47 protein-coding genes and 1 riboswitch (1 of these 48 running past the window's edge) are annotated in these 57,671 nt (G+C 63.4%); of the genes, 29 read left to right on the top strand and 18 right to left on the bottom strand.

Annotated features, from left to right (window positions below):
- The 5 genes in view from gspD to ASN89_RS24795 are tightly spaced (at most 58 nt apart) and all read left to right on the top strand, a layout consistent with a single transcriptional unit that may run on beyond the window.
- Positions 1 to 2,092 carry the 3' portion of a type II secretion system secretin GspD gene (gene gspD / locus ASN89_RS24815; protein WP_058051120.1) on the top strand. 146 nt of this gene lie to the left of the window's left edge, so 2,092 of the gene's 2,238 nt are visible here — the last part of the coding sequence; the start codon falls outside the window, past its left edge; it ends in the stop codon at positions 2,090 to 2,092.
- Between the two features lie 10 nt (positions 2,093 to 2,102).
- Positions 2,103 to 3,524, top strand: a complete 1,422-nt coding sequence (gspE, locus tag ASN89_RS24810) for a type II secretion system ATPase GspE (RefSeq protein ID WP_046682005.1) — start codon at positions 2,103 to 2,105, stop codon at positions 3,522 to 3,524.
- A 10-nt stretch (positions 3,525 to 3,534) separates the two neighbouring features.
- Positions 3,535 to 4,755 carry a type II secretion system inner membrane protein GspF gene (gene gspF / locus ASN89_RS24805; RefSeq protein ID WP_046682006.1) on the top strand — a complete coding sequence of 407 codons (1,221 nt, stop codon included), beginning with the start codon at positions 3,535 to 3,537 and terminating at the stop codon, positions 4,753 to 4,755.
- Between the two features lie 16 nt (positions 4,756 to 4,771).
- Positions 4,772 to 5,335 carry a type II secretion system protein N gene (locus tag ASN89_RS24800; RefSeq protein ID WP_082654741.1) on the top strand — a complete coding sequence of 188 codons (564 nt, stop codon included), beginning with the start codon at positions 4,772 to 4,774 and terminating at the stop codon, positions 5,333 to 5,335.
- Positions 5,336 to 5,393: 58 nt separating this feature from the next.
- A complete protein-coding gene (locus ASN89_RS24795) occupies positions 5,394 to 7,652 on the top strand; it encodes a patatin-like phospholipase family protein (RefSeq protein ID WP_058051118.1) in 2,259 nt (752 codons plus the stop codon).
- Here ASN89_RS24795 and ASN89_RS24790 read toward each other — a convergent pair.
- Positions 7,625 to 8,410 carry a helix-turn-helix domain-containing protein gene (locus ASN89_RS24790; RefSeq protein ID WP_046682008.1) on the bottom strand — a complete coding sequence of 262 codons (786 nt, stop codon included), beginning with the start codon at positions 8,408 to 8,410 and terminating at the stop codon, positions 7,625 to 7,627. The two genes, ASN89_RS24795 and ASN89_RS24790, sit on opposite strands and share 28 nt — an antisense overlap.
- A 168-nt stretch (positions 8,411 to 8,578) precedes the next feature.
- On the opposite strand from ASN89_RS24790, the gene ASN89_RS24785 reads away from it, so the two are divergent.
- Entirely contained in the window at positions 8,579 to 9,193 is a 615-nt protein-coding gene (locus ASN89_RS24785) for an outer membrane protein (RefSeq protein WP_046682009.1), read from the top strand.
- 68 nt (positions 9,194 to 9,261) lie between these two features.
- On the opposite strand, the gene ASN89_RS24780 is transcribed toward ASN89_RS24785, so the two are convergent.
- The 8 genes from ASN89_RS24780 to ASN89_RS24745 form a co-directional block, all read right to left on the bottom strand.
- Positions 9,262 to 9,456 (bottom strand): hypothetical protein, encoded by a 195-nt coding sequence (locus tag ASN89_RS24780; RefSeq protein ID WP_034753063.1) that lies wholly within the window; start codon positions 9,454 to 9,456, stop codon positions 9,262 to 9,264.
- Positions 9,457 to 9,474: 18 nt separating this feature from the next.
- The gene (hslU, locus tag ASN89_RS24775) at positions 9,475 to 10,827 is read right to left on the bottom strand and encodes an ATP-dependent protease ATPase subunit HslU (RefSeq protein WP_058051146.1); all 1,353 of its coding nucleotides are present in this window, start codon (positions 10,825 to 10,827) and stop codon (positions 9,475 to 9,477) included.
- A 38-nt stretch (positions 10,828 to 10,865) separates the two neighbouring features.
- Positions 10,866 to 11,402, bottom strand: coding sequence for an ATP-dependent protease subunit HslV (gene hslV / locus ASN89_RS24770; RefSeq protein ID WP_034753065.1), 537 nt, complete (start codon positions 11,400 to 11,402; stop codon positions 10,866 to 10,868).
- A 223-nt stretch (positions 11,403 to 11,625) separates the two neighbouring features.
- Complete coding sequence (gene dksA, locus ASN89_RS24765; protein WP_034753066.1) at positions 11,626 to 12,078, bottom strand: RNA polymerase-binding protein DksA; 453 nt, start codon at positions 12,076 to 12,078, stop codon at positions 11,626 to 11,628.
- 481 nt (positions 12,079 to 12,559) lie between these two features.
- Complete coding sequence (locus tag ASN89_RS24760; protein WP_058051117.1) at positions 12,560 to 13,642, bottom strand: CobW family GTP-binding protein; 1,083 nt, start codon at positions 13,640 to 13,642, stop codon at positions 12,560 to 12,562.
- Positions 13,643 to 13,781: 139 nt separating this feature from the next.
- On the bottom strand, positions 13,782 to 14,729 hold the full coding sequence (locus ASN89_RS24755) for a tyrosine recombinase XerC (protein ID WP_058051116.1): 948 nt from the start codon (positions 14,727 to 14,729) through the stop codon (positions 13,782 to 13,784).
- Positions 14,730 to 14,736: 7 nt separating this feature from the next.
- Positions 14,737 to 15,414 (bottom strand): DUF484 family protein, encoded by a 678-nt coding sequence (locus ASN89_RS24750; protein ID WP_058051115.1) that lies wholly within the window; start codon positions 15,412 to 15,414, stop codon positions 14,737 to 14,739.
- A gap of 178 nt (positions 15,415 to 15,592) precedes the next feature.
- Positions 15,593 to 16,672 carry a porin gene (locus tag ASN89_RS24745; RefSeq protein WP_046682012.1) on the bottom strand — a complete coding sequence of 360 codons (1,080 nt, stop codon included), beginning with the start codon at positions 16,670 to 16,672 and terminating at the stop codon, positions 15,593 to 15,595.
- A gap of 415 nt (positions 16,673 to 17,087) precedes the next feature.
- Here ASN89_RS24745 and ASN89_RS24740 point away from each other — a divergent pair, with 415 nt between their 5' ends.
- Positions 17,088 to 18,590, top strand: coding sequence for a tetratricopeptide repeat protein (locus tag ASN89_RS24740; RefSeq protein ID WP_058051114.1), 1,503 nt, complete (start codon positions 17,088 to 17,090; stop codon positions 18,588 to 18,590).
- Between the two features lie 11 nt (positions 18,591 to 18,601).
- Here ASN89_RS24740 and dapF read toward each other — a convergent pair whose 3' ends face one another.
- The 3 genes from dapF to ASN89_RS24725 are packed head-to-tail and all read right to left on the bottom strand — an operon-like array spanning position 18,602 to position 21,218.
- Complete coding sequence (dapF, locus tag ASN89_RS24735) at positions 18,602 to 19,465, bottom strand: diaminopimelate epimerase (RefSeq protein ID WP_058051113.1); 864 nt, start codon at positions 19,463 to 19,465, stop codon at positions 18,602 to 18,604.
- A gap of 11 nt (positions 19,466 to 19,476) precedes the next feature.
- Positions 19,477 to 20,352, bottom strand: a complete 876-nt coding sequence (locus ASN89_RS24730; protein WP_046682015.1) for a lipid A biosynthesis acyltransferase — start codon at positions 20,350 to 20,352, stop codon at positions 19,477 to 19,479.
- A complete protein-coding gene (locus ASN89_RS24725) occupies positions 20,349 to 21,218 on the bottom strand; it encodes a lysophospholipid acyltransferase family protein (RefSeq protein ID WP_046682016.1) in 870 nt (289 codons plus the stop codon). The genes ASN89_RS24730 and ASN89_RS24725 overlap by 4 nt, the downstream gene beginning before the upstream one ends.
- Positions 21,219 to 21,406: 188 nt before the next feature.
- On the opposite strand from ASN89_RS24725, the gene metK reads away from it, so the two are divergent.
- The 4 genes from metK to metF all read left to right on the top strand — a co-directional run bounded on the left by metK (position 21,407) and on the right by metF (position 25,469).
- Positions 21,407 to 22,573 carry a methionine adenosyltransferase gene (gene metK, locus ASN89_RS24720; protein WP_034783537.1) on the top strand — a complete coding sequence of 389 codons (1,167 nt, stop codon included), beginning with the start codon at positions 21,407 to 21,409 and terminating at the stop codon, positions 22,571 to 22,573.
- Positions 22,574 to 22,696: 123 nt separating this feature from the next.
- Positions 22,697 to 22,765, top strand: a riboswitch (S-adenosyl-L-homocysteine riboswitch).
- Between the two features lie 24 nt (positions 22,766 to 22,789).
- Positions 22,790 to 24,214: an adenosylhomocysteinase gene (gene ahcY / locus ASN89_RS24715; protein WP_046682017.1), complete on the top strand. Its 1,425-nt coding sequence runs from the start codon at positions 22,790 to 22,792 to the stop codon at positions 24,212 to 24,214.
- Positions 24,215 to 24,295: 81 nt separating this feature from the next.
- Positions 24,296 to 24,652, top strand: coding sequence for a phage holin family protein (locus tag ASN89_RS24710; RefSeq protein ID WP_034783534.1), 357 nt, complete (start codon positions 24,296 to 24,298; stop codon positions 24,650 to 24,652).
- The gene (gene metF / locus ASN89_RS24705) at positions 24,639 to 25,469 is read left to right on the top strand and encodes a methylenetetrahydrofolate reductase [NAD(P)H] (protein ID WP_034753084.1); all 831 of its coding nucleotides are present in this window, start codon (positions 24,639 to 24,641) and stop codon (positions 25,467 to 25,469) included. The genes ASN89_RS24710 and metF overlap by 14 nt, the downstream gene beginning before the upstream one ends.
- Positions 25,470 to 25,483: 14 nt before the next feature.
- On the opposite strand, the gene ASN89_RS24700 is transcribed toward metF, so the two are convergent.
- The gene (locus ASN89_RS24700) at positions 25,484 to 26,011 is read right to left on the bottom strand and encodes a 5-formyltetrahydrofolate cyclo-ligase (RefSeq protein ID WP_058051112.1); all 528 of its coding nucleotides are present in this window, start codon (positions 26,009 to 26,011) and stop codon (positions 25,484 to 25,486) included.
- Between the two features lie 137 nt (positions 26,012 to 26,148).
- Here ASN89_RS24700 and ASN89_RS24695 point away from each other — a divergent pair, with 137 nt between their 5' ends.
- Genes ASN89_RS24695 through ASN89_RS24680 form a run of 4 tightly spaced genes read left to right on the top strand, consistent with a single transcriptional unit; the run spans position 26,149 to position 30,665 of the window.
- Entirely contained in the window at positions 26,149 to 28,104 is a 1,956-nt protein-coding gene (locus ASN89_RS24695) for a lytic transglycosylase domain-containing protein (protein ID WP_235502071.1), read from the top strand.
- Positions 28,105 to 28,116: 12 nt separating this feature from the next.
- The gene (locus ASN89_RS24690) at positions 28,117 to 28,833 is read left to right on the top strand and encodes a glutathione S-transferase family protein (RefSeq protein WP_058051110.1); all 717 of its coding nucleotides are present in this window, start codon (positions 28,117 to 28,119) and stop codon (positions 28,831 to 28,833) included.
- A 12-nt stretch (positions 28,834 to 28,845) separates the two neighbouring features.
- On the top strand, positions 28,846 to 29,958 hold the full coding sequence (locus ASN89_RS24685; RefSeq protein ID WP_058051109.1) for a hypothetical protein: 1,113 nt from the start codon (positions 28,846 to 28,848) through the stop codon (positions 29,956 to 29,958).
- Complete coding sequence (locus tag ASN89_RS24680; protein ID WP_058051108.1) at positions 29,955 to 30,665, top strand: GNAT family N-acetyltransferase; 711 nt, start codon at positions 29,955 to 29,957, stop codon at positions 30,663 to 30,665. Before ASN89_RS24685 ends, ASN89_RS24680 begins: the two co-directional genes overlap by 4 nt.
- On the opposite strand, the gene ASN89_RS24675 is transcribed toward ASN89_RS24680, so the two are convergent.
- The gene (locus ASN89_RS24675; RefSeq protein WP_035823904.1) at positions 30,657 to 31,187 is read right to left on the bottom strand and encodes an Lrp/AsnC family transcriptional regulator; all 531 of its coding nucleotides are present in this window, start codon (positions 31,185 to 31,187) and stop codon (positions 30,657 to 30,659) included. The genes ASN89_RS24680 and ASN89_RS24675 overlap by 9 nt on opposite strands.
- Positions 31,188 to 31,312: 125 nt before the next feature.
- On the opposite strand from ASN89_RS24675, the gene hppD reads away from it, so the two are divergent.
- The 10 genes from hppD (at position 31,313) to kefC (ending at position 48,177) form a co-directional block, all read left to right on the top strand.
- The gene (hppD, locus tag ASN89_RS24670; protein ID WP_046682023.1) at positions 31,313 to 32,440 is read left to right on the top strand and encodes a 4-hydroxyphenylpyruvate dioxygenase; all 1,128 of its coding nucleotides are present in this window, start codon (positions 31,313 to 31,315) and stop codon (positions 32,438 to 32,440) included.
- Between the two features lie 298 nt (positions 32,441 to 32,738).
- A complete protein-coding gene (locus ASN89_RS24665) occupies positions 32,739 to 36,335 on the top strand; it encodes an indolepyruvate ferredoxin oxidoreductase family protein (protein ID WP_058051107.1) in 3,597 nt (1,198 codons plus the stop codon).
- Between the two features lie 123 nt (positions 36,336 to 36,458).
- A complete protein-coding gene (locus ASN89_RS24660) occupies positions 36,459 to 37,970 on the top strand; it encodes a S41 family peptidase (protein ID WP_058051106.1) in 1,512 nt (503 codons plus the stop codon).
- 162 nt (positions 37,971 to 38,132) lie between these two features.
- Positions 38,133 to 40,856, top strand: a complete 2,724-nt coding sequence (locus ASN89_RS24655) for a TonB-dependent receptor plug domain-containing protein (RefSeq protein WP_058051105.1) — start codon at positions 38,133 to 38,135, stop codon at positions 40,854 to 40,856.
- Between the two features lie 127 nt (positions 40,857 to 40,983).
- Positions 40,984 to 42,804, top strand: coding sequence for a M14 family zinc carboxypeptidase (locus ASN89_RS24650; protein WP_058051104.1), 1,821 nt, complete (start codon positions 40,984 to 40,986; stop codon positions 42,802 to 42,804).
- Positions 42,805 to 42,865: 61 nt separating this feature from the next.
- On the top strand, positions 42,866 to 44,002 hold the full coding sequence (locus ASN89_RS24645) for an ankyrin repeat domain-containing protein (protein ID WP_058051103.1): 1,137 nt from the start codon (positions 42,866 to 42,868) through the stop codon (positions 44,000 to 44,002).
- A gap of 119 nt (positions 44,003 to 44,121) precedes the next feature.
- Positions 44,122 to 45,249, top strand: coding sequence for an MGDG synthase family glycosyltransferase (locus tag ASN89_RS24640; protein WP_058051102.1), 1,128 nt, complete (start codon positions 44,122 to 44,124; stop codon positions 45,247 to 45,249).
- An 8-nt stretch (positions 45,250 to 45,257) separates the two neighbouring features.
- The gene (locus tag ASN89_RS24635) at positions 45,258 to 45,728 is read left to right on the top strand and encodes a hypothetical protein (protein ID WP_235502070.1); all 471 of its coding nucleotides are present in this window, start codon (positions 45,258 to 45,260) and stop codon (positions 45,726 to 45,728) included.
- A complete protein-coding gene (locus tag ASN89_RS24630) occupies positions 45,725 to 46,300 on the top strand; it encodes a dual specificity protein phosphatase family protein (protein ID WP_082654739.1) in 576 nt (191 codons plus the stop codon). The genes ASN89_RS24635 and ASN89_RS24630 overlap by 4 nt, the downstream gene beginning before the upstream one ends.
- 62 nt (positions 46,301 to 46,362) lie before the next feature.
- Complete coding sequence (gene kefC, locus ASN89_RS24625) at positions 46,363 to 48,177, top strand: glutathione-regulated potassium-efflux system protein KefC (RefSeq protein ID WP_058051100.1); 1,815 nt, start codon at positions 46,363 to 46,365, stop codon at positions 48,175 to 48,177.
- 93 nt (positions 48,178 to 48,270) lie between these two features.
- Here the strand turns inward: kefC and pepF are convergent, their stop codons facing one another.
- The 4 genes from pepF to ASN89_RS24605 all read right to left on the bottom strand — a co-directional run bounded on the left by pepF (position 48,271) and on the right by ASN89_RS24605 (position 52,518).
- On the bottom strand, positions 48,271 to 50,139 hold the full coding sequence (gene pepF, locus ASN89_RS24620; protein WP_058051099.1) for an oligoendopeptidase F: 1,869 nt from the start codon (positions 50,137 to 50,139) through the stop codon (positions 48,271 to 48,273).
- Between the two features lie 178 nt (positions 50,140 to 50,317).
- Positions 50,318 to 51,271: a tRNA 2-thiocytidine(32) synthetase TtcA gene (ttcA, locus tag ASN89_RS24615; protein ID WP_058051144.1), complete on the bottom strand. Its 954-nt coding sequence runs from the start codon at positions 51,269 to 51,271 to the stop codon at positions 50,318 to 50,320.
- A 5-nt stretch (positions 51,272 to 51,276) separates the two neighbouring features.
- Positions 51,277 to 51,675: a dihydroneopterin aldolase gene (locus ASN89_RS24610; protein ID WP_058051098.1), complete on the bottom strand. Its 399-nt coding sequence runs from the start codon at positions 51,673 to 51,675 to the stop codon at positions 51,277 to 51,279.
- Positions 51,676 to 51,729: 54 nt separating this feature from the next.
- Positions 51,730 to 52,518 (bottom strand): SDR family oxidoreductase, encoded by a 789-nt coding sequence (locus ASN89_RS24605; protein ID WP_058051097.1) that lies wholly within the window; start codon positions 52,516 to 52,518, stop codon positions 51,730 to 51,732.
- A gap of 74 nt (positions 52,519 to 52,592) precedes the next feature.
- Here ASN89_RS24605 and ASN89_RS24600 point away from each other — a divergent pair, with 74 nt between their 5' ends.
- The 4 genes from ASN89_RS24600 to ASN89_RS24585 all read left to right on the top strand — a co-directional run.
- Positions 52,593 to 53,744, top strand: a complete 1,152-nt coding sequence (locus ASN89_RS24600; protein ID WP_058051096.1) for a class I SAM-dependent methyltransferase — start codon at positions 52,593 to 52,595, stop codon at positions 53,742 to 53,744.
- A gap of 149 nt (positions 53,745 to 53,893) precedes the next feature.
- On the top strand, positions 53,894 to 54,985 hold the full coding sequence (locus ASN89_RS24595) for a J domain-containing protein (RefSeq protein WP_058051095.1): 1,092 nt from the start codon (positions 53,894 to 53,896) through the stop codon (positions 54,983 to 54,985).
- Between the two features lie 63 nt (positions 54,986 to 55,048).
- Positions 55,049 to 56,644: a DUF3369 domain-containing protein gene (locus ASN89_RS24590; protein WP_046682036.1), complete on the top strand. Its 1,596-nt coding sequence runs from the start codon at positions 55,049 to 55,051 to the stop codon at positions 56,642 to 56,644.
- A 133-nt stretch (positions 56,645 to 56,777) separates the two neighbouring features.
- Positions 56,778 to 57,671: response regulator (locus ASN89_RS24585; protein ID WP_152988680.1), on the top strand; the 894-nt coding region annotated here is incomplete at its 3' end.

Below are 57,671 nucleotides of genomic sequence, written 5' to 3'. Positions count from 1 at the left end.
CGCCGACATCGAATCGGTGATCAAGGCGGTGGGCCATTACACCAACATCAATTTCGTCATCGACCCGCGCGTCAAGGGCACGATCACCCTGGTGTCGGAAAAGTCGATCAGCAAGACCCAGGCGTTCGGGCTGCTGGCCTCCGCGCTGCGCCTGCAAGGCTATGCGGTGGTCTCCGGCGACGGCTATGCGAAAGTGGTGCCGGAAGCGGACGCCAAGCTGCAATCCGTGCCGACCCAGGTGGGCAATGGCGCCAGCCAGGTGAAGGGCGACCAGATCGCCACCCAGGTGTTTTACCTGAACTACGAATCGTCGGCCAATCTGCTGGCCGTGCTGCGCCCCTTGATCTCGCCGAACAACACGATCAACGCCAACCCGGGCAACAACTCGCTGGTGATCACCGATTACGCGGATAACCTCAAGCGCCTGGCGAAGATCATCGCCGCGCTCGACGTGCCCGCGTCGACGGACCTGGACGTGATCCCCGTGCGTTACGCCATCGCGTCCGACCTGGCCTCGATGGTGAACAAGTTGATGGAAGGCGGGAATGCGGGCGCCGCCGCAGGGGCGGACGCGGGCAAGGTGTCCGTGCTGGCCGACCCGCGCACCAATTCGCTGGTGCTGCGCGCGCCATCGGCGGCGCGTGCCAACCTGGCCAAGTCGCTGATCTCGAAGCTGGACCAGCCCACCACGCAGCTGGGCAATGTGCATGTGGTGTACCTGAAAAACGCGGACGCCACCAAGCTGGCGCAGACCCTGCGCTCGGTGGTGACGTCGGACGGCACGGCCGCGTCGGCGCAGCAGGGCACCAGCAACCAGAGCACGAACAACCAGATCAGCCAGAACAACAGCGGCATGAGCAGCACTGGCCTGGGCGGCAATACGCAAAGCGGCACCACGGGCGGCGCGTCGCTGAACAACGGGCCGCAGCAACTGTCGTCGGGCGGCGCGGCCGGCTTCATCCAGGCCGATGCGTCGACGAACACCCTGATCCTGACCTGCAACGAAGCCGTCTACCGCAACCTGCGCGCCGTGATCGACCAGCTCGACGTGCGCCGCGCCCAGGTCTACATCGAGGCGCTGATCGTCGAAGTGACGTCGGCCAAGGCGTCCGAATTCGGCGTGCAGTGGCTGGGGCTTTCCGGCGACAGCACCAGCAACTACCGCGTGGGCGCGCTGCAGTCGTTCGCTTCGGGCACCAGCAACAACATCGCCGCCATCGCCACGGGCGGCGGCAAGGTCTTGCCGACGGGTGGCCTGACGGTCGGCATCTTCAAGCAGATCAACGGCGCGCTGGGCCTGGGCGCCGTGGCGCATGCGCTGGAATCGGACGGCAACGCCAATATCCTGTCGACGCCGAACCTGATTACCCTGGACAATGAACTGGCGACCATCAAGGTGGGCCAGAACGTGCCTATCCTGACGGGCCAGTACACCAGCACGGCCGGCACCAACACGAACCCGTTCCAGACCATCGACCGCAAGGAAGTGGGCCTGACCCTGAAGGTGCGTCCGCAGATTTCCGAGGGCGGCACCATCAAGCTGGGCATCTATCACGAGACGTCGAGCGTGGACAAATCCACGGCGTCGGCCGTCAGCGGCATCACCATCAACAACCGCGTGATCGAAAACAATGTGCTGGCCGACGATGGCCAGATCATCGTGCTCGGCGGCCTGATCGAGGACAGCACGGGCGACAACGCGGAAAAAGTGCGCGGCCTGGGCGACATTCCCCTGATCGGCAACCTGTTCAAGTACCAGACGCGCGAGCGCAAGAAAACCAATCTGATGATCTTCCTGCGCCCCGTCATCGTGCGCAACAAGGAGCAAAGCGGCAGCCTGGCGGCCGACCGCTACGACTACATGCGTTCGGCCGAGACGGCCGCCGTCCCGGCCACGGGCAATTTGATGCTGAAAGACCTTGGCACGCCGGTGCTGCCGGCCCTGCAGGATGGCCAGCCGGTGGGCGGCAGCATGGTGACGCGTCCCGTACCGCCGGCGCCGACGCCGCCGCCAGGCGCGCCGGCCAACGCGGCCACGCCGCCGCAGCCGCTGCTGCAGCAATATCAACAACAGCAACAGCCGCAGAAGTGATCGGGTCGCCATGAGTAATCTGCTTCCCTACGCCTATGCGCGCGATTTCGGCTTGCTGGCCCGGCCCGGCGCCGTCGACGGCGCCCCCGTCGACGTGCTGGTGGCCGCATCGACGGCGCCGGCGGCCATTGCCGAAGTGTCGCGCCGTTTCGGCCAGATCCAGCTGACGGTCTTGCCGCGCGGCGAACTCGATGCGGCCATTGCCGGCGCCTACGCGGGCGGCGGCGGCGACGCCTCGCAGATGGCCGATGAATTCGACGCCGACCTCGATCTGACCAAGCTGCTGCAGGACGTGCCGGCCATCGAGGATTTGCTCGAATCGTCCGACGACGCGCCCGTCATCCGCATGATCAACGCGCTGCTCACGCAGGCGCTGCGCGAAGGCGCGTCCGACATCCACATCGAGCCGTTCGAACAGACCTCCGTCGTGCGCTTCCGCATCGACGGCAGCCTGCGCGACGTCGTGCGCCCCCGTAAAGCCATTCACGGCTCGCTGATTTCGCGGATCAAGATCATGGCGCAGCTCGACATCGCCGAAAAACGCTTGCCGCAGGACGGCCGCATCACCCTGCGCGTGGGCGGCAAACCCGTCGACGTGCGCGTCTCGACCCTGCCCACGGGGCATGGCGAACGGGCTGTATTGCGTTTGCTGGACAAGGAGGCGGGCCGCCTCGACCTGCAGCACCTGGGCATGAGCGCGCCCATGCTGGCGCAGTTCGATGGCCTGATCACGCAGCCGCACGGCATCGTGCTCGTCACGGGCCCCACCGGTTCGGGCAAGACGACCACCTTGTACGCGGCGCTGTCGATGCTCAACGCGACGACGACGAACATCCTGACGGTGGAAGACCCGATCGAGTACGACCTGGCGGGCGTGGGCCAGACGCAGGTCAACCCGCGCATCGACATGACCTTTGCCAAGGCCCTGCGGGCGATTCTGCGGCAGGACCCGGACGTGATCATGATCGGCGAGATCCGCGACCTGGAAACGGCGCAGATCGCCGTGCAGGCCTCCCTGACGGGCCACTTGGTGCTGGCGACCCTGCACACGAACGACGCTTCGGCGGCCGTCACGCGCCTGCTCGACATGGGCATCGAACCGTTCCTGCTGTCGTCATCGCTCCTGGGCGTGCTGGCGCAGCGCCTGGTGCGCAAACTGTGCGGCTCCTGCAAAACCTTTGACGGGCAATACTGGCAGGCGGTTGGCTGCGAGCATTGCGGCCAGACGGGCTACCAGGGCCGCGTGGGCGTGTACGAGCTGCTGCGCACGACGGAGCAGATCCGCGCGCAGATCCACAACCGCGCGTCGGAAGCGGAAGTGCGCACGGTGGCCCTGCAGGACGGCATGCTGAGCATGCGCGACGACGGCGAACGCTGGCTGCGCGACGGCACCACCACGCAGGCAGAATTGCTGCGCGTGACCAAAGACTAGGCCCGCCACCATGCCCGCATTCCGCTATGAAGCCGTCGACGCGCAAGGCGCCACCCGCAAGGGCGTGCTCAATGCCGACAGTCCCCGTTCCGCGCGCGCCGAGCTGCGCGTGCAAGGGCTGGTGCCGCTGGCCGTCGAACCGATCGCCGCGCAGGTCGACGCCGCCGGCGTGACCAAGCGGCGCGGCTTCGGCGAGCGTTTGTCCAGCACCGAGCTGGCCCTGTTTACGCGCCAGCTGGCCAGTTTGCTCGAGGCGGGCCTGCCGCTGGAGCAGGCCTTTTCCGCGCTGCTGGAACAGGCCGAGCGGCCCTACCTGCGCGACCTGATCGCCTCGATCCGTTCGGAAGTGATCGGCGGCGCCGCGTTTTCCGACGTGCTGGCGCGCCATCCGCGCGATTTCGCCGAGATCTATCGGGCGCTGGTGGCGTCGGGCGAGCAGATCGGCCATTTGTCGCGCGTGCTCTCGCGCCTGGCCGACTATATCGAGCGGCGCAATGCGCTGGTGCAGAAGGTCAAGCTGGCCTTTACGTATCCTGCCATCGTCACGGTGGTGGCGTTTTCCATCGTGATTTTCCTGCTCACCTACGTGGTGCCGCAGATCGTCTCTGTTTTCGCCAATACCAAGCAAAAGCTGCCCATGCTCACCGTGATCATGCTGGCGCTGTCGGACTTCGTGCGCAACTATGGCCTCATCGTGGCCGTGATCCTGGCCGGCGCCTGGTTCGCCTGGCGCCGCGCGCTGCAGCAGCCGGCCCTGAAACGGCGCTGGCATACCTGGCTGCTGACGGCCCCCTTGTACGGCAAGTTCGAGCGCAGCCTGAATACGGCGCGCTTTGCCAGCACGCTGGCCATCACCACGGGGTCCGGCGTGCCGATCCTGCGCGCGCTCGACACGAGCCGCGACACGCTTACCAACGTGGCGATGCAGGAACTGGTGACTGACGCCAGCGGCGCCGTGCGCGAGGGCGTCAGCCTGGCGCGCGCGCTGTCGGCGCAAAAGCACTTTCCACCGATGCTGATCCACATGATACGCGCCGGTGAAATCACGGGCGAGCTGCCGGCCATGCTGGAACGCGCGGCCAGCGCGCAGGAGCAGGACCTGGAACGCCGCACGCTGACCATCGCCGGCCTGCTGGAGCCGGCCCTGATCCTGGCCATGGGCGTGGTGGTGCTGCTGATCGTGCTGGCCGTGCTGATGCCGATTATCGAAATCAATCAGCTCGTCAGATAAGAAACCCAAGGAAGCCATGAAGCGTTTGCCTCAATTTACAAGTTTGCTCGCCGTCGTGGCGCTGTCCGTGTCGCTGGCCTATTGGGCCATGCAGCTGTTCAAGGCGCCGCAGCGCCCCATCAATCCGCCCGCCGTGCCGGTGGTGCAGGATGCCAGCGTGGAGGCGGGTGCTTCGCTGTTCGGCGGCCAGGTCAGCGTGGCCACGGCCAGCAACTACCAGCTCAAGGGCGTGGTCGCCGCCGGCAATGGCCGCGGCAGCGTGGCCATCATCTCGACCGATGGCAAGCCGTCCGTGGCCTTGCCGGAGGGCGCCGAGGTGGTGCCCGGCGTGACGGTGCTGGAAGTGCATGCGCGCCACGTGCTGCTGCGCGATGGCGGCGTGAGCAAGCGCATCGACCTGGTGGCCGACGACAAGGCGCTGGCCTTGCCGGGACCAGTGTCCGCCACCCCAACGGCTGCAGCGGCGCCGGCGCCGGCATCGAACCTGGTGCCGCCGCCGCTGCCGATGGAGCAGCAGCGTCCGGCCACCATCATGCCGGCGGCGCCGCAAGTGACCAGCAGCACGCCGCCGTCGAATTAACGCCGTTCTTATCGTATTTTGCCGATGGCGCCGTGCCGCCATCGCGACAGGAGTCCTCATGTTTTCGATCCGTGCCGTCCTGGCGGGCTGCGTGGCGGCGCTGTGCGCCTTGCCGCAAGCCGGCGCCGCAGCCGACGTTCCCGCCGCCACGCCTTCCCCCGTTTCCACCGTGGCCGTTCCCGCGCCTGTGCCGGCGCGTCCGCGCATCGCCCTCGTGCTGTCGGGCGGTGGCGCACGCGGCCTCGCGCATATCGGCGTATTGAAAGTACTGCAGGAGTTGCATGTGCCGATTGACATGGTGGTCGGCACCAGCATGGGCGGCGTGGTGGGCGGCGCGTATGCGGCCGGCGCTTCCGTGGCGGACCTGGAAAAGATGGCGCGCGAGACCAACTGGGCGCGCGTGGTGGCCGACCGGCCGCCGCGCGACGAACTGGCGTTCCGCCGCCGCGAGGAAGATTTATTGCTGCCGTCGCGCATCGAGTTTGGCACCAGCCGCAATGGCATTTCCACGCCGCCGGCGGCGGCCAGCAATGCGGCGCTGGAAATGGCCTTGAACCGGCTGCTGCCAGCCGGCATGCGCGACCGCCCCGCCAGCCAGCTGCCGCTGCCGTTCCGCTCGGTGGCGTCGGACCTGGTCAATGGCGAACTGGTGGAACTGGTCGACACGCCTTTGTTCCTGTCGATGCGCGCCTCGCTGGCCGTGCCGGGCGTGTTTGCCCCCGTGCGCGTGAATAACCGGCTGGTGGTCGATGGGGGCCTGGTGCGCAACCTGCCCGTCGACATGGCGCGCGCCATGGGCGCCGACATCATCATCGCCGTCAACGTGGGCACGCCGCTGGCGCCGGAAAAAGAGCTGGGCAGCGCCATCGGTGTGGCGCAGCAGATGCTGCAAATCCTCACGGAGCAGAACGTGCAGCGCTCGCTCAAGGAGCTGCAGCCGCAGGATATCCTGGTGGCGCCCGACCTGACGGGCGTCAGTTTCCTCGACTTTGAAAACTATGCGCGCGCCATGCGCGCCGGCGAACAGGCGGCGCAAGCCTTGGCCGCCCGCCTGGCGCCGCTGGCCCTGCCGCCGGAGCAGTATGCGGCGCGCGAGCAGCTGCGCCTGGCGGCGCCGGCCCTGCTGGACGTGGCCCTGCCGCTCACGCGCCTGGCAGTGGAGAGCGAAGGCGAAATCAATCCGCGCATCCTGCAGGCCCAATCGGGCTTGGTGGAAGGGCAGTCGGTCAGCCAGGAAGATGTGCTCAAGGCGGCCGCCAGACTGTATGGCCGTGGCGACGTGGCGCGCGTGGAGACGGAAGTGGTCGACGCGGGCGACCAGCGCACGGTCAATATCAAGGCCGTCGAAGCGCCATGGGCCAGCAACCGCCTGCGCGTGGGCCTGGAAATGGCCAGCGATTTCAGGGACAGCAATACCTTTGCCCTGAAGCTGCTGCACGTGCGCTCGAACTTGAACAGCTGGGGTGGCGAATTGCGCAGCATGGCGCAGATCGGCAATGCGCGCGGCTATGGGGTGCAGTTCTGGCAGCCGCTTGGGGCCGGCAACCCGTGGTATATCGCGCCGGAACTGCAGTACAGCTCGTCGGCGATGGATTTGTTCGACAAGGGCCGGCGCAGCTCCCGTGTGACATATAACGGCCAGACGGCGGCGCTGGTACTGGGACGCCAGTTCGGTACCTGGGGTGATCTGCGGTTTGGCGTCACGCGCACGGAGGTCAAGGGCAGGCTGGCGATTCCGGCCGACCCTACGCTGCCGGAGTCGCGCGCACTGGGCACCACGCAGTTTGTGCAGCTGCGCGTCGATACGCTCGATTCGCCGGGTTTCCCCACGCGCGGCATGCTGGTGGACGCTACCTGGACGCGTGATTCGAGCACGGGTTCGGGCGAAGCGGCCCTGGGCCGCTCTTCCATCACCGGCATGCAGGCTTTTAGCCGCGGCAACTGGGCCGGCCACGTGTATGGCGAATGGGCGCGCGCGCAGCGGGGCGAGGCGCCGCTCAGCCTGGGCGGCTTCCTGCGCCTGTCAGGCACGCAGTTCGAATCGGTGACGGGGCGCAGCGTGGCCCTGGCGCGCTTCGTGATGGCGCGCCGCATCGGTTCCCTGCCCAGCACCCTGGGCGGTGCCGTGCGGGCCGGCTTTTCGCTGGAAATGGGTGGCGGCTTCGATCAAAGCGAGCGCTGGAAATCCACCAAGTTCACGCAGGCCAGCAGCGCTTTCATTTCCGTCGATACGCGCTTCGGCCCCGTGTACATGGCTTCGGGCGCATCGAAGGGCGGCGAGAGCACGTTTTATCTGTTCCTGGGACCGGTCTGGTAAGGAGCCGCCGGAGCTGCCGCCGCCGAGCTGCGGCGCAGGGCCGTGAAGGCGGCAAATTCCCATGAGCGAAAGCCCAGCAGCAGGGTAAAGCCATCGCGCTCGGCGGGCGCCAGGCGCCGGTCGTTCTGGTGCAGGCGCGCCAGTTCCTCGGCCAGCTGGCGGATCTTTTGCACCAGTTCCTGTGCGCTCGACAGCGACAGGCGCGCCGGGATGCACATCAGGGTTTCGCCGGCGCCGTCGAAATGCCCGCTGAAATAATCGGCCACCACGTGTTCGCGGAAGTACTGCTGCACCGGGCCGTCGGCCAGCCAGTGGAAGGCGTTCGAGACGCGCAGGCTGTAGCGGTTCAGCGGCTTGAGTTCGATCAAGCCCAGGCGGTCCAGTTCGGCCAGGCAGCCGATGCATTCGGCCTGCGTCAGCGCATACGTTTCCACCACCTGCTCCAGGCTCCAGTGACCGAGGCAGCAGATCGCCACCAGCAGCAGGCGCGGATGCGCCACCAGCGACTTTTCCTGCACCAGGGTGAGCGTGTCGGCATGCGGCGTGATGTCGGCCGCGCCGCGCAGCACGTCTTCCATGGCGATGCCCGAGGCCTTGCAGATCAGGGCCAGGCGCGACAGCGACATGTCGTGCTGGCCAAACATGCGCTTGACGCTCGACTCGCTCATGCCGATGCGTTCGGCCAGTACCTTGTACGTGATGCCGGCGGCGCGCAGTTGGGTGCGCAGCACGCGCAAAACCAGTTCAGGTGAGCTCACGGGATATCCTTTTTTACAAGTTTGGTGGCGGATGACGGTACCGAATGTAGCCGTTAATGGCACTTTGCACAAGCTGATAGTACTTTTCTGCAAAAGAGATGACACTCCCGCTTGTGGCTCGCGCAGCGCGCTACAACCAGGCAATCCATCCACTTGTAGAGGTTATCCATGTTCCCATCTTTCCGTTTCCCCGCAGCGCTGCTGGCGCTGGCCACCATCGCTCCCCTGCATGCCACCGCAGCCGAGCCTGCACCAGGTCCCTTCTATGCGGGCGCCAGCTATGGCTTTCGCGCCAGCACGGGCCTCGATTGCATCGCCGGACAAAGCGATTGCGATAAAAGCAGCAAGCGCAATGGCAAGGCCTACCTGGGTTACAGTTTCGACGCGTTGCCGTTTCAGGGCGGCGTGGCCCTGCCTTCGATTGAGCTGGTGGGGTATATGGGCGGTGAGGTCAAGTCCGGCTTCGACACGGACGCGGGCAAGCGCGCTGGCCGCGGCAAGTTCACGGGCCTCGGCATGCAGGGCGTGCTCGGTTACCAGTTTGACGCGTTTACACTGAGTGGCCGCGCCGGCGCGGCCTACACGCAGGGCAAGGTCGATTATCTGGGCGGCGGTTCGGACAAGAAGAGCAAGATCGGCCTGACCTACGGCCTTGGCGCGGCGTATGCGCTGAACCAGAACTGGTCGCTGCACCTCGACTGGGACCGCGTGCCCGTCAAGTACAACAGCAAGCAAACGACCAAGGTCGACATGTTTTCGCTGGGCGCGTCCTACCGTTTCTAAGGGGATGCTGCTGCGGCAGAGAGTGGCCTGATGGCGGACGCCCTATAAAAGGGGTGTCCGCGGGCGGCCTATTTGTCCGTTTCTACTTTCAACAGCAGTTTCGCCAGCAGGCGTTTTTCCTGCTGGCGCTGGCCTGACACGGTTTTCACGTGCGCCCCGGCGGCGCGCTGCAGGGCTGCAGTGGCGACCGGGTTGCGCGGTTTTTGCGAGGGTTCGACGCGGAACTGCATTTTCTGCCGCGTCGCCAATGCCTTGTTTGCCATCGGTTTCCCCCTTCCTTCTTACAGCACGTAGCGCGACAGGTCCTCGTTGACCGACAGCGCTTCCAGGCGTTCGTTGACGTACGCGGCATCGATCACCAGCAGGTTTTCCGTGCTGCTGCTGCCTTCGCTGGCCGTAAACGACACTTCTTCCAGCAGTTTTTCCATCACCGTGTGCAGGCGGCGCGCGCCGATGTTTTCCGTGCGCTCGTTAACCGAGTAGGCGATTTCCGCCAGGCGCGTGATGCCTTCCGGCGCGAACTGCAGTTTCAGGTTTTCCGTTGCCAGCAAGGCTTCGTACTGCATCGTCAGGCAGGCGTCGGTGCTGGTCAAGATGCGCTCGAAGTCCGAGATCGACAGCGATTCCAGCTCCACGCGGATGGGAAAGCGTCCCTGCAGTTCCGGGATCAGGTCCGACGGTTTCGACAGGTGGAAGGCGCCCGAGGCGATGAACAGGATGTGGTCCGTGCGTATCATGCCGTACTTGGTGTTGACGGTCGTGCCCTCGACCAGCGGCAGCAGGTCGCGCTGCACGCCCGCGCGCGAGACGTCGGCGCCGCCGGACTCCGAGCGCGAGGCGATCTTGTCGATTTCATCGAGGAAGACGATGCCGTTCTGCTCGACGTTCTGGATGGCCTTCTGTTTCAGTTCATCTTCGTTGAGGAGCTTGGCCGCTTCTTCCTCGACCAGCAGTTTCAAGGCTTCCTTGATCTTGACCTTGCGCGCCTTCTTGCGCTGCGCGCCCACGCCCGAGAACATGGACTTGATCTGCTCCGTCATTTCTTCCATGCCGGGCGGCGCCATGATTTCCATCTGCGGGCCCGCCTCGGCCAGTTCGATCTCGATTTCCTTGTCATCGAGCTCGCCCTGGCGCAAGCGCTTGCGGAAGGTCTGGCGCGTGCTGTCGCCGCTGCCCGTGTCCACGGCCGCGGCCGTATTCGGCGTGAAGCCGAAGTCGCGCGCCGGCGGCACGAGGATGTCGATGACGCGGTCTTCGGCCGCATCTTCGGCGCGTGCGCGCACTTTCTTCATTTCCAGCGCGCGCGTCTGCTTGATGCCGATGTCGATCAGGTCGCGGATGATGGTGTCGACGTCGCGGCCCACATAACCGACTTCCGTGAATTTGGTCGCTTCGATCTTGATGAACGGCGCCTCGGCCAGCTTGGCCAGGCGGCGCGCGATTTCCGTCTTGCCGACGCCCGTGGGGCCGATCATGAGGATGTTCTTGGGCGTGATTTCATGGCGCAGGGGCTCGGCCACCTGCTGGCGGCGCCAGCGGTTGCGCAGGGCGATGGCGACGGCGCGCTTGGCCTTGGCCTGGCCCACCACGTGCTTGTCGAGTTCGGTAACGATTTCCGACGGGGTCATGTTCATGATCATAGTTGGCTTTCTATTCTGTGCTCGGGGCGTGCTTAGTCGAGCGTCTCGATGATGTGCGACATGTTCGTATAAATGCAGAGTTCGGCGGCGATGGTCAGCGATTTCTTGACCACGTCGGCCGGCGACAAGTCCGTGTTTTCCTGCAGCGCCTTGGCGGCCGACTGGGCGTAGGTGCCGCCCGAGCCGATGGCGCCGATGCCGTCTTCCGGTTCCAGCACGTCGCCATTGCCCGTGATGACCAGGGTCGATTCGCTGTCGGCCACCAGCAGCATCGCTTCCAGGCGGCGCAGCACGCGGTCGGTGCGCCAGTCCTTGGCCAGTTCGACGGAGGCGCGCAGCAGATTGCCCTGGTGTTTTTCCAGCTTGCCTTCGAAGCGGTCGAGCAGGGTAAAAGCGTCGGCGGTGCCGCCGGCAAAGCCGACCAGGACTTTGCCCTGGTACAACTTACGCACTTTGCGGGCAGTGCCCTTCATGACGATGTTGCCGAGCGTTACCTGGCCGTCGCCGCCCAGGGCGACTTGCTTGCCGCGCCGGACGCAGAGGATGGTGGTGCCGTGAAATTGTTCCATAGTGACCTCAAAAGATTCGTGCCGATGCGTGCAAGGCCATGCGATTGCGCGCCCATGCTTCAAAAGTGGGGATGGAAAAGGCAATTGCAAGCGGCACTTGCCGCTGCCGTGCCTGCTTCAGTGTAGTCGGCGCGGGACGAAAAAAAAGCACGCAACCGAAGGTTGCATGCTTTTTTTTCGCCATCGCGGGGCCGCCGGGGCGGCCGCGCAAGGGGCAGGGCGATCAGTCGCCGTAGAGTTTTTGCTTCAGTTCGCGCCGTTGCTGGGCTTCCAGCGACAGGGTGGCGGTCGGACGGGCGATCAGGCGCGGGATGCCGATAGGCTCGCCCGTTTCTTCGCACCAGCCATAGTCGCCGGCGTCGATGCTGGCGATCGATTGCTGCACTTTCTTCAGCAATTTGCGCTCGCGGTCGCGCGTGCGCAGTTCCAGCGCATGCTCTTCCTCGATGGTTGCGCGGTCGGCAGGGTCCGGTACGAGCACGGTTTCACGCAAGTGTTCCGTGGTTTCACCGGCGTTTTTCAGCAGGTCTTTTTCAAGCTGCTGCAGGCGCGCCTTGAAGAATGCCAGTTGTGCCGGATTCATGTAGTCATCTTCGCTCATGGCGCGAATTTGATCTTCGCTGATGAGAGGGATGTCTTGGTTGGCGGCCGGGGTCGATTTATTAGTTTTGGTCATAACTTCGCTTACCTTCGATACGACAGAGTTTTCAAATTGATCAGTTGATGCGGCGATACCGAGCAACTGTACAGGTTCCGCTTGGCATTGCTGTCCCGCTGTACTGCGTGCGACCTTGGCTTGCCGGTGTAAGCCAGGACTACCGGCCGGCTAAGGTGCCATGTTGATAACTTTTTACCGCTCTATGCCAGTCGCGCTATGCGCGCGTCAACAGGCGTGTTGGGTGGATCGGTTGCATGCCTGGCATGCGGCCAGCGGCAGTTTGCCAGCATTTCATGACAGGCGAACGACATGGGCCGTTTTCGTCGCTGATTTTGGCACGCTTTGCTTTATATTGCCATCCCGATTTGTTGACTAGCCGATCAGAGACGGCTACTTGTTGGTTTATACCAGCAAGATGGGTGTCGGACAGCGGGAAAGCGTGCTTAACTTTCCCTTTTGTTTCTGCTTTGCAACGGATACTTTGCAAAACCCGGCTAGTTTATACCAAACATTGTTCGAGTCCGCGAATAAAAATGTCTTTTGGTAGATTTTTGCCAATAAACACCATTTTGCTGCCGCGTACTTCGTTTTCGCCCCATTTGGCACCCAGGTCGCTGCCCATCAGCTGATGCACGCCTTGGAAGACCACCTTGCGCTCGGCGCCCTGCATCAACAGCACGCCCTTGTAGCGCAGCATGCGCGGGCCATACACTTGCACCAGGCCGCCGAGGAACTCGTCGAGCTTGGCGCTGTCGAACGGTTGCGTGCTCTTGAAAACAAAGGCGGCGATATCGTCGCTGTGCTGCGCATGGTGGTGGTCGGCGTGGCCGCAATCGGTGGCGCAGGCCGCAGTGTGCTCATGTGCGTGCTCATGGGCGTGATCGTGGTCGTGCGCATGGTCATGATCGTGCACGTGCGCCGTTTCCGTGGCGAGGAAATCCGGATCCAGTTCCAGTTTTTCATTCAGGTTGAAACCGCGGATGTCGAGCACTTCGGCCAGCGGGGCGCGGCCGAAATCAACCTTGGCGATGGGGGCGCGGGGGTTGATGCGCTTCAGGCGGCGGGTCAGGGCAGCCACATCCCCTTCACCGACGAGGTCGGTTTTCGACAGCAGCAGCTTGTCGGCAAAGCCCACTTGTCGCTGGGCTTCCTCGTATTCATCGAGTTGTTTCATGGCATGGCGGGCATCGACCACCGTGATGATGGCGTCGAGCATGTAGTGGCTGCCCACTTCTTCGTCGACAAAGAAGGTTTGCGCCACGGGGCCGGGATTGGCCAGGCCCGTCGTTTCGATGACGACGCGGTCGAATGCCAGCAGGCCGGCGTCGCGCTTGCGCGCCAGTTCCGTCAGGCCCACGATCAGGTCGCCACGCACGGTGCAGCAGATGCAGCCGTTGTTCATCTCGATGATGTGCTCGTTGCTATCCTGCACCAGGATTTCATTGTCGATGTTTTCCTGGCCAAACTCGTTTTCGATCACGGCGATGCGCATGCCATGGTCTTCCTGCAGTATGCGGTTGAGCAAGGTGGTTTTGCCTGCGCCCAGGAAGCCGGTGAGGATGGTGGTTGGAATCAGTGCCATGAAGGATGCCTATGCTGTAATCGGTGGTGCCGCCGCGCAAGCGGAAGAATGCGGACGATTATGCCGGAATTTTGCAAAAGCTTGCAAATGCGGGCCGATCCGCTTGATATGGATCAGGCTGGCCAAGGGGCGCGGTTGTCTACTTGACCTTGGCGCGCGGGTGCGCTTGGTCATACACGTGCGCCAGGTGCTGGAAATCGAGGGCCGTGTAGACCTGGGTCGAGGTGATGCTGGAATGGCCCAGCATTTCCTGCACGGCGCGCAAGTCGCCCGACGATTGCAGCACGTGCGAGGCGAACGAGTGGCGCAGCACGTGCGGGTGCACGTTGGCGGGAATTTCGCTGGCCAGCGCGTGCGCCTTCAGGCGCAGCTGCAGTACGCGCGGCGAGATGCGCGTGCCGCGCGTGCTGAGAAACAAGGCAGCGCTGCCATCGGCGGCCGGCGGGCGCACGCCCAGCCAGGCGGTCAGGGCCACGAGGGCCGCCTTGCCGACGGGCACCTTGCGCATCTTGCTGCCTTTGCCCGTGACGATGACTTCGAAGCTGGCCATGTCGAGCCAGCCCAGCGAGGCGGGCTGGCCGCTCTCGGCCTTGCAGTAATGGGTGTCCAGGCTGGTCAGTTCAGACACGCGCAAGCCGCTCGAGTACAGCAGTTCGAACATGGCGCGGTTGCACAGTTGCTCCGGCTCGGCGGCGCCTTGCTGGTGTTGCGCAGGCGCCACGAGGCGCACGGCGTCGTCCACCGACAGGGCTTTGGGCAAGGTCTTGGCCCGCTTGGGGGCGCGGATGCCGTCGACGGGATTGGCGTCGAGCGCCGTTTCACCGCTGAGCCAGTTGAAAAAGCCCCGCCACGACGACAGCTTGCGGGCGATCGAGCGCGGGTCGAGGCCGCCGGCGTGCAGCTTGGCCGTGTAGCGGCGCACTTCGTTGTGCGCCAATGCCGTCCACGGCGTATTGCCGCTCAGCTCCAGCAAGGCGCGCAGGTCGCGCCCGTAGGCGTCCAGGGTATGCGGCGACAGCTTGCGCTGCGTGGCCAGCTGCGCCAGGTAGGCGTCGAGCCACTCGGCCTTGCCGCGCGCGTCACCCACGGCGTTCTCAGGCTGGCGAGCCGGCGCGCAGCGCGGCCAGGGCGGCGCTGGCCGTGGCGCCGATATGCACGAGGAAGTCCGTGCCCATGCTCGACGTAAAGCGTTCGCTGTCGGGCGAGCCCAGCACCAGCAAGCCGAAGGTGCCCGTGGTGTTCGGGGCGCGCAGGGCGATCATGACGGTCGATTCGATTTTGTCCGCCTGCAGCCAGTGCACGGCTTCGAAATCGCGGTTGCTGCCGCAGTACGGCGTTTGCAGGCTGTTGGCGAACATGCGCACGTCGGCCGTCACATCTTCCGTGAACCAGCCGTCGGCATGTTCCGGCAACACTTGCCACAGGCGCAGGCTGACGTAGGGCACGTCGAAATTGCTTTGCAAGGCGTCGACCAGCACGCGCGGCATATCCGCATCGTTGCGCACCTGCAGCATGGCCTGGTTCCAGCCGTGGAACTTGCTGGCGATATCGCCATTTTCCTCGGCCACGCGGCTCAGCTTGGACATGCGCAGCTCGAGCGCCTTGTACTTGTCGCGCATCACTTCCATCTGCCGCTCCTGCAGCGAGATGGTGCGTCCCGTCAGCGGGCTGCTCAGCTTGACCTCGCCGAGCAGGGTGGTATGCTCTTCGAAGAAATTCGGATGCTCGCTCAGGTACTGGGCGACGGTGCTGGAATCGAGTGTGGCGGTCATTGAGAATGTCTGTCAGTGAAAGTTGAACGCTTCATTCTAACCGAGAGTGCGGCGGCTTAGGCGCAAAGGGCGCGGCGCCCGTGCATTTTCCGTGTGCCCATGAAAAAAGCGGCATGGTTGCCCATGCCGCTTTGCATTCCTTGCTCAGCAATCACCCACGAAGGGTGATTGTGGGGCATTAGAAGTTGTGATGTAAGCCCAGGCCGATGTAGTTGACCGAGGTGGTGTTGTTGTAGTTGGTGACGCTAGCCGACTTCTTGTTCGAAATATCTGCGTACAAGTAGGTACGCTTCGACAGATTGTAGTCGTAGCCCAGCGATGCCTGCTTGGTCTTGGCGACGCCGTCCGGCGTTTTTTGACCGTAGCCAGCGCGGATCTTGCCTGGGCCGACGTCATAGTTGGCGCCCAGCACCCACGATTTGGTGTCGGTATTGACGATTTTGAAATTGCCGTCATCCTGATGCTGGTACGATGCCATCAGTTTCAATTCCGCGATCGGGTTGAACGATGCGCCAACCGACCACAGCTTGGCTTGCAGGCCGTTACGCTCGTAGGCAGCCATGGCGGCGAACTGGGCGTTGTTGTAGGTTGCCGACACCGAGTACGGGTTCGACGCTGGCGCCACATTGGCTGGCAGGGCGAAGTTGCCGGTGGCGTTCGTCGTCAGGTTGCGCACGGTGGCTGCAACGGCGGCGTTGTTGTTCGCTTCCTTGGCGGCCACGGTGGCGTTGAACTGGAAGCCGCTGATGACTGGCGAGTTGTAGAACACGGCATTCGAGAAGCGGTTACGCGAGTTGCCTGGTGCGCTCAGCGGATCGCTGGTGTAGCCGGCAACGGTCAGGTCGGTCTGGAAACCGGCTGGCGTAGGCATGCCCGACCATGGTTCGAAACCGGTGCTCGTTTCCTGGAAAGCGGTCAGGCCACGGCCCAGGCGTACGGTACCGAAGTCGCCTTGCAGGCCGACGCGGCTTTGACCCTGGAACAGCGGACGCGAATTGGCGCCCGACGTGTTTTCTACGGTGCCGGTGTCGGACTCATAGCGAATTTCCAGTTGGAAAATAGCTTTCAAGCCATTGCCCAGATCTTCCGTACCCTTGAAGCCCAGTTTGTTGTTGTCGCGCTTGGTGACGGCGGTGGTCGAACCAGTCGCTTTACCCAGGCCTGCATCGATCGTGCCGTAGATTTGGACGGACGACTGCGCTTGTGCGGTTGCGGCAAAGGCGCCGAAGAGTGCGAGGGCAACGAGTGATTTTTTCATGTCTTATTCCCTATTAAAAGTGAGTTCCGTCCGAGATCCGAGCAGATTGAAATGCGCTAACTGTCGCGTTTCGATGAATGAACCTTAATTCGTCGGCGCGCAAGACGTGCGGGATTGGTCAAATGTGCGTGAAAAGATTGGTGAAAAGCGGCATAACTGCATGCCCCTGTTGTATTTTTGTAACGCGCGATTTTTGCCACTCGTGCGCCGATGGCCAGCGTTCTCCCATCGCCACCGTAGCGGCGCCTTGCAATCTTGGCATGTCCGGGCCAGGACATTGTTGCGTTGAATCAAGTTCTTGAGTCCGCTTTGGCGGATTTATGACACAAGGACGTTACACTAAGGGAAGGCCTGCACTGATGGGCCTGGAGACGGCTTACTATTATTAGAATCATTGACTCAATATCGAGAATCGATGGCAAATCGCGAAACATTAGGATTGATCAAGGGCGCACGTGCTGGCGATGTAGCTTGCCAGCTGGCGTTGGGGCGGGTGTATCTGTTTGGCCAGGGGGTGCCGCAAAGCTTGCCGACCGCCTTGCACTGGCTGGCGCGGGCGGCCCAGGAGGATAGCGAAGAAGCGTGCTTGCTGATAGGCACCCACGTGCCTTTCGAAGTGGCGCAACCGGCAGCCAAGGCGCTGATCCCCTATTACGCGCAAGCGTTCGATGCGGGTCTGGTGCAGGCGGGCCTGGTGCTGGCGCAACTGGTGCTGGGCAATGCCGCCAGTCACTGTGACGCCTTGCGCGCCAAGGCGCGCGTGGCGCTCGACGCCGCCGTGCGCGCCGGTTTGCCCGATGCGCAATGGTTGTTATCCCTGCAAGAAAAATCATCCGCGACACCGGGGCCCGACACCAGCGCCGCTGACAGGCAAGCCATCGATGGCGACACGCCGCTGCACGCCTGGCTGGAGCAGGCGTGGAGCCAGGGCAACCATGCGGGCTTCCTGTCGAAAGGCTTGCCGCTGGCGCGCGAGCTGTTGCAGCGCCAGGCTGCGGCCGGTACGCGCACGATCGCCCTCGACGCGCAGCAGGTGCTGTTGCTGTCGCGTTGTGCCCAGGCGTTGGCGCCTGGCGGCGATGCCGAGGGCTGGCAGTGCTGCGAGCTGGCCGCGCATGGCGGCGACCGCACGGCGCAACTGGAGCTGGGGCTCGGCTATGCGCGCATGGATGCGCACGGCCGACGCCTGGCCACGCGCAATGGCGCGGCCAATTTCAAGCGTGCCGTGCGCTGGCTGACGCAGGCTGGCGAACAGGGGCTGGCCGAAGCCTGGTTCGTGCTGTCGCGCATTTATACGAAACCGGAATTTTCCCAGCGCAATGTGGTCGAGGCCCATTTCTGCCTGGAGCGTGCCGCCGACCTGGGGCATGGCCCGGCCCAGCTCGAGTGCGGCATGCATGCCTGGCGTAACCGCCGCGATGGCGTCAACAACGATGTGCGGGCTGCGTACTGGCTGCTGCAGGCGCAGGCGCAAGGCAGCAGTGAAGCGGAAGCGGCGCTGGCGAAAATCGCGCCGCAAGGCGAGCCCGGCGACTGGGGCCAGTGTGCCGCCATGCACGCCGATGGGCATTTGCGCCAGCTGGGCCAGAACCATCCCCTGCTGGCGGCGCGCCTGGCGCTGGCGCGCTGCTTTCATCTGTCGCGTGCCGAGGCGCTGCTGCTCGATATCCACGCGGCCGACCAGGGGCATTGTTTGCTGATCGATATCAGCGCCACGCATGGGCGCGGCAAGCGGCGCCTGGTGCTGATCCGCACGGCGCAGGAGCGCCAGCTGCTCGACCAGGTGGTGCGCCTGTTCGAGCGCGTCGATTGCGGCATCGATGGTCCAGAAGGCAATTACCGGCAGCGCCTGTACCGCCTGAAGTGCTACCTGGCCGAGCTTGATGTCGCGCAGGATCAGCAGTTCCTGGCGGCATGATGCAGCGTTGATTACAGCTCGATCGTGCCTTCGAACACGGTCACGGCCGGGCCCGTCATCAGCACGGGATGGCCGGGGCCTTGCCAGGCGATCGACAGTTCGCCGCCGCGCGCGCTGATGCGCACGGGGGAATCGAGCGAGCCGCGACGGATGCCGGCCACGGCGGCGGCGCAGGCGCCCGTGCCGCACGCCAGGGTTTCGCCCGCGCCCCGCTCGTACACGCGCAGTTTCACGTGCTGGCGGTTGACGATCTGCATGTAGCCGGCGTTGACTCTGCGGGGAAAGCGCGGGTGGTGCTCGATGCGCGGGCCCGTCGTTTCCAGGTCTTGCGCGTCGACATCGTCGACCACTTGCACGGCATGCGGGTTGCCCATCGACACGACGGACACCAGCACGGTTGTATCGTTGCCCGGCAGCGCCAGGTCCAGCGGCCACAGCAGATCACTGCCCTCCGTCACGCCGTCCAGTCCCGCCGCATCGAACGGCACCAGCGCGGGCTCGAGCACGGGCGCGCCCATGTCGACCGTGATGCTGCCGTCGAGTTCCAGGCGCGGCGCGATGACGCCGGCCATGGTTTCCACGCGGATGCTGGCCTTGCTGGATAACCCTTTTTCGCTGACGAACTTGACGAAGGCGCGCGCGCCGTTGCCACATTGCTCGACTTCGCCGCCATCGTTGTTATAGATGCGGTAGCGGAAGTCGCAGCCGGGCAGGCGCGGCTTTTCCACCACGAGGATCTGGTCGGCGCCGATGCCGAAACGGCGGTCGGCCAGGCGCTGCCACTGGGCTGGCGTGAAATCGATATCCTGGTTGATGGCGTCGATGACGATGAAGTCATTGCCGGCGCCATGCATCTTGGTAAAGTGGAGTTTCATGGTCTGCCGTATCACTTGTGCTGGTTATAGAACGACGCTTCGCCTTCCGGGCGCGTCTTGAAGCGTTTATGTGTCCAGAAATACTCGGCCGGCGCTTCGCGCACGCGCTCCTCGATGAACTCGTTCATGCGGCGCGTGGCGGCCGTGATGTCGTCGCCCGGATAATCGTCCCACGCCGGATAGTAGGTCACTTGCCAGCCCTGGTAGTTGGGCAGGAAGGTGGCGATGACGGGAATGACCTGCGCCTTGGCGGCCAGCGCCAGGCGCGCCGTGGCCGTCAGGGTGGCGGCGGGCACGCCGAAGAAGGGCACGAATTCCGCATCCTTCTCGCCGAAATCCATGTCCGGCAGCATGAAATACGGCAAACCGTCGCGCAGCGCGCGCAGAATTGTTTTGATGCCGTCCTGGCGCGTAAACAGCTTGGGCGGCTTGAAGCGCGAACGGCCGTTGCGCAGGGCCTGATCGAAGGCGGCGTTCTTTTGCTGCACGTACATCGACGAGGCGGAAATTTCCATGGCCGTGGCGGCGCCGGCCACGTCGAGGCAGACAAAGTGCGGGCACAGCAGGATGGTGGGCTTGGCCGCGATCTGCTGGCCCGGGAAGGCGGGTACCTTCTTGATCAGGCGGTTCAGGCGCGCTTCCGACGACCACCACAGGATGCTGCGCTCCCACACGCTGCGCGAATACGCCTGGAAATGCTGGCGCGCCAGGGCCACGCGCTGTTGCTCCGTCAATTCCGGCATGCACAGGCGCAGATTCGTCAGGGCGATCCTGCGCCGTGTGGGCATGGCGATGAAGAGCACGCTGCCGACGGCCACGCCGAAGCGGCCGAGGATGGGTAAAGGCAGCCAGTGCAGCAGCCACATGAAGGCGATCAGCAGTCTCATGCCTGCTCCCCGGCGGTATCGGGTATCGCGGGAGTGGGCGGCGGTGCGCCGCGCGGTACTTTATAGCGGTTGTAGCTCCACAGGTATTGCGCCGGGCTGCGCGCGATCAATTGCTCCATGGCCGCATTGATGGTGCGCGCCTGCTCGGCCGAAGTGCTGTCGAGCGACTCGGTGAACGGCACGAAATGCACAACATAGCCGCGCCCGCCCGGCAGGCGTTCCGCGTAGGTGATGATGACTTCGGCGCCGCCCATCTGCGCCAACTTGGCCGGCAGGGTCATGGTGTAGGCGGGGCGGCCGAAGAAATCGGCCCACACGCCTTCGCCTTCCTGCGGCACCTGGTCGGGCAGCAGGCCGATGGGCTGGCCCTTTTTCAGGCATTTGGCAAAGATGCGCACGCCCGACATATTGGCTGGCGCCAGCATCAGGTTTTCGCGCGCACGGGCCCCTTCGATCAGCGGTTTCAAGGCGGCGCGCTTGGGCGGACGGTACATCACGGTGAGCGGCGTGCGCAGCGCGATTTGCTGGGCGACGATTTCAAAGCAGCCCAGGTGCGGCGTGAGGAAGACGATGCCGCGGCCGTGCTGCAGGGCTTTTTCCACCAGTTCCCAGTTTTCCACCGTCGCATGGCGCGCCACGCGCTCGGCCGGCGCGCACCAGATGAAGGGCAGTTCCAGCACACTCTTGCCCGCTTCGGCCACGGCCGTGTGCAAGTGTTGCGAAAACCCCGCACCCTGCATGTTCTCGCGCATGCGGCGGCGGTAGGACGGGGAAATGGCGTAAATCACCCAGCCGAGCGCAGCGCCCAGGCCATGCAGGACGGGCAGGGGAAAGATGGACAAGAAGCGGAAAATTGGGACTAACATGTATAAGCGGTTTCCAGGAATGGCGTGTTGCTGTGCCAAAATTTTTTAAGAAGCGTAAAATACCACGTATGCAGTAACCGCTGAGTTAATAGACAACTTGCGAAGCGGAATATAAATATCGCTAAAGCGTCGCAGGCAAAATCCTCTTTACTGCGACAGAACATTCACATAGTAAACAGGAGCTTGCAATGTCAAACGACTATCTCTTCACTTCCGAATCCGTTTCGGAAGGCCATCCCGACAAGGTTGCCGATCAAATTTCCGACGCCATCCTTGACGCCATCCTGACCCAGGATCCGGCCGCCCGCGTGGCTGCAGAAACCCTGTGCAACACGGGTCTGGTGGTGCTGGCTGGCGAGATTACCACGCACGCCAATGTGGATTATATTCAAGTTGCGCGCGAAACCATCAAACGCATCGGCTACGACAACACGGAATACGGCATCGACTACAAGGGTTGCGCCGTGCTGGTGGCCTATGACAAGCAGTCGCCGGACATCGCGCAAGGCGTCGATGAAGGCGCGGGTATTGACCTGGATCAAGGCGCTGGCGATCAGGGCTTGATGTTCGGTTATGCCTGCGATGAAACGGCCGAGCTGATGCCGGCCGCCATCCACTACGCGCACCGCCTGGTCGAGCGCCAGTCGCAGCTGCGCAAGGATGGCCGTTTGCCATGGCTGCGTCCGGATGCGAAATCGCAAGTGACCCTGCGCTACGTCGATGGCCGTCCCGTCGGCGTGCACACGGTCGTGCTGTCGACCCAGCATGCGCCGGAAATCTCGCACAAGCAGATCGAAGAAGCCGTCATCGAGGAAATCATCAAGCCGATCCTGCCGCGCGAATGGCTGACGGAGACCAAATTCCTCGTCAACCCGACGGGCCGTTTCGTCATCGGCGGTCCGCAAGGCGATTGCGGCTTGACCGGCCGCAAGATCATCGTCGACACCTACGGCGGCGCAGCCCCGCACGGCGGCGGCGCGTTCTCGGGCAAGGACCCATCGAAAGTCGACCGTTCGGCAGCCTACGCGGCCCGCTACGTGGCGAAAAACATCGTCGCGGCCGGCCTGGCGCGCCAATGCCAGGTGCAGGTCAGCTACGCCATCGGCGTGGCCAAGCCGATCAACATCACCGTCTACACGGAAGGCACGGGCGTGATTCCTGACGCGGAAATCGCCAAGCTGGTGCTGGCGCACTTTGATTTGCGTCCAAAAGGCATCGTGCAAATGCTCGACCTGCTGCGCCCGATCTACCAGAAGAGCGCCGCTTACGGCCATTTCGGCCGCGAAGAGCCGGAATTCACGTGGGAACGCACGGACAAGGTCGCCCTGCTGCGCGACGCTGCCGGCCTGAAGTAATCTAGTCATATTTGCAAGAAAAGCGCCCCGGCCTGCTGGCTGCGGGCGCTTTTTTTATGTGTTGTTACATGGCAATACATGGCGAACAGGCTGGCGCGGCGGCCTTGACAATGTTAAAATCCCCCGTCCGAGGAGCGTTGCGACGAAGAAATTCGCCAGGCTCGGAATATCCTGCAACTGCGCTCACGTACCTTTTTCAACTGAAAGGAGGGCGTGATGAACGCCGTACTCAAATCGCAACACGACTACACCATCGCCGATATCACCTTGGCCGCATGGGGCGACAAAGAAATCAAGATTGCTGAAACGGAAATGCCTGGCCTGATGGCCATCCGCGAAGAATTCGCGGCAGCGCAGCCTTTGAAAGGCGCGCGCATCACCGGTTCCATCCACATGACCATCCAGACCGCCGTGCTGATCCAGACCCTGGAAGCACTGGGCGCGCAAGTGCGTTGGGCATCGTGCAATATTTACTCGACGCAAGACCATGCCGCCGCCGCCATCGCTGCCGCCGGCACGCCCGTGTTCGCCGTCAAGGGCGAGTCGCTGGACGACTACTGGGAATACACGCACCGCATCTTCGAATGGCCTAGCGTGGACGGCAAGGCTGTCTACTCGAACATGATCCTCGACGATGGCGGCGACGCTACCCTGCTGCTGCACCTGGGCGTGCGCGCGGAAACCGACCTGTCGGTGCTGGCCAACCCTGGTTCGGACGAAGAAATCTGCCTGTTCAACTCGATCAAGAAACACTTGCTGGCCGATCCGACCTGGTACTCGAAGCGTCTGCCGGAAATCCTCGGCGTGACGGAAGAAACGACGACCGGCGTGCACCGCTTGTACCAGATGCACAAGGAAGGCAAGCTGGCTTTCCCTGCGATTAACGTGAACGATTCCGTCACCAAATCGAAATTCGACAACCTGTACGGCTGCCGCGAATCCCTGGTCGACGGCATCAAGCGCGCCACCGACGTGATGATCGCCGGCAAAGTCGCCGTCATCGCCGGTTACGGTGATGTCGGCAAGGGTTCCGCCCAAGCCATGCGCGCCCTGTCGGCGCAAGTATGGGTGACGGAAGTCGATCCGATCTGCGCACTGCAGGCGGCGATGGAAGGCTACCGCGTCGTGACCATGGATTACGCGTGCGAACACGGCGACATCTTTGTTACCTGCACGGGCAACTATCACATCCTCACGCACGATCACCTGACGCGCATGAAAGACCAGGCCATCGTCTGCAACATTGGTCACTTCGACAATGAAATCGACGTCGCTTCGTTGAAACAATACGAGTGGGAAAACATCAAGCCGCAAGTCGACCACATCATCTTCCCGTCGGGCCGCCGCATCATCCTGCTGGCCGAAGGCCGCCTGGTCAACCTCGGTTGCGGCACGGGCCACCCGTCGTACGTGATGAGCTCGTCGTTCGCCAACCAGACGATCGCCCAGATCGAACTGTATGCAAACACGGCCAACTACCCGGTCGGCGTGTACACCCTGCCAAAACACCTGGACGAAAAAGTCGCCCGCCTGCAACTCAAAAAGTTGAATGCGCAGCTGACGGAACTGACGCAAGAGCAAGCCGACTACATTGGCGTGCGCACGGAAGGCCCCTACAAGCCCGATCATTACCGCTATTAATCGGTAGTCTGGGGCTGTAACTTACCCTCTGAGGGCCGGCGCCTGCCGCCGGCCTGACCCTACTTTTGACAGGCTAGAGAAATGCGCTTGCTACTGATTTGGTTTATCAATGCGGCAGCCCTGTTTGCCGTCCCTTACCTGATGCACTCGGTGACGATGAGCAGCGGCTGGACCGCGCTGCTGGCCGCTGCCGTGCTGGGGCTGGTCAATGCGCTGATCCGTCCTTTGCTGATCCTGCTGACCCTGCCCGTGACGTTCCTGTCGCTGGGCCTGTTCATTCTGATCATCAACGGCTTCCTGTTCTGGCTCGTGGCACAGGTGATCGATGGTTTCCATGTCGCCAGTTTCTGGTCTGCCGTGGGCGGTGCCATTTTGTACAGCATCATTTCCTGGGCCCTGTCGACCTTACTTTTGAGTAATGACGATGGAAAAGCATAATTTCAGTATTGAGTTTTTCCCGCCGAAAACCCCGGAAGGGGCGGAAAAGCTGCGCGCCACGCGGGTCAAGTTGTCTGAGTTGCATCCGAAGTATTTCTCGGTGACCTTTGGCGCCGGTGGCACCACGCAGCAGGGTACGCTGGACACCGTGCGCGAGATCCTGGCGGCCGGCGAACAGGCCGCACCGCACCTGTCTTGCGTGGGCGGTTCGCGCGAATCGATCCGCGCCGTGCTGGCCGACTTCAAGGCGGCCGGCGTGAAGCGTATCGTCGCCTTGCGCGGCGACTTGCCGAGCGGCTATGGCGCTTCGGGCGAGTTCCGTTACGCCAACGAGCTGGTGGAATTCATCCGCGCCGAGACGGGCGACCATTTTCATATCGAAGTGGCCGCCTATCCGGAAGTGCACCCGCAAGCCCGTTCGCCGCAGGACGACTTGAACGCGTTCGCGCGCAAGGTGCAGGCTGGCGCCAATGCCGCCATCACCCAGTACTTCTACAATGCCGACGCGTATTTTCAGTTTGTCGAGCAGACGCAGAAGATGGGCATCAACGTGCCCATCGTGGCCGGCATCATGCCGATCACGAACTACACGCAGCTGATGCGCTTTTCGGACATGTGCGGCGCGGAAATTCCACGCTGGGTGCGTCTGAAACTGGCCAGCTTCGGCGACGACAGCGCGTCCATCAAGGCCTTTGGCCTGGACGTGGTGACGGGCTTGTGCGAGCGTTTGCTGGAAGGCGGCGCGCCAGGCTTGCATTTCTACAGCATGAACCAGGCGGCGCCCACGACCGCATTGTGGCAGCGTCTGGTGAAGTAAACCGTCCTGACTCGTCAGAACAGATCGCCCTCGGTCACGACGTGATCGAGGGCGATGTCGTATGTGCCGCTGGCAAATGATGCTTTCAAGCAGCCGTATGCCACGCCCAAGGTACGGGGCCGCGGCGCATGTTCCAGGGTGCGGTCGTAATAGCCGCCGCCATAGCCGAGCCGGTAACGTTCCTCATTGAATCCCAGGCAGGGCACGAGCAGGGTGGCAGGTGCAGGGCGCAGGCGCAAACGGGCCGGCACGGCCACGCCCATGCCATCCTTGACCATGGGCTCGCCGGGCGTCCAGTCACTGAATGCCAGCGGCGCATGCTTTTCCAGCACCACGGGCAAGCTTAATTGCACGCCGCGCGCGGCCAGTTGCACATACGCGCCGTGCAAGTCCGGCTCGCCATGCAGGGGCCAGTACACGCCCAGCTCCTTGACGTTTTCCTGCGCGCACCAGTCCAGCAGGCGCTGCGCGATGACCGCGTCCCACCCTGCGCGCGTGGTGTCGGGCAGGGCGCGCCGGGCCGCCAGCAAGGCTTTGCGCAAGCCGGCTTTTTCCTGTAGCGCAATGGGTGGCCGTGTAGCCGGATCGCATGTTATTCTAGGGTCGCTATTCATATCACCATCAAGTTAAGATTGAGAGTCGTACATTGATTTCCCCACTGAAATGGATTGCCGGCACGATGCTGTGTGTTGCATCGGCCTTGTCTCCCCTGGCCGCCCTGGCCCAGGTATCGACCACCGTATCCCCAGCCGCCCCCGACACGCGCAGCGAGGACGATGCCTTCCTGCTGCTGCGCGACGCCGCGCGCAAGGATGACGTCGAAAAAGCCGACTTTTATGCGGGGCGCCTGACGAATTACCAGATTCCATCGTATGTTGACTATTATCGGCTGAAACCGCGCATCAAACTGCTGACCGAGGCGCAATTTCGCGATTACCTGAACCGCTACAAGGGCAGCGCCATCGCCGACCGTTTCCGCAACGACTGGCTGCTGGAACTGGGCCGCAAGCGCGACTGGGTCGTGTTCGATGAACAATACCCGCAATTCGCCCTCGACGACGACACCCAGCTCAAGTGCTACGCGCTGATGTCGCGCGCGGCCAAGGGCCAGAACGTGGCGGCCGAGGCGCGCAACCTGCTCGTGTCTCCGCCCGGCTATGGCGAAGCGTGCGGCAGCCTGATCGCGGTATTGGCGCAAAACGGCCAGTTCGACACGAACGACCTGTGGGCGCAGATCCGCCTGGCGGGCCAGACCAACGCCACAGGCCCGGCGCGCCGCATCGCGCTGCTGCTGGGCGCGTCCGACGCGAAGATGGCGCAAGCGATCGATTTGCCGGCCCTGGTGCTGGCCAAGGGGCCCGGTCCAAGTCGCGCCGATCACGAGATGTACCTGGTGGCTGTCGGCCGCATGGCGAAAAGCACCTTGAAGCTGGGCGTGGTGGCCCTGCAAAAGGCCAGTGCGCAGCTGACGGCGCAGGAACAGGCCATCGGCTGGGCCAGCCTGGCCCTGCAAGCGTCGTATTCGCTGGCGCCGGAAGCATTCGAATATTGGCAAAAAACCAATGGCGCGCCATTGACCCAGGAGCAGATGCAGTGGAAGGCACGTATCGCCTTGCGCGAAGGTAACTGGCCGCTGGTCAAGGCCGCCATCCAGGCCATGCCGGCTTCCCTGCGCACCGATCCTACCTGGGTGTACTGGCTGGCGCGCGCGCAGCAGGCGGAAACGCCGGGTCGCCCGAACGCGCAGGCGGACGCCCTGTACCGCACGATTTCCGAGCAATCGAATTTCTACGGCTTGCTGGCCAATGAAGAGCTGGGCAACCACCTGGTGTTGCCGCCGCCGGGCCAGCCCATTACGCCGGCGGAAATCGCCACCATGGCCGCCAATCCGGGCTTGCAGCGCGCCTTGAAATTCTTCAACATGCGCTTGCGCTTCGAAGGCACGCGCGAGTGGAACTGGGAATTGCGTTCGATGACGGATCGGCAACATCTGGCGGCTGCGGAATTTGCGCGCCAGAACAATGTGCTCGACCGCATGGTCAACACCTCGGACCGCACGCGCCTGGAAGTGGACTACACGCAGCGCTATCCGACGCCGCACGACGACGTCATGCATCCGGCCACGCAAACCCTGGGTCTAGACAAAGCCTGGGTGTACGGCCTGATCCGCCAGGAATCGCGCTTCATCATGGATGCGCAGTCGCACGTGGGCGCGTCCGGCCTGATGCAGGTGATGCCGTCGACGGCCCGTTATGTGGCCAAGAAGATCGGTTTGACGGATTTCGTCACGGAAACCTTGAGCGACGTGCGCACCAACGTCTTGCTGGGCACGAATTACCTGAACATGGTGCTTGGCGGCCTGGACGGTTCGCAAGTGCTGGCCAGCGCCGCCTATAACGCGGGACCGGGGCGCTTGCGCATCTGGCGCGCCACCATGACACGGCCGCTGGAAGGCGCCGTCTTTGCCGAGATCATTCCGTACACGGAAACGCGCGGCTACGTGAAAAACGTGATGGCCAACACCACGTATTACGCGGCCTTGTTCGAGAAGAGCCCGCAGTCGCTGAAGGCGCGCCTGGGTACCGTCGGACCGAAAAACAGCGCCATCGCGGCCGACTTGCCATCATCCAACTAAAGATAGCCGACCATGCAAACGACCATCCTTGATCCCAGCCTGACGCAAACCCTGGCCGCCGCGCGCGAGCCGGGCCTGACCCTCATCATCGGCAACAAGAATTACTCATCGTGGTCGATGCGACCGTGGGTGGCCATGACGGCGTTCGGCATCCCGTTCCAGGAAGTGCGCGTGCTGCTCGATCAAAGCGATACGGCGACGAAAATTGCCGAGTATTCGGCTTGCGGCCGGGTCCCCGTGCTGCTGGCGGGCGAAATCACGATCTGGGACAGCCTGGCCATCTGCGAATACCTGGCCGAGCAGTTTCCCGATAAGCACATGTGGCCGCAAGACGTGGCCGCGCGCGCCATGGCGCGTTGTGTCTGCGCGGAAATGCATTCCGGTTTCACTGGCTTGCGCACGGACATGTCGATGAATATCAAGGCGAAGTTGCCGGGACGGGGCCGCACGGCCGCCGCGCAGGCTGACATCGGCCGCATCAGCGAAATCTGGGAAGAGTGTTTATCGCGCTTTGGCCACCACCAGTTCCTGTTTGGCGACTTTTCCATCGCCGATGCGTACTTTGCTCCCGTCGTCATGCGCTTCCGTACCTATGGCGTGAGCCTGGCGCCGGCGCTGAACGCATATTGCGAGCGCGTGCAGGCGCACCCGGCCGTGGCCCGCTGGATCGCGGAAGCGCTGGCGGAAACGGAAACGGCGCCCAAGCACGACGCGGAATTGCCTGACTAAGAAAAGAGCGTTATGAAGATATACACGGTCGGTGGCGCGGTGCGCGACCAACTGCTGGGCTTGCCCGTGAAAGACCGCGATTACGTCGTCGTCGGCGCCACGCCGGACGACATGCTGCGCCAGGGCTTCCGGCCCGTCGGCAAGGATTTTCCCGTCTTCCTGCACCCGAAGACGCAGGAAGAGTACGCGCTGGCGCGGACGGAACGCAAGACGGCCCCCGGCTACCGGGGCTTTGTCTTCCACACGGCGCCCGACGTCACCCTGGAAGACGACCTGGTGCGCCGCGATTTGACCATCAACGCCATCGCGCAAGCCGAAGATGGCAGCCTGACGGACCCGTTCGGCGGCATCGAGGATATCCAGAACAAAGTGTTTCGCCACGTCTCCGATGCGTTTGGCGAAGACCCCGTGCGCATCTTGCGCCTGGCCCGCTTTGCCGCCCGCTTCGACGGGTTTACGGTGGCACCGGCCACCATGGCCCTCATGCGTCAAATGGTGCTGGACGGCGAAGTCGACGCGCTGGTGGCCGAGCGCGTATGGCAGGAAGTGGCCAAGGGCTTGATGGAAAGCCACCCGTCGCGCATGTTGACGGTGTTGCACGAGTGCGGCGCGCTGGCGCGCATCCTGCCGGAGTTGACAATCAACGAACATTTGCTGCATGTGATTGATAGCGCGGCGGGCGCAGGCCACGCACTGTGCGTGCGCTTTGCCGTGCTGATGCTGGCCGTGCCGCTTGAGCAGATCAACGCGCTCAGCGAGCGCCTGCGCGTGCCCAACGATTGCCGCGAGCTGGCCGTGATGGCGGCGCGCGAGCAGGTCGCCGTCGCCGGTGCGCTGGCCTTGAGCGCCGGGGAACTGGTGCGCTTGTGCGAACGCTGCGACGGACTGCGCAAGCCGCAGCGCTTCGTACAGATGCTGGACGCCATCGCCTGCAATGTGCAAGCCCAGGATCCGGCATTCCCGCAGTCCGCCTGGCTGCAAGCCATGCTGGCGGCCGTGCGCGGCGTCGATGCGGGTGCGCTGGCACAAGCTTGCGCACAGGAACCGAAGCGCATTCCCGAGCTCATCCATGCGGCGCGGGTCGAGGCCGTCACGAACGCGATCAGCAGCATGGAACTGCCATGACCCTGCCAAAATTGTTCCAGAACCCGTTTCGCCGCTGGCTTAGCCGTAGCGGCGGCCGCCCGACCGTGCTCGTCAAGCAATTGCATGAGCGCGACCGGCGCCGCATGATGAAGCATTTCCTGAATCTGGAGAAAAGCGACCGGTTGCTGCGCTTCGGCAGCGCCTTGCCCGATGAGCTCGTCGCCCAGTACGTGCAAAAGATGGATTTCTCGCGCGACATGGTCTACGGCGTCTATAACAGCCTGTTCAAGCTGGTGGGCGTGGGGCATCTGGCGTTCGCGCCGAAGGACAAGTCGCCGGCGAAAAGCGTCGTGACGGACAAGGAGCAGGTGGCCGAGTTTGGCGTGTCCGTGTCGAAATCCATGCGCGGCATGGGTGTGGGGTCGAAACTGTTCGAGCGGGCGGCGATTCACTGCCGTAACAACGACGTCGATACCCTGTACATGCATTGTCTGTCGTCCAATAAGACGATGATGCATATCGCCAAGAAGGCGGGTATGGAAATCCAGCGCGACTATGGCGAAGCCGATGCCTATCTAAAACTGTTGCCGCCGAATCCGGGCAGCATGTTGCAGGAAGCCGTGCAGGAGCAGTTCGCCATGTTCTACTACACGTTCAAGGCGAATGCGCGCGCCGCCAGCAAATTGTTCGAGCGTTTGCCGGGCCGCAAGAAGAAGCCCGGGCCGCCGTCACCGCCGTCACAGTAAGGGCAGGGCCGTCGTATCCTTGATGCGCTGCAAGGCGAAGCTCGATTTCACGTCCAGTACGGCCGGGTGGCGCAGCAGGGTCGCCATCATGAAGCGCGAAAAGTGCTCCATGTCTTCCACGTGTACGCGCAGCAGATAATCCATTTCACCCGTCATCGCGTAGCAGGCCACCACTTCCGGCCATTGCGCCACGGCCACGGCGAAGTCGGCGCGCGGCGACGTGTTTGTCACCAGATTCGGCGCCAGCACGCGCGCCGTGCTGTGGGCATGGGCGGAGGCGTCGCTGTGCTTTTCCAGCCGCACGTTGACGTAGGCCAATAGCCCCAAGCCGATCTTTTCCGGGTCCAGCAGGGCCACGTACTGGCGGATCACGCCCGCTTCTTCCAGCCGTTTGACGCGGCGCAAGCATGGCGACGGCGACAGGCTGACCTGCTCGGCCACATCCTGATTCGACAGGCGGCCATCGGCCTGCAGGACGGCGAGGATCTTGCGATCCGTTTTATCCAGCGTAATTTTGCTCATGCTTCCTCCGGTGGTTCTTGTTTCACGCAATATTATTGCGCAAATCATGATTGTTCGGGAGATCTTTGGCATTTAATGCCCACAGACCGCGCCTATACTGTGCGCTACTTCTTGGAGGAGACATCATGCAATTTCAGCCTTGGGATAACCCGATGGGTACCGATGGTTTCGAGTTCGTCGAGTATGCAGCACCAGACCCAAAAGCATTGGGCAAGCTGTTCGAGAACATGGGATTCACGGCCATCGCGCGCCACCGCCACAAGGATGTGACCCTGTACCGTCAGGGCGACATCAATTTCATCATCAATGCCGAACAAGATTCGTTCGCGCAGCGTTTTGCCCGTCATCACGGCCCGTCCGTGTGCGCCATCGCCATCCGTGTCGACGACGCGGCTTTCGTGTACCGCCGCGCGCTGGAACTGGGCGCATGGGGTTTTGACAATAAAACCGGTCCGATGGAGCTGAATATCCCCGCCATCAAGGGCGTGGGCGATTCCCTGCTGTACTTCGTCGACCGCTGGCGCGGCAAGGGCGCCGACAAGCCGGACGCGGCCGCACCAGGCGGCATCGGCGACATCAGCATCTATGACGTCGATTTCGTCGCCATTCCCGGCGCCGTCGCCAACCCGGTCGGCCATGGCCTGACCTATATCGACCACCTGACGCACAATGTGCACCGTGGCCGCATGAAGGAGTGGGCCGGTTTCTATGAAAACCTGTTCAACTTCCGCGAAGTGCGCTACTTCGACATCGAAGGCAAGCATACTGGTCTGAAGTCGAAAGCCATGACTTCGCCGTGCGGCAAGATCCGCATCCCGATCAATGAATCGTCGGACGACAAGTCGCAGATCGCCGAATACCTGGACCAGTACCACGGCGAAGGCATCCAGCACATCGCGCTGGGCACGGACGATATCTACTCTTCCGTGCAAGGCATGCGCGATACGGGTATCGATTTCCAGGATACGATTGAAACTTACTATGAGCTGGTCAACCGCCGCCTGCCGAACCATGGCGAGCAGCTGGAAGAACTGCGTCGCCTGCGCATCCTGATCGATGGCCACAGCACGGAAACCGAACGCGAATTGCTGCTGCAAATCTTCACGCAGACGGTGATCGGCCCGATCTTCTTTGAGATCATCCAGCGCAAGGGCGACCAGGGCTTCGGCGAAGGCAATTTCCGCGCCCTGTTCGAATCGATCGAGCTGGACCAGATCAAGCGCGGCGTATTGAAAGATACGAGCGCGGCGTAAGCTGGTGGTGTTTGTCGGCTTACGCCGTTCCGGCTAAGCCGACCTACGGCTGGGGCCAGTAATGTAGGTCGGGTTAGCCAGAATGGCGTAACCTGACATGCCCGCAAAAAGATGCACTAAAAAGCAGCAAAAAGTACAAACACGGGAGTGCAGTGCAGCAAAGAACTGCGCGCCTTCCTGTGGTAGTCTACGACAAACAAGTCATTTTTCCGCACCGGCATTGCCCACAAGGCGCGGCCGGTACGTGTGAGTTCAACCGACTTTGCACGCGTAGCACAGAGAATAATGGAGACAAGTAATGAATGCACCAATCAAGGGCTCGAGTCTTGAGCCGGGCGCGCACGCGTCCGAGATTTCCCTGAACGACAAATACACGCTGGAACGTGGCCGCGCCTTCATGACGGGCACGCAAGCGCTGATCCGCCTGCCCATGCTGCAGCGCGAGCGCGACCTGAAGGCTGGCCTGAATACGGCCGGCTACATCACCGGTTACCGCGGTTCGCCTGTGACGTCCGTCGACATGACGGCGATCAAGGCCAAGAAATATCTCGATGAACACCACGTCAAATTCCACCCGGGCCTGAACGAAGACCTGGCCGCCACGGCCGTCTGGGGCACGCAGCAAACGAATCTGTTCGAAGACGCGAAATACGATGGCGTGTTCGGCATGTGGTACGGCAAGGGCCCCGGCGTCGACCGCTGCGGCGACGTCTTCAAGCACGCCAATAACGCCGGCTCCGCCAAGCATGGCGGCGTGCTGGTGCTGGCCGGCGATGACCATGCGGCCAAATCCTCGTCCACGGCGCACCAGTCCGACCATATCCTGAACGCCTGCGGCATCCCCGTGCTGTACCCGTCGTCTGTGCAGGAATACATCGACTACGGCTTGCATGCGTGGGCCATGAGCCGCTACACGGGCCTGTGGGTGTCGATGAAATGCGTGACCGACATCATCGAGTCGGGCGCCGCCGTCGATTTCGACCCGGACCGCGTGCAGATCACCTTGCCGACCGACTTCGAGATGCCGGCCGGCGGCTTGAACATCCGCTGGCCCGATACGGTGCTGGAGCAGGAAGTGCGCATGAACAGCTACAAATGGTATGCGGCGCTGGCCTATGCGCGTGCCAACAAGCTCAATAAAATCATCTGGGACAGCCCGAAGGCGCGCATCGGCATCATCACGGCCGGCAAGTCCTACCTGGACACGCGCCAGGCGCTGGCGGACCTGGGCATCGACGAGCAGACGGCGTCCGACATCGGCATCCGCCTGTACAAGATCGGCATGACCTGGCCGCTGGAAGCGGACGGCGTGCACGAATTCGCCAAGGGCCTCGACGAAATCCTCGTAGTGGAAGAAAAGCGGCAAATCCTCGAATACGCGCTGAAGGAAGAACTCTACAACCTCAAAGACGGCGAACGTCCGCGCGTGGTCGGCAAGTTCGACGACACGGGCGAATGGAGCAACCAGAAGGGCACCGGCCACGGCGACTGGCTGCTGCCGGCCACGTATGAGCTGAACCCTGCCATGATCGCTCGCGCCATTGCCAGCCGCATTTCGCGCTACTACGCGGGCCACCCGGTCGAGCAGCGCGTGAAGGAACGCATCGCTTACCTGGAAGCCAAAGAGAATGTGCTCAAAGCGATCAGCGTGAAACCCGATCCGCAAAAGGACCGCACGCCATTCTTCTGCTCCGGCTGCCCGCACAACAGTTCCACCAAGGTGCCGGAAGGCTCGCGCGCGCTGGCCGGCATCGGCTGCCACTACATGGTGCTATGGATGGACCGCGAAACGTCGACGTTTACCCACATGGGCGCCGAAGGCGTGACCTGGGTGGGCCAGGCGCCGTTCACGAATGAAAAGCACGTGTTTACCAACTTGGGTGACGGCACGTATTTCCACTCGGGCATCCTGGCGATCCGCGCTGCCGTCTCGGCCAAGGTGAACATCACCTACAAGATTCTGTTCAACGATGCGGTGGCCATGACGGGCGGTCAGGAATTCGACGGCCCATTATCGCCGGCCATTATCTCTCGCCAGATCGCCGCCGAAGGCGTCGGCCCCATCATCGTCGTGACCGACGAACCGGAAAAATACCCGTCCGATTACGCCTGGGCGGAAGGCGTCACCGTGCGCCACCGTTCGGAACTGATGGACGTGCAGCGCGAACTGCGCGACATGCCCGGTGTGTCGGCCATGATCTACGACCAGACCTGCGCCTCGGAAAAACGCCGCCGCCGGAAACGCAATGAATACCCGGACCCGGCCAAGCGCGCCGTCATCAACGAAGCCGTCTGCGAAGGCTGCGGCGACTGCTCCGTGCAATCGAACTGCCTGTCGGTGGAACCGCTGGAAACGGAACTGGGGCGCAAGCGCCAGATCAACCAGTCGTCCTGCAACAAGGATTTCTCGTGCACGACGGGCTTCTGCCCCAGTTTCGTGACGGTGGAAGGCGGCGGCTTGAAAAAGCCGAAAAAGGCAGCTGCCGCCGACAAGGATGCGCCAGCCGCTCCGGCCTTGCCGACACCGCGGATTCCTTCGACGGCCGAGCCGTTCGGCATTTTAGTGACCGGCATCGGCGGCACGGGTGTCGTCACGGTCGGCCAGATCCTCGCCATGGCGGCCCACGTGGAAGGCAAGGGCTGTTCCGTGCTGGACATGAGCGGCCTGGCGCAAAAGGGCGGCCCTGTCATGTCGCACGTGCGCCTGGCGGACCGCCAGGAAGATATCCATTCGACGCGCGTCGGCACCGGCGCGGCCGATCTGGTGATCGGCTGCGACCTGATCGTCACGGCCAGCCGCGACGCCTTGTCGCGCATGGGAGAAGGCCGCAGCTGGGCCATGATCAACTCGACCAGCTCGTCGACGGCCGCCTTCGTGAAAAACCCGGACTGGCAATTCCCCGGCGCTTCGGCGCGCATGGAAATCGAAAAGGCTTGCGGCAGCGACCATGTGGACTTCATCGATGCGGGCCAGATCGCCACTGCGCTGATGGGCGACTCGATCGCCACGAACATGTTCATGCTGGGCTACGCCTGGCAAAAGGGCAAAGTGCCACTCAGCGAAGCGGCCATCATGAAGGCCATCGATTTGAACAACGTCTCGGTGGCGTTCAACAAGGCGGCCTTCAACTGGGGTCGCGCCGGTGCGCATGACGCGGCCAGCCTGGTGCGCATGACAACACCAGCCAAGGTGGTGGAATTCAAGCGCATCGACACGCTCGACGACATCATCGAAAAACGGGTGGCCCTGCTGACTGCCTACCAGGACCGCGCGTATGCGCAGCAGTACATCGATTTCGTCGGCCAGGTACGCGCCGCCGAAAGCGCCCTGAATGGCCCGCACTTGCGTCTGACGGAAGCCGTGGCCCGCTACTTCTACAAGCTGATGGCCTACAAGGACGAGTACGAAGTGGCGCGCCTGTACACGGACGGCGCCTTCCAGGCGAAGATCGCCGCCATGTTCGAAGGCGACATCAAGCTCAAGTTCCACCTGGCGCCGCCGATCATGGCGAAAACGGATGCCCAAGGCCATCTGGTGAAGAAGGAATTCGGCCCGTGGATGATGAAGGCGTTCGGCGTGCTGGCCAAGTTCAAGGGCTTGCGCGGCACGGCGTTCGACATCTTCGGCCACACGGCCGAGCGCAAGATGGAGCGCGCGCTGATTCTTGAATACCGCGCGACGGTGGGCGGCTTGCTGCCGAAACTGACGACGGCCAAGCTGGCGCAAGCCGTGGCCATCGCCAGCATCCCGGAAGACATCCGCGGCTATGGCCACGTGAAGGAGCGTCATTTGAAGGCGGCGAAAGAGAAGGAAGCCAGTTTGCTGATCGCCTTCAACGCGCCGACGCCGCTGCCGCCCGTCGTGGCAGCGCCCGTGGCGGCCACCGTGGCGTGATGGGGTGAACTCCATGCTGTAGCAATGGCGCCTGCGGGCGCCATTTTTTTGTATCAAAGAAAACAACGCTTGCCGGCAAAACGCATTATAATTTTTCGATAATTTCTTTTTGGAAAGTTTCTCATGCATTCCCCGCGCCTGCGTTGCCTCGTTGTTTCCCTCGGATTCGTGTTGAGCGCCTGCGGCGGTGGAGGAGGCGGTAGCATCGACAGCGCGCCCGTCGTGCCGCCCGTGACGCCAACCGGGCCGACCGGGGCGACGGCGCTGGTCGCTTCCTCCACGGTCGCGAACCGTTGCGAGGCGCCGCGCAGCGGCAGCAGCATCGACAAGCCGGGCACCTTGCTCAATGAGCAGACGTGGGTGCGCAGCTGGATCGATGAAACGTATCTGTGGTACCGCGAAGTGCCGACCACCTACCTGCCGCAAAGCTTTGCCACGGCGAAGGCGTATTTCGATGTGCTGAAAACGACTGCCACGACGGCGTCCGGCAAGCCGAAGGACCAGTTCCATTTCACGTATACGACGGCCGAATGGGAAGCCTCGCTCAATGGCGTCGAACTGGGCTACGGCATGCTGCTGGCGCTGACGCGCACCACGCCGCCGCGCAAGGCCGTGGTCACGATCGTCGAACCAGGCTCGCCGGCGGCACTGTCGGGCTTGCGGCGCGGCGATGAGCTGCAAACCGTCGATGGCGTCGATTTCGTCAATGCCCCAGACACTGCCAGCGTGGGTATCATCAACGCGGGCCTGTTCCCTTCGGCGCAAGGCACGCACACGCTGGCGTTCAGCCGCAACGGCGCGCCCATCTCCGCGAGCCTGCAGGCGGTGGATGTCAGCACGAGTTCCGTGCAAAACGAGCGCATCATCGACACGCCCACGGGCAAGGTGGGCTATCTGACCTTCAACACCCACAACAACGTGTCCGAGCGCCAGCTGGCCGAGACCATGGGCCGCTTCCAGGCGGCCGGCATCAGCGACCTGGTGCTCGACGTGCGCTACAACGGCGGCGGCTACCTCGATGTCGCCAGCGAGCTTGCCTACATGATTGCCGGCCCGCAAGTCACCACCGGCAAGACCTTCGAGCAGGTGCTGGCCAATGACAAGACGCGGCCGGCGGCGCCCGTGCCATTCCATGCGCAAAGCCTGGGCTTTGCCGGGCCGAACCCTCTGCCCAAGGGCACGCCGCTGCCCTCGCTGGGCCTCAAGCGCGTGACTTTGCTAACGACGGGCAATACCTGCTCGGCCAGCGAAGCCATCATCAACGGCTTGCGCGGCGTGGACGTGCAGGTCAACCTGATCGGCGGCACGACATGCGGCAAGCCCTACGGTTTCTATCCCACGCCCAATTGCGGCACCACGTATTTCGCCGTGCAGTTCCAGGGCGTCAACGCCAAGGGCTTTGGCGACTTCGCCGATGGCATGGCGCCGACCTGCGCCGTGGCCGACGATTACCAGAACCAGCTGGGCGACCCTGCCGAAGGCATGCTGGCGGCGGCGCTGCGTTACCGCAGCAGCGGCAGCTGTAACCCGGCCACGGGCGCGATCAGGCTGTTGAGTTCGATGGAGAGCCCGGCCGATACGGCCACGCGGCTGCTGCGCCCGGCCTACAAGGAAATTGCTGTATTGAAACGCTAAAGCCCCATTGTGCTCCCCTTCCTGGGCGAAGGAGGGGGGGATTTCTGCTCAGAAATATTTCTATATAACAATTTTGATATATAGAAAGATGAATCCATTCGTTCTGCAATTACTGGCATTTTGATATCTTTCGCCTTCTCCCTAACCTTGAGAAGCGCAAAGATGCCTATACAATTCAAGTTACCACCGCTCACCGTCGCCGTACTGGCCATCCTGGGCGGTTCCGCATGGCAGGCGCACGCGCAAACGCAAGCGCCCGCAGCGGATCAGCAGCCGGCGGCCACCCCGCCAGCCGTCGTGGTCACCGGTTCGCGGATTCCCCGCGCCAGCCTGGAAGGACCATCGTCCGTCACCATCCTGACGGGCGATGAAATCACCAAGCAAGGGTACAAGAACGTCTTCGATGCGCTGACCAACCAGGTACAGAACAGCGGCTTTACGCAAGGCGAGGACTTTGGCAACACGTTCACGCCGTCGGCCAATACCATCAGCCTGCGCGGCCTGGGCCCGAACCACACCTTGATCCTGCTTAATGGCCGCCGCCTGGCCGACTTCCCCGTCGCCTACGAAGGCACGGTCAACTTCACCAATCTGGCGAATATCCCGTCGAGCATAGTCGACCGCATCGAGATCCTCAACGGCGGCGCCTCGGCCATCTATGGTTCCGACGCCATCGCCGGCGTGGTCAACGTCATCCTGAAAAAGCAGACGGAAGGTTTCGATATCAACGTCAAGGTGGGCGGCACCTCGCGCGGCGGTGCCGGCAACCAGCGCGTGCAGCTGACGGGCGGCGGCAATTTCGACAAGCTGCATACCCTGTTCAGCGTGGAGCTGAGCCAGCGCGATCCGCTGTCGAGCCTGCAGCGCGATTTCATGGCCACGCGCTCGGGCACGCCGACGAATATCGCCTCGCGCCGCGTGGTACAAGCGGGCACCTCGGGCAGCTACGTGGACCTGGGCGACACCTGCAACCAGTTCGGCGACCTGTTCGGCGGCAGCGTCGTCAAGTACCAGGCGAAGAACGGCAGCTATTGCGCCAGCCCGAAAGTCGGCCCCACCTATTGGACCACGCAAACCAAGAACCGCAGCCAGAACGTGTTCGGCAGCGCCAACTATGAGCTGTCGCCGGAAACGACGCTGTTCGCCGACTTCCTGATCGGCAAGAACTCGACCGAGAACAATACGCGTGGTCCGACGTGGACGTCGTCGTCGACGGGCAGCAGCTATTTCCGCAACCAGAATACGAACCGCTACGAAGCGTGGACGCGCTATATCTCGCCCGAGGAAATGGGCGGCGTGGAGCGCTACAACCGCAAGTGGGACGACCTGGCCACCGCCATCTCGCTGGGCGCCAAGGGCCGCATTCCCGGCACGTCGTCGTGGCAGTATGAAGCGAACTACAACGCTTCGGTGTACAAGAGCGAAAGCCACACGCCGCGCGCGCTGGCCAATATCGACAGCTTCTTCCTGGGCCCGAAACTGGGTACCGACACCGCCGGCGTGCCGATCTACGCACCGGACCCGGCGCGCCTGTCGCGCCGCCTGACGGCGGCCGAATTCGACAGCATCACGGGCAATTCCGACAGCGACGACAAGGCCTGGACGAATACCCTGAGCCTGGCGACGAATGGCGACCTGTTCCAGCTGTCCGCTGGCCTGGCGAAGATCGCCACCATCGCCGAATTGGGCAAGCAGGGCTTCAGCAATGTGCCCGATGCGCGCCTGAACGACGGTTACTTCAACGTCGCCACCAAATCCGATATCACGGCCGGCACGCGTACCCGCTATGCGCTGGGTGCCGAGATCAACCTGCCGCTGCACGAGAAGCTGACCGGTACCCTGGCTGGCCGCTATGACCGCTACAACTTTGCCGGCCGCAGCGATGGCAAGTTCACCTACAACGGCGGCCTGGAACTGCGTCCCGCGCCGGAGCTGCTGTTCCGCGCCAATTACGCCACCAGCTTCCGCGCACCGGACATGAACTACATCTACAAGGCGCGCGGCACCGGCTACTATTCGAGCACCACCGACTACTACCGCTGCGGCGCTGCCGGACAGGCCATCGAGGATTGCGACTACGCGAATAAATCACCGGGCGCCGACTATGTGCAGAACGGCAGCAAGGATCTGCAGTCGGAAAAAGGCAAGTCCTTCGGCGTGGGCGCCGTCTGGTCGCCAAGTTCGAATTTCGACGTCTCCGTCGATTACTGGAACATCAAGATCGACGACCTGGTGACGAACCTGAGCGCCGACAAGATCCTGCGCGACGAAGCCGATTGCCGCCTGGGCAAGTTCGACATCAACTCGCCTACCTGCGCCGATACCCTGGGCCGCGTCGAGCGTTTCGCGGCCAATGCCCTGAACCGCGCCGGCGAGATCAAGACCATCACCGTCAATCCGATCAACGCGGCCAAGCAGAGCAGCAGCGGCATCGACATCAGCGTCAAGTATTTGCTGCGCACGGCGGACTATGGCCGCTTCGCCTTCAAGGCCAATTACGCCAAGGTGCTGAGCAATAAATCGCAGCAATTTGCCGGCGACGAAGAGATCGACGAACTCAAATCGCTGAACAATACGGATTGGCGCGACAAGCTGAATCTGAGCGTCAATTGGGCTGCTGGCGACTGGTCGAACACCTTGCTGGTCAGCCGCTACAGCAAGATCCCGAACGGCGGCGGTACCGGCTACCTGACGCCGACGGCGCTGGCCAACATCAGCACCGTGTACCGCATCAACGACCGCGCCACCCTGTCGCTGATCGTCAACAACGTGTTCGACAAGATCAAGCGCGACGACAGCGGCGGCTGGCCGTACTACCCGGTGGGCAGCTACAGCCCGCAGGGACGCCAGGGTTGGGTCGAATTCAACTACCATTTCGGTTCGTAATTCACGCTTGACAGAGCAAGGCCGGAGCAGCAGACGCTGTTCCGGCTTTTTTATTTTCCGGCGCAGTTTTACACGCGCCACCACCCCTATAATTGCCCGCTTGTTCTCTCTCGATGGAGTTTGACCCATGCTACGCCACGCCCTGCTGTCCGCCGCCTTGTTGTCCCTGTTTTCTGCCCCTGTACATGCCGCTCCCACCCTGACGACGGTGGCCGAGCGCTCGGGTTTTTTGACCACGGGCCGCTACGCGGAAGTGGAAGCCTTGTGCCGCCAGTTCCAGGCGCGCTATCCGCAGCAGGTGCGCTGCGTGGAATTTGGCCGCACGCCGGAAAACCGTCCCATGCTGGCGCTGGCCGTCAGCAATACGGGCGCACTGACGCCGGCCGAAGCGACGCGCCGCAAGCTGCCCGTGCTGCTGGTGCAAGGCGGCATCCATGCGGGTGAAATCGATGGCAAGGATGCGGGCTTCCTGGCGCTGCGCGAAGTCCTGGAAGGCAAGGCGGCGCCCGGCGCGCTCGATAAACAGGTGCTGCTCTTCGTGCCCGTGTTTAACGTTGACGGTCACGAGCGCTTTGGCCAGTGGAACCGCCCGAACCAGCGCGGTCCCGTGGAAATGGGCTGGCGCAGCACGGCGCAAAATTACAACCTGAACCGCGAATACATGAAGGCCTATACGCCCGAGATGCAGCACATGCTGGCGCTGGTGAACGCCTGGGATCCGCTGGCCTATGTCGACCTGCACGTCACCGATGGCGCCCAGTTCGAACCCGATATCTCGATTCAGGTCGAACCCGTGCATGCGGGCGATGCGGCCCTGCGCGTGGCCGGAGCGGCCTTGCGCGATAATGTCCTGGCCGACCTGGCCAAGCAGGGTTCGGACCCGAAACCGTTCTATATTTCGTTTGCCGAGAACGACAATCCGCAATCGGGCTTTGTCGATTCGGCGCCGAATCCGCGCTTCTCGCATGGCTATTTCCAGCTGCGCAACCGCTTCGGCATGCTGGTGGAAACCCATTCCTGGAAAGACTATCCGACCCGCGTGCGCATCACGCGCAACACCATCGTCTCGCTGCTGTCGCAAGTGGCGCAGCATGGCGCGCAGTGGCGGCAAACGGCGCTCGAGGCGGACGCGCGCGCCGCGCAGCTGGCCGGCACCACCTTGCCGCTCACGTATAAAACGACGGACAAGAGCCGCACGATCGCGTTTCGCGGCTACGCCTACACGCGCACGCCATCCGATGTGTCGGGCGCGCTGATGACGCGCTACGACGAAACCACGCCGCAGATCTGGAACGTGCCCCTGCGCGACGAGATCGTGCCCGACCTGCAGCAGGCAGCGCCCAAGGCCGGCTACCTGGTGCCCGCCGCGCAGGCGCAGATGGTGGCGGCCAAGCTGCGCCAGCATGGCGTGTCCTACCAGGTGCTGTCTGGCGCGCCGGGCAAGCTGCCGGTCGAAACCTTCCGCGCCACGGCCGTCAAATTCGGGGCGCAGTCGTTCGAGGGACGCCAGACGGCGGCCGTGCAGGGCGAGTGGCAGAAAGAGGAGCGGATGGTCGGTGCGGGCGCGCTGTACGTGCCCGTCAACCAGGCCAAGGCGCGCCTGGTCGTGGCCCTGCTCGAGCCGCGCGCGCCCGATTCGCTGCTGGCCTGGGGCAGTTTCAATACGGCCTTCGAGCGCAAGGAATACATGGAAGAATACGTGGCCGAAGACGTGGCGCGCGCGCAGCTGGCGGCCGACCCGGCGCTGGCGGCGCAGTTCCACCAGAAGCTGGCTGACGATCCCGCGTTCGCCAAGAACCCGGCCGCGCGCCTGGAATTCTTCGCCCGCCGCCACGCTTCCTGGGATGAGCGTCTGAACCTGTATCCGGTGCTGCGCACGGATGCCGCGCCGGCCGGCCTGGCATCGCCGCCTGCGCGCACACTGAAGTTGTCAAATCGCGCAGATTAATCGGAAGAAAATGCTATTCTCCGCTCGATGATGGCGCCGCCACCACGAGCAGAGAACATGCATGGTCAACAAGACACTCTACAATCAGCACCGCGAGGCGTTTTTTCGCCTCTGCGACGCCGTCGGCGAGAATCAGGTGGAGCAGGTGCGCAGCCTGCTCGAGGCCACGCCGCTGCTGTTGACCTTGCGCCGCTACAACATGGATGACGGCGAATCGCTGCTGCATCTGGCCGCGGCCGGCGGCAGCCGCGAGGTCTGCGCATTGCTCGTGTCGCTGGGCATGGACGTCGACCTGCCCTTGCCCGGTTACCGCAACCTTACGCCGCTGGATGCGGCGGCAAGCCATGGCCACCTCGATACCTGCCGCTGGCTGCTCGAGCAGGGCGCCGCCGTCGATGGCTTGCCGGACAATATACTGTCGCCGCTGGACAGCGCCTGTGTTGGCGGCCACGAGGACGTGGTCGCATTGCTGCTGCAGCGGGGTGCCAATCCGAATCGCCTGCATACGCGCTGGAACCAGGCGCCGGTCGATATCGCCACCGGCTGGGGCTTTCCCGCGATCGCCCGATTGCTCTCTGCCGCCGGCGGCGTCAGCACACTCGACGTGCCGCAGCAGGCCGCCGCGTCGCCGAAGGAAGCTATCCGCACCTTCATGCACAATAGCGCCGGCTGGGTGCTGCCGGCCGTGTTCAGCCCGGACAGCGGCGATGCGCGTTTTTCGCTGGGGATCAGCTGCATCGGCGGCAAGCGCGATTTCAAGCTGTTGTTTAGCACCGGCCTGTTCCGGCAATCGCCGATGACGGAACTGGCCATCTGCCTGCCGGCCCGCTGGCCGCTGACCGTCAACGGCTTCGCGGAGCACAGCCCGTGGCGCTTTCCCGTGGCGCTGCTGGCGCGCCTGGGACGGCGCACGCTCGACCAGGCCAGCCTGGCGGCGGGCGAGTTGCTGCGGCGCGACGATCCGTACCTGGCGGACCTGGCGTGGCCGGACGGTGTCGATGCGCTGCTGGCCATCGACAAGCGCTGGAATCCCGAGCCGGAGGAAGACGACATTGCCGACGATGACAAGGTCACCATTTATTTGCTGGTGCCGGTGGCGTACACGAAGAAAGGCGCGCCCGGCGCCAGCGCCTTGCCTGCCTTGATCGAGCGCAAGCTCAAAGGCAGCTGGAAAGTGTCGGCCTTGCCCACCCCGTGATTGGCTAGCGCCGGCCTGCACGCGCGCATGGCCAGATCAAGCCGTAAAGCTTGCGGCAATGTTATCCTGCCAATAAATTTTCCGCGCCCGCGCCAACCCGTTCCACGCATCGGTTTTCCATGACAAAAAAAATTCTTCTCCTGAGCGTCTCGGCCGGCGCCGGCCACATGCGCGCGGCGCAAGCCATCGAGGCGCATGCGGCGCACGATGGCGATGGCGGCCCCGCGGCGCTGGCCCTGCATCTGGACGTGATGGATTTTGTGACGCCGGCCTTCCGCAAGCTGTACACGGATTTTTATATCAAGCTGGTCAACAAGGCGCCCGCGCTGTGGGGCTATCTGTACCACGCCACCCATGACGCGCCGCGCGACAGCTCGATGCAGCGCTTGCGCCGCGCCGTCGAGCGTCTCAACACGCGCGCGCTGATGACGCAGATCGCCGCCTTCCAGCCCGACGCCATCATCTGCACGCATTTCCTGCCGGCCGAACTGCTGTCGCGCGCGCTGCGCCAGCACCAGCTGGCTTGCCCCGTGTGGGTGCAGGTCACGGATTTCGACTTGCACCGCATGTGGGTGCACGAGCAGATGGAAGGTTATTTCGCCGCCACCGACGAAGTGGCGTTCCGCATGCGCCACGAAGGCATTCCCGCCGAGCGTATCCATGTGACGGGTATCCCCATCATGCCCGCGTTTGCGCAGGCGCCCGGGCGCGTGTCGTGCGCGCAGGCGTTTGGCCTCGACCCGCGGCGCACGACGATCTTGCTGATGGGCGGCGGGGCGGGCCTGGGCAGCCTTGAAACCGTGGCCGCGCGACTGCTGGCGCTGCCGGGCGACTTCCAGCTGATCGTGCTGGCGGGGAAAAACGCGGCCGCGCTGGCGGCGCTGCAGGCGCTGGCCGGCCAGTATCCGGGTCGCCTGCTGGCACAAGGCTTTACCAGCGAAGTCGAGCGCCTGATGGCGTGCGCCGACCTCGTGATCACCAAGCCGGGCGGCTTGACCACGTCCGAATGCCTGGCGCTGGGCTTGCCCATGATCGTCAACTCGCCGATTCCCGGGCAGGAAGAGCGCAATGCCGACTATCTGCTGGAGCAGGGCGTGGCCTTGAAGGCATTCGACGCCGTCACCCTGGAATACCGCGTGCGCCTGTTGCTCGATCATCCCGAGCAGTTGCAAGCCATGCGCGCAAAGGCGCTGGCCCTGGGGCGTCCGCGCGCCGCTCTGGATGTACTGGCGCAGGTGCTGGCTTGACGGGCGCCGTGGCAAAACCCTGGCAGATCGCCCTGACCCTGGCCTGGGTGGCGCTGCTGGGATTATTTTTTGCGCAGGTGGAAATCCAGATCGAAGGGCCAGCCGGCTGGGCCGCGAACCTGCCCACCTGGCGCATCGAAAGCCATTGGCTGCTCGATATCTTCTGGGGCGGGCGGCCGATGACCGGCTACCATGCCTGGGTCTTTCCCTTCATCGCCCTGTTTTTCCATTTCCCCATGATCTTTCTGGCGCAATGGTCGCTGCGGCTAGAGTGCCGCGCCATCGGCTGCATCATGCTGTTCTGGATCATCGAGGATTATCTGTGGTTCGTGCTCAATCCCGCCTATGGCGTGGCGCACTTCAATCCGGCCCATATCGCCTGGCACAAGCACTGGCTGTGGTGGGCGCCGACCGACTACTGGGTGTCGCTGCTGCTGGCCGGCGTACTGCTGTGGTTTTCATACAAGAGGAAGTCATGACCTTGCCGTATCTCCTGCTGTTGTCCCTGGCTCTGGCGGCCGGTTCCGCCGGCGCGCAGGCGCCCCTGCCGCCGCAGCGCAATGCCGAGTGGGCCACACCGCTGCCGCAGGTGTCGAATCTGCACCAGGTCACGCCCGCTCTGTACCGCAGCGCCAGGCTCGATAGCAGCGACGTGGCCCAGCTGCAGGCGCTGGGCGTGAAGACGGTGATCAGCCTGCGCTCCTTCCACTCCGATACGCAGGTGCTCGAGGGGAGCGGCATCCGCGCCGTGCGCATCCCCATCAATACCTGGGCCATCCGCGACAAGCACGTGATCGACACCATGCGCAGCATCCGCGCGGCAGAGCAGCAGGGCCCCGTGCTGCTGCATTGCCTGCACGGCGCCGACCGCACGGGCATGATGGCCGCCATGTACCGCATGCTGTACCAGGGCTGGCCGCGCGAGAAGGCGATCGACGAGTTGAAAAACGGCGGTTACGGCTATCACGCCGTGTGGAAAAATATCGAAAGCTACCTCAAACGCGTAAATGTCGACGAGATACGTGCGCGCATCGACTCTCCGCAGCCCTGATCCCCGCTGGCGCGCCACTTCAGGCATGATTGCGATTCCAATCACGTTTTTCCGGAATCCGCATGGAACACCACAGCTTTCTCATCAACATACTGTTTTACCTGGTCGCCGCCATCATCATGGTGCCGCTGGCCAAGCGCCTGGGCATGGGCGCCGTGCTGGGCTACTTGGTGGCCGGCGTCGTCATCGGACCATGGGGCCTGGGCCTGATCAAGAATGTCGAGGTGATCCTCAGCTTTTCCGAATTCGGCGTGGTGCTGCTGCTGTTCCTGATCGGCCTGGAGCTCGAACCGAAGCGATTGTGGCTGCTGCGCCGGCCGATCTTCGGCTGGGGCGGGGCGCAGGTGGGCGTCGTCAGCGCGGGACTGTGCGCCGTGGCCATGGCCTTCGGCGTGGACTGGCGCACGGCGCTGGTTGGCGCGCTGGGGCTGTCGCTGTCGTCGACGGCCATCGTGCTGGCCACCCTGGGTGAACGTAAATTAATGAGCACGCCGGCCGGTTCCGCCGGCTTTTCGATTTTGCTGTTCCAGGATATCGCCGCCATTCCCATGATCGCGCTGGTGCCGCTGCTGGGCGGCCTCGTCACGCATAGCGGCGAACCGGGCTGGCTGCGCGTGGCCAAGCTGGCCGCCGTGCTGGCGGCGCTGGTGATCGGCGGGCGCTTCCTCGTGAATCCCATCCTGCGCTTCATCGCCCGGACGGACTTGCGCGAAATTTTCACGGCTTTCGCCCTGCTGCTGGTGATCGCCATTTGCGTGCTGATGGAATCGGTGGGCCTGTCGATGGCGCTGGGTACCTTCATGGCCGGCGTGCTGCTGGCCGATTCAGAATATCGGCATGAGCTGATCAGCGATCTGGAGCCGTTCAAGGGCCTGTTATTGGGCCTGTTCTTCATTGCCGTGGGCATGTCCGTCGATTTCGGCGTGCTGCGCGCCCAGCCCTTGCTGATCCTGGCCCTGGTGGCGGGCCTGCTGGTGGTGAAAATCGCCTTGCTGTACCTGCTGTCGAAGTTCGTCGACATTCCCCGCGGCCAGCAGCTGTTCTTTGCGCTGCTGCTGTCGCAGGGCGGCGAATTCGCCTTCGTCGTGTTTGCCGCTGCCGAGGCCGCGCACGTGTTTGCGCCGGAGACGGCCGCGCTGCTGGTCGTGGTGGTGACCCTGTCGATGGTGGCCACGCCCTTGCTGCTGCTGGCGCATGACAAATTCATCGCGCCGCGCCTGCAAGGCGAAAAGAAGCGCCGTCCCGACGACCATATCGAGGCGCAGGACAACCCTATCGTCATCGCCGGCTTTGGGCGCTTCGGCCAGATCATCGGCCGCCTGCTGGCGGCCAACAAGATCGGCGTGACGGTGCTCGATCACGATCCGGACCAGATCGACCTGCTGCGCAAATTCGGCTTCAAAGTGTTTTATGGCGACGCCACGCGCGTGGATTTACTGGTGGCGGCCGGCATCGAAAAAGCCAGGGCGCTGGTGATCGCCATCGACAACGTGGACGACAGCCTGGCCCTGGTCGACGCCGTGCGCCTGCGCCTGCCCGAACTGACGATTCTGGCGCGCGCGCGCAACGTCACGCATTACTATGAATTGATGAAGCGGGGCGTGACCCTGATCGAGCGCGAGACGTTTGCCGCCGCCCTGCTGCTGGGCGAACAGACCTTGCAGCAGGTGGGCTTCAGCGCGGAGCGGGCGCAGCGCGCGGCCGGCATCTTTGGCCGGCATAACCTCAAGACCTTGCTGGAAGTGGCGCCGCACTTCCAGGACCAGCAAAAAGTCATGTCCCTCACGCGCCAGGCGCGAGAGGAGCTGGAAGACATGTTCGAGAGCGATGCGGCGGCGTTTGCGGCGGCGGAAGTGGAAAACGGTAGGTCGGATTAGCGGCGAAGCCGCGTAATCCGACACCTTGTTGGCGTTATTGGTGGTGTCGGCTTACGCGCTTTGCGCTAAGCCGACCTACGGTTGGCCTCAGCTCTATTTGCCCCGGCGGCTCTCAATCGCCTCGATCTGGTCCATGATGCCGTTCATGCGGGCCACCAGCGCCTGGTACGGTTTCGGCGAGGCCAGGTCGACGCCGGCCGCCTTCACCAGCTCGTAGGGGTAGGCCGAGCCGCCGGAACTGAGCATCTTCAGGTAGGCGGCCAGCGCGCCCGGTTCCTTGTCGAGGATGCGCTGCGCGAAATCCTGCGCCGCCGCGATCGAGGTGGCGTACTGGAACACATAGTAGCCGTGATAGAAGTGCGGCACGTAGGCCCATTCCAGCGCGTAGGCGGGGTCGATGCTCATGACGCCCTGCGCTTCGCCGTGGTAGCGCTTGAGGATGCCCGCGTAGATGGCCGTGATCTCTTCGCCCGTCAGCGATTCTCCCTTGTCCACCTTGCCGTGGATGGCCGCCTCGAATTCGGCGAACATGGCCTGGCGGAAGAAGGTGCCGCGCAGGTTTTCCAGCGCCGCGCCCAGGTACAGCAGGCGCTCGTCGTCATCCTTGGCCTGCTTCAGGCGCGCGTCGAGCAGCAGCGCCTCGTTCGTCGTCGAAGCGATTTCCGCGACAAAGATGCTGTATGGCGCATAGATCGACGGCTGCGCCTTGTTGGCCAGCACCGAGTGCATGGCGTGGCCCCATTCGTGCGTCAGGGTGCTGACGGCTTCGTAATTGTCCGTGTAATTGAGCAGCACGAACGGATGCACGTCGTACGCGTCGCCATTCATGTAGGCGCCCGCCACCTTGCGCGGGCGCGGATACACATCCATCCAGCGCGCGTCCACGGCGGCAGTGAGCGCCTTGACGTAGCCGGGGCCCAGCGGCGCGGCGGAGTCGAGCATCATCTGCTTGCCTTCGGCCAGCGGGAAGCTGCGGTTGCTTTTCAGCAGCGGCGCATAGATGTCGTAGTAGGCCAGGTCCTTGACGCCCAGCATGCGCGCGCGCAGCTTGAAGTAGCGGTGCAGGGTGGGCAGGTTGGCGTTGGTTTGCGCGATCAGGGTCTGGTAGACGGCTGGCGGCAAATTGTCGGCGTCGAGCGCGGCGCTTTGCGAGTCGGCGTAGCGGCGCACTTTCGCGTAGGCGGCGTCCGTCTTCAACTGGCCGTACAGGGTTTCGCCGAACGTGCGTTCATATTCCTTCCACTTGCCGAAGAAGGCGTCGAACACCAGCTTGCGGTCCGCGCGATTGTCGTCGTCGCGGTACTTGGTATAGGCCGCCTGGTCGAGTCGTACTTCCTTGCCGTCCGATAATTTGACTGTTGGCCACGGGATTTCCGCATTGGCGAGGGTGCGGTAGACGCTGGCGGCCGAGCCAGTCGCCAGGCCGAATTGCGCCACCAGTTGTTCGCCTGCCGCGTCCAGCGTATGCGGCGCGCTGCGCAGCATGTTACTCAATTGAAAGCGGTACAGCTGCAAGCCCTTGTCTTTCGCCAGCATGGCGTCGATGCGCTTGCTGCCCAGGGCGAGGATTTCCGGCTGCAAAAAGGTCGTCGCCTGGCTGAAGTCGTTGCCCAGCAGGGCGGCGCGCTGGTTCAGCTGGTTGCCCTTGCTGTCGCCCGTGTCCTGGTCGTAGTACTGCGCCGCATAGGTGGTGAGCGTGTTGACGCGCTTGCGCGCCTCGGCGTACAGGTCCAGACAGCTTTTCAGTCGGGTGCCCAATTGCCCCTTGCAGGCGCCCAGTTGCTGCAACTGGGCCGACAGTTTTTTCGCGTCGGCGTCGAACGCGGCATCGTTTTGATACAGTGCCGTCAAATCCCAGCGGTCCGCCTGGCGGTCGGTGGGCGCAGGGGCGGCAGAGGCGGTGGCGAGGCTGAAGGCCAGCAGGGAAAACAGCAGGGGGCGCTTGAGGGCGGATGGCGTCATGGTTCATTCCAGTGAGGTTGTCGGAAGAATGCGTGCTGACCGCCGGGCAGGAATGCGCGCGTGACACATCGCGTACCGGCAGAGCTGACTACGGTACATCAAATGGACGCAGGGGGAAAGAGGGGGATGCCGCCACCTGGGCGGTGGCGGCGAAACGGCAGGAGTTTACAACAGCGGCTTACAGCGCTTGCAGCGGGATCGTGCCGAACGTCGTCGGCGTCGAGCACGGCTCTTCATCGAAAGCGATGTCGCCCATGGGGCTGGCCACGCCGTCCGCTTTCAAATCCTTGAAGCCGAACAGTTTCGGGTCCATCAAATGCGACGGCGCCACGTTCGACAGGGCCGAGAAGATGCTTTCCACGCGGCCGGGGAATTTCTTGTCCCATTCGCGCATCAAGCCCTTGATCTGCTTGCGCTGCAGGTTTTCCTGCGAACCGCACAGGTCGCATGGAATGATGGGGAAGCCCTTGACTTCCGCATAGCGCTGCGTGTCCTCTTCCTTCACGTAAGCCATCGGGCGGATGACGATGTGCTTGCCGTCGTCCGATTGCAGCTTTGCCGGCATGCCTTTCAGCTTGCCGCCGAAGAACATATTCAGGAAGAACGTTTCCAGGATGTCATCGCGGTGGTGGCCCAGGGCGATCTTGTTGGCGCCCAGCTCGTCGGCCACGCGGTACAGGATGCCGCGGCGCAGGCGCGAGCACAGCGAGCAAGTCGTCTTGCCTTCCGGGATCAAACGCTTGACGATGCTGTAGGTGTCCTGATTTTCGATGTGGAAAGCCACGCCCAGTTCCGTCAGGTAGGCGGGCAGGATTTCCGGCGGGAAGTTCGGCTGCTTCTGGTCCAGGTTGACGGCGACGATGTCGAAGTGAATCGGCGCGCGTTCGCGCAAGGTCATCAAAATGTCCAGCAGCGCGTAGCTATCCTTGCCGCCGGACAGGCAGACCATCACCTTGTCGCCGTCTTCGATCATGTTGAAGTCGCCGATGGCCTGGCCCACCAGGCGGCACAGGCGCTTGTGCAGCTTGTTGTTTTCCAGGGCGATCTTTTCCGCCTTCTTGCGCGCCAGTTTCTGCGCTTCCACGTTGGCCGGAATTTCCACGGCTGTTTCCATGACTGCGGTGTCGTTCATGTTGTTCATACTTCATCCTTGATCTTGAATACTTCCACGCCCACGCCTTCGCAGTCGGGATACACGTCCGGTTTCATGCTCGACACGCGCGCAGCGCGCACGCGCGGGTGCGCCAGCATGGCGGCGAGCACGTCGTCGACCAGACTTTCCTGCAGTTGCACATGGCCTTGGGCCATGCGCTTGGCGATGGTTTCGCGCATGAAGTCGTAGTCGACCACTTCTTCCAGCTGATCATCCTTCGGCGTCGACAGGGCCAGGGGAATGTACAGGTCGACGTTGATGAGGACGCGCTGCTCGCCCTTTTTCTCGAAGTCGTAGACGCCGATGTTGATGAGGACTTCGTAATTGCGCAGGAACAGGCGGCGGCAATCGGCCAGGCGAGGGTGGAACAGGGCGGACGACATAGGTTTTACCTTTTAGGGAATGCTGGAATGCTGGTTGTTTGCTAGGGCTGCTGATTATTTGGTCAAAAACATGACGTCGCGTGGCAAGCCGATCAAATGCTGGCCGCCATCGACCAGCAGGGTCGTGCCCGTCAGCGCGCGCGCGCCGGCCACGTAACAGACGCAGTCGGCCACATCTTCTGGCGTGCTGGAGCGTCCCAGCGGCGTGTTTTCATGCGCCTTGGCAAAGTTCGCTTGCGTCTGCTCGCCGGAAACCATGGTGATGCCGGGGGCGATGCCCACCACGCGCACTTTCGGCGCCAGCGCCTGGGCCAGCATGGTGGTCGCCGACAGCAGCGCCGCCTTGGACAGGGTGTACGACAAAAAATCAGGATTGAGATTGTACAGTTTTTGATCCAGCAAGTTGATGACCACGGCTTGCCCGCCGCTTGGGGTGGCCTGGTACAGCGCTTGCGCCAGCAGGATGGGGGCGGCCAGGTTGGCGTGCATGTGGGCGTCGAGCGCGGTGAAGGAAAAATCGCCCGCATTGTCGTATGCAAACAACGATGCGTTGTTGACCACGCAAGTAACGGGCCCCAGCGCCGCCTGTGCCTGCGGCAGCAGCTGGCGCACGGCCACTTCCTGCGCCAGGTCGCAGGGGAACGCTTGCGCGCGGCGGCCCAGCGCCGTGATTTCCGCCACCAGACTGAGAGCTTCGTCGCGCGAGTCGCGGTAATGGACGGCGATATCCCAGCCGTCGCGCGCCAGGCCCAGCGCGATGGCGCGGCCGATGCGGCGCGCGGCGCCCGTGACGAGGGCGACGCGGGGAGTGCTGTCGAATGGCGTTGTCGTTGCTTCTGTCATGTCTTTGCTATGGTTGAGATATTCGGTGGACGCCACACTGGCGGCATGCGGCGCCGATTCGCTACAATGCGGGAATGTCTCTTCCCGCACCCGATAGCGACGCGCTGGCCGCGTCCCATGCCTTGCAGCACCAGATTGCCGCCGAAATCGCGCGCAATGACGGCGCCATTCCCTTTGTCCGCTTCATGGAGCTGGCGCTGTACGCGCCTGACCTCGGCTATTACAGCGGCGGTGCCGCGAAGCTGGGCAAAGATGGCGATTTTACAACTGCGCCCGAGATTTCGCCCCTGTTCGGCGCCACCCTGGCCCATGTGGCAGCCGCTATTATGGCGCAAACGGCCCCGCGCATCCTCGAATTCGGCGCCGGCACGGGCAAGCTGGCCTTCGATATCCTGACGGAAGCGGCGCAGACCGGCATCGCGATCGAACAGTATGCGATCGTCGAATTGTCCGGCGAATTGCGCGCGCGCCAGGAGCTGGCGCTGGCCGCCTTCCCGCAGGTGGTGTGGCTCGACGGTTTCCCCGACAGTTTCGAAGGCGCCGTGTTCGGCAATGAAGTGCTCGACGCCATGCCCGTCAACCTGATCAGCAAGACGCCGGCCGGCTGGTGCGAACTCGATGTCAGCATTGCCGACGGCCAGTTCGTGTTTGTCGAGCGCCTGGCCGGCGCCGATGTGGCCGCGCAGATCGCCGCCCAGGTGCCCGATGCCGATGACTTGCCTGTCGGTTATGTCAGCGAGATCCACGGCGTGGCCTGCGGCTTCATGCGCTCGCTGGCGCAGATGCTGACGAATGGCAAGGGTGGCGCGGCCGTGCTGTTCGATTACGGTTTTCCTGCGCACGAGTATTACCTGGACTTGCGCGCCACGGGCACCTTGATGTGCCACTACCGCCATCACGCCCACGCGGAACCGTTTTATCTGCCCGGCTTGCAGGACATCACGGCCCACGTGGATTTTACGGCCATGGCGGTGGTGGCGCAGGACGCGGGCCTTGACGTGCTTGCCTATATGAACCAGGCGTCCTTCCTGCTGGGCTCCGGTATCGGCGACTTGCTGCTGCGCACCGACCCCGAGCAGGTCAAAACGTACTTGCCGCAGGCCAGCGCCGTACAAAAGCTGGTGTCGCCGGCCGAGATGGGGGAATTGTTCAAGGTGCTGGTGGTGGGGCACCAGGTGGCGTTGCCGGAAGCGCTGTTGTCGAGTGACCGCAGTCACCGCCTGTAAGCGCCGGCAATATCAAGGCGCGGCAGTATCGCCCTGCAATTTCCTGTCCGCCGGTGGTTATTATCTTGTCATATCGTATATGATGACCGACACAGCACGGTTCCATCCTGCAAGAACCCGTCGCCGCGCACCGATTTCAAGATAGAACGATGGGAAAGATACATACACACTATGACAACCTGAAAGTGGCGCGCCTGGCGCCGCAGGAAGTCATACGTGCCGCGTACAAAGCCCTCAGCCAGAAATACCATCCCGACAAGAATCCCGGCGACGAAAAGGCCGCCCGCATCATGGCGATCCTCAACAGTGCCTACGGCACCTTGTCCGATCCACAACGCCGCAAGGAACACGACGAGTGGATCGCCGCCGAGGAGTGGGAAATCGAATGGCTGGAAAGCACCCACCACGAAGAAGGCAAGACCCGCGATGGCCGCGCGAAAGGCCATGCCCAGCCGCATGAGCACGCCTGGGCGCAGGATGTGCCGCCGCCGAAGGGCAAGCCGCGGCGCGGCTTGCAACCTGTCTGGCGCAACTGGCGCTGGTGGTTGAGTCTGCTTGTTTGCCTGCTGCTGGGCTGGCTGGGCGCCTTGCTGATGCTCGATACCTCGCAGCCCGTGCCTGCCGCGCTGGCATCGGCCTGGAGCGGGCTGGCCCGCGATGGCGCCAGGGCGCACCCGGACACGGCAACGGCGGACGGCGCCGCCACGCCGCCGGCAAAAAACGAGGCCGTGGCCATCGATAGCTGGGCCGTGGGCAAGCCGTATGCGGCCGAGCCTGCGCAAGCGAAGGCGCCCGAGATCCGCGTGCTGGCCGTGGCGCAGCTGAGCCTGAAAGCCAGCCGGCCCGTCTGCGATGGCGCCAGCCAGGCCGAATCGGCAGCGCTGGTGGCGCCGAATGGCGAGCCTTGGCCGGCGCGGTCCGGCTATGTCGATGGCTTCCCGATCGGTAACAAGGGCGACGAACTGAGCTTGACCATCGACAACAGCAGCAACACGGCGCCCGTCTTCGTCAAGCTGTATGACCAGGAGCGGCGCTCGAATGTGCGCTACCTGTACATCCTGGCCAATGACAAGCTGACGGTGGAGCAGCTCAGCGCGGGCAAGTACGAAGTGCGCTACCAGGCCGTCGGGCCCGGCCAGGACAATTGCGGCGGCGCCACGCGCAGCGGCGCTTCGATACCGGCGCCGGCGCCTGCGACGGGAGAGGGTGGGACGCAGAATCCTGTTGTAAGCAGCATCTAATCTGATTATGCTTGATATGCGTCAACGCAGCGTTCACATCGAACTTATCCCTTAGGAGTATTCATGACCGACCTCAAAGCCGATGCAGATGATAACTGGCTGCTCGACGAAGATGAGCCGGTGGCCAGTCCCTCCGGGCTGGCCGCGCCCGACCAGCGCCTGTGGCGTGTGCTGATCGTCGATGACGACGTCGATGTGCATGCCGTCACGCGGCTGGCGCTGCGCAATGTCAGTTTCAAGGGCCGTGAACTGGAACTGTTTTCCGCCTACAGCGGCCGCGAAGGGTACGAGATCCTGCGCGACACGCCCGATATCGCGCTGGTGCTGCTCGACGTGGTGATGGAAACGGATGACGCGGGCCTGATCCTCGCCAAGCGCATCCGCGCCGACCTGAACAACTCCATCGTCCGCGTCGTGCTGCGCACGGGCCAGCCGGGCCAGGCGCCCGAGCAGCGCGTCATCATCGAATACGACATCAACGATTACAAGGCCAAGACGGAACTGACGACGCAAAAGCTGTTTACCACCGTCATTTCGGCCCTGCGCGCCTACGAGAGCCTGATGATGCTCGAGCGCAGCCGCATCGGCCTGGGCAAGATCCTCGCCGGCGCCACGAACCTGTACCAGATCCATTCCCTGCGCGAATTCGCTTCCGGCGTGCTGAACCAGGTCAGCGCCATCCTCGACGTGGGCGCCGATGGCGTGCTGTGCCTGATGCAGGGCGGCGCCGGGCGTCCCGAAGTGGTGGCCGCCACGGGCACATATGCCGTGCTGGCCGAATCCGAAGCGATGCCGGCAGATCACGCGCTCACGCCCACCATCGACAAGGCGTTCGCGGAAAAGCGCAGCCAGTTCGAGCATCCCGCCAACGTACTGTTCATCCACACGGAAGGCAACCGCGAACTGGCCATCTCCGTCACGCCGCCGTGGCCGCTGGCGCAGATCCAGCGCGATCTGCTGGAAGTGTTTTGCCAACGCATCGCCGCCGCGTTCGACAACCTGTACATGTTCGGCCAGCTGCGCAAGGCGCAGGAAGCGACCGTCGTCGCGCTGGCCGACCTGGCCGAGTTCCGCGACAGCGATACGGGCGGCCACGTGCGGCGGGTGCAGCTCTTGTCCGACGCCATCGCCCAGCGCATGCAGCAGCGCGGCGTGTATGCCGACGAGCTCAGCCCGCAGCTGCTCGACATGATCGGCCTGGCCAGCATCCTGCACGACGTGGGCAAGGTGGCCACGCCGGACGCCGTGCTATTAAAACCAGGCAAGCATACGGACGAGGAGCGCACGCAGATGCAGCTGCATGCCAGCGTCGGGCGTACCATCCTCGAGCGGGCCGCCAACATGGTCGACGGCGTCAGCTACCTGACGTATGGCGCGCAGATCGCCGGCGGCCACCACGAACACTTCGATGGCGCCGGCTACCCGAATGGCCTGAAGGGGCGTGACATTCCCGTGGCCGCGCGCATCGTTGCCGTGGTCGACGTCTTCGATGCCTTGCTGCATGAGCGGCCCTACAAGGAGCCGTGGCCATATCCGCAGGTGCGCGAATACATCGAGCAGCGCAGCGGCAGCCAGTTCGATCCGGAAGTGGTGACGGCGCTGCTGGACCTGATCGACAACGAACCGCAACTGTGGCATCCGGAGCGCGCCACCGCTTGAGTTGCAACTTCGTTGGCGCTTTTCGGCACGCCGCCATTCCCTTGCGCGCGGCGCCGTCATATACTCGGCAGCCTCATGCTGGCCGGCGCCACGCACCAGTGTGGCGCGCCGCGGAGTTTTCGGACATCACGACATGAAAGAACTCAAGGGCCTCAGCGCACTGATCATCGAACCGCATCCGGGCATGCGCGCCAGCCTGCACAATATGCTCAACCTGTGCGGCCTGGCGAAGATCGACGACGCGGCCAGCTCGGGTCAGGCGATCCGCATGCTGGGCAGCAAATCGTATGATCTGATCCTGTGCGAATACGACCTCGACGGCGGGCAGGATGGCCAGCAGATGCTGGAAGACTTGCGCCACCACAAGTTGATGCACGCATCGACCATGTTCTTCATGGTCACGGGCGAAGGCAGCTTCGCCAAGGTGGTCAGCGCCGTCGAGCTGTTGCCCACCGATTACATCCTCAAGCCATTCACCGCTGACAACATGCTCGAGCGCATCGGCCGCGCGCTGGACAAGCGCAACGCCTTCGTGCCCGTGTATGAACTGATCGACGTGGGCAACGAGCGCGCGGCGATTGCTGCCTGCGCCGAGGGCGCCAGCCTGTATCCCCGCTACGCCACGGATTTCCTGCGCCTGCGCGCGGAACTGCATTTGCTGCTGGGCGAGGCGGCCGACGCCGAGCCGATCTACGCGGCCCTGTACGAGAGCAAGTCCATCGGCTGGGCGCGCCTGGGGCAGGCCAAGACGCAGTTCCTGCTGGGCGAATACGAAGCGGCGCAGGGCATGCTGGAAGGGCTGCTGGAAAACAACAAGCGTTTTCTCGACGCCTATGACTGGCTGGCGCGCACGCACTTGGCGCAAGGCAAGCCGGAACTGGCGCAGGCAGCCCTGAGCGAAGCGGTGGCCCTGTCGCCGCACGCCGTGCGCCGCTTGCGCCGCCTGGGCGAGGCGGCGCAAGCGGCCGACGATATCGACATGGCGGAAAAATCCCTGAAACTGGTCGTCAGCAAGGCCAAGTATTCG

Origin of the sequence: Janthinobacterium sp. Ant5-2-1 (assembly GCF_001445815.1) — a bacterium.
In the GTDB taxonomy this organism is placed as follows: Bacteria; Pseudomonadota; Gammaproteobacteria; order Burkholderiales; family Burkholderiaceae_D; genus Janthinobacterium; species Janthinobacterium lividum_E.
Note: the sequence above shows the minus strand (reverse complement) of the source record. Positions and strands in the feature narration are given on the sequence as shown.

Coding starts and splice junctions, on each gene's coding strand:
- ASN89_RS24690 (WP_058051110.1), top strand. CDS start 28,117: ATGCAAACGACCATCCTTGATCCCAGCCTGACGCAAACCCTGGCCGCC.
- ASN89_RS24610 (WP_058051098.1), bottom strand. CDS start 51,675: ATGTCGTCCGCCCTGTTCCACCCTCGCCTGGCCGATTGCCGCCGCCTG.
- metK (WP_034783537.1), top strand. CDS start 21,407: ATGTCAAACGACTATCTCTTCACTTCCGAATCCGTTTCGGAAGGCCAT.
- dksA (WP_034753066.1), bottom strand. CDS start 12,078: ATGACCAAAACTAATAAATCGACCCCGGCCGCCAACCAAGACATCCCT.
- ASN89_RS24680 (WP_058051108.1), top strand. CDS start 29,955: ATGACCCTGCCAAAATTGTTCCAGAACCCGTTTCGCCGCTGGCTTAGC.
- ASN89_RS24605 (WP_058051097.1), bottom strand. CDS start 52,518: ATGACAGAAGCAACGACAACGCCATTCGACAGCACTCCCCGCGTCGCC.
- ttcA (WP_058051144.1), bottom strand. CDS start 51,271: ATGAACGACACCGCAGTCATGGAAACAGCCGTGGAAATTCCGGCCAAC.
- ASN89_RS24780 (WP_034753063.1), bottom strand. CDS start 9,456: ATGGCAAACAAGGCATTGGCGACGCGGCAGAAAATGCAGTTCCGCGTC.
- ASN89_RS24665 (WP_058051107.1), top strand. CDS start 32,739: ATGAATGCACCAATCAAGGGCTCGAGTCTTGAGCCGGGCGCGCACGCG.
- ASN89_RS24600 (WP_058051096.1), top strand. CDS start 52,593: ATGTCTCTTCCCGCACCCGATAGCGACGCGCTGGCCGCGTCCCATGCC.
- ASN89_RS24645 (WP_058051103.1), top strand. CDS start 42,866: ATGGTCAACAAGACACTCTACAATCAGCACCGCGAGGCGTTTTTTCGC.
- ASN89_RS24745 (WP_046682012.1), bottom strand. CDS start 16,672: ATGAAAAAATCACTCGTTGCCCTCGCACTCTTCGGCGCCTTTGCCGCA.
- gspF (WP_046682006.1), top strand. CDS start 3,535: ATGCCCGCATTCCGCTATGAAGCCGTCGACGCGCAAGGCGCCACCCGC.
- ASN89_RS24750 (WP_058051115.1), bottom strand. CDS start 15,414: ATGACCGCCACACTCGATTCCAGCACCGTCGCCCAGTACCTGAGCGAG.
- ASN89_RS24675 (WP_035823904.1), bottom strand. CDS start 31,187: ATGAGCAAAATTACGCTGGATAAAACGGATCGCAAGATCCTCGCCGTC.
- dapF (WP_058051113.1), bottom strand. CDS start 19,465: ATGAAACTCCACTTTACCAAGATGCATGGCGCCGGCAATGACTTCATC.
- ASN89_RS24725 (WP_046682016.1), bottom strand. CDS start 21,218: ATGTTAGTCCCAATTTTCCGCTTCTTGTCCATCTTTCCCCTGCCCGTC.
- ASN89_RS24660 (WP_058051106.1), top strand. CDS start 36,459: ATGCATTCCCCGCGCCTGCGTTGCCTCGTTGTTTCCCTCGGATTCGTG.
- ASN89_RS24785 (WP_046682009.1), top strand. CDS start 8,579: ATGTTCCCATCTTTCCGTTTCCCCGCAGCGCTGCTGGCGCTGGCCACC.
- ASN89_RS24685 (WP_058051109.1), top strand. CDS start 28,846: ATGAAGATATACACGGTCGGTGGCGCGGTGCGCGACCAACTGCTGGGC.
- pepF (WP_058051099.1), bottom strand. CDS start 50,139: ATGACGCCATCCGCCCTCAAGCGCCCCCTGCTGTTTTCCCTGCTGGCC.
- metF (WP_034753084.1), top strand. CDS start 24,639: ATGGAAAAGCATAATTTCAGTATTGAGTTTTTCCCGCCGAAAACCCCG.
- ASN89_RS24650 (WP_058051104.1), top strand. CDS start 40,984: ATGCTACGCCACGCCCTGCTGTCCGCCGCCTTGTTGTCCCTGTTTTCT.
- ASN89_RS24800 (WP_082654741.1), top strand. CDS start 4,772: ATGAAGCGTTTGCCTCAATTTACAAGTTTGCTCGCCGTCGTGGCGCTG.
- gspE (WP_046682005.1), top strand. CDS start 2,103: ATGAGTAATCTGCTTCCCTACGCCTATGCGCGCGATTTCGGCTTGCTG.
- ASN89_RS24630 (WP_082654739.1), top strand. CDS start 45,725: ATGACCTTGCCGTATCTCCTGCTGTTGTCCCTGGCTCTGGCGGCCGGT.
- hppD (WP_046682023.1), top strand. CDS start 31,313: ATGCAATTTCAGCCTTGGGATAACCCGATGGGTACCGATGGTTTCGAG.
- ASN89_RS24695 (WP_235502071.1), top strand. CDS start 26,149: ATGCTGTGTGTTGCATCGGCCTTGTCTCCCCTGGCCGCCCTGGCCCAG.
- ASN89_RS24795 (WP_058051118.1), top strand. CDS start 5,394: ATGTTTTCGATCCGTGCCGTCCTGGCGGGCTGCGTGGCGGCGCTGTGC.
- ASN89_RS24595 (WP_058051095.1), top strand. CDS start 53,894: ATGGGAAAGATACATACACACTATGACAACCTGAAAGTGGCGCGCCTG.
- hslU (WP_058051146.1), bottom strand. CDS start 10,827: ATGAACATGACCCCGTCGGAAATCGTTACCGAACTCGACAAGCACGTG.
- ASN89_RS24760 (WP_058051117.1), bottom strand. CDS start 13,642: ATGGCACTGATTCCAACCACCATCCTCACCGGCTTCCTGGGCGCAGGC.
- ahcY (WP_046682017.1), top strand. CDS start 22,790: ATGAACGCCGTACTCAAATCGCAACACGACTACACCATCGCCGATATC.
- kefC (WP_058051100.1), top strand. CDS start 46,363: ATGGAACACCACAGCTTTCTCATCAACATACTGTTTTACCTGGTCGCC.
- ASN89_RS24740 (WP_058051114.1), top strand. CDS start 17,088: ATGGCAAATCGCGAAACATTAGGATTGATCAAGGGCGCACGTGCTGGC.
- ASN89_RS24640 (WP_058051102.1), top strand. CDS start 44,122: ATGACAAAAAAAATTCTTCTCCTGAGCGTCTCGGCCGGCGCCGGCCAC.
- ASN89_RS24730 (WP_046682015.1), bottom strand. CDS start 20,352: ATGAGACTGCTGATCGCCTTCATGTGGCTGCTGCACTGGCTGCCTTTA.
- ASN89_RS24710 (WP_034783534.1), top strand. CDS start 24,296: ATGCGCTTGCTACTGATTTGGTTTATCAATGCGGCAGCCCTGTTTGCC.
- hslV (WP_034753065.1), bottom strand. CDS start 11,402: ATGGAACAATTTCACGGCACCACCATCCTCTGCGTCCGGCGCGGCAAG.
- ASN89_RS24590 (WP_046682036.1), top strand. CDS start 55,049: ATGACCGACCTCAAAGCCGATGCAGATGATAACTGGCTGCTCGACGAA.
- ASN89_RS24655 (WP_058051105.1), top strand. CDS start 38,133: ATGCCTATACAATTCAAGTTACCACCGCTCACCGTCGCCGTACTGGCC.